At 44.7% G+C, this 57,671-nt stretch carries 52 protein-coding genes (2 of these 52 running past the window's edge); 48 read left to right on the top strand and 4 right to left on the bottom strand.

Annotation, left to right across the window (positions count from 1 at the left end):
- From ASL14_RS14980 to metK, 4 genes are all read left to right on the top strand, one after another.
- Positions 1-114, top strand: the 3' portion of a protein-coding gene (locus ASL14_RS14980) for a stalk domain-containing protein (protein WP_134912179.1). It extends 1,422 nt beyond the left edge of the window; only the last 114 of its 1,536 coding nucleotides appear in the window; its start codon lies beyond the left edge, outside the window; the stop codon is at positions 112-114.
- A 54-nt stretch (positions 115-168) separates the two neighbouring features.
- A complete protein-coding gene (locus tag ASL14_RS14985) occupies positions 169-750 on the top strand; it encodes a hypothetical protein (protein ID WP_134912180.1) in 582 nt (193 codons plus the stop codon).
- A 126-nt stretch (positions 751-876) separates the two neighbouring features.
- Positions 877-1,167, top strand: coding sequence for an alpha/beta-type small acid-soluble spore protein (locus tag ASL14_RS14990; RefSeq protein WP_134912181.1), 291 nt, complete (start codon positions 877-879; stop codon positions 1,165-1,167).
- 330 nt (positions 1,168-1,497) lie between these two features.
- Positions 1,498-2,700, top strand: a complete 1,203-nt coding sequence (metK, locus tag ASL14_RS14995) for a methionine adenosyltransferase (RefSeq protein ID WP_134912182.1) — start codon at positions 1,498-1,500, stop codon at positions 2,698-2,700.
- Between the two features lie 128 nt (positions 2,701-2,828).
- On the opposite strand, the gene ASL14_RS15000 is transcribed toward metK, so the two are convergent.
- The 3 genes from ASL14_RS15000 to ASL14_RS15010 are packed head-to-tail and all read right to left on the bottom strand — an operon-like array spanning position 2,829 to position 8,309.
- Entirely contained in the window at positions 2,829-3,734 is a 906-nt protein-coding gene (locus ASL14_RS15000) for a TetR/AcrR family transcriptional regulator (RefSeq protein ID WP_134912183.1), read from the bottom strand.
- A gap of 52 nt (positions 3,735-3,786) precedes the next feature.
- Complete coding sequence (locus ASL14_RS15005; protein WP_134912184.1) at positions 3,787-6,903, bottom strand: efflux RND transporter permease subunit; 3,117 nt, start codon at positions 6,901-6,903, stop codon at positions 3,787-3,789.
- On the bottom strand, positions 6,900-8,309 hold the full coding sequence (locus ASL14_RS15010; protein ID WP_134912185.1) for an efflux RND transporter periplasmic adaptor subunit: 1,410 nt from the start codon (positions 8,307-8,309) through the stop codon (positions 6,900-6,902). Before ASL14_RS15010 ends, ASL14_RS15005 begins: the two co-directional genes overlap by 4 nt.
- Positions 8,310-8,583: 274 nt before the next feature.
- Between ASL14_RS15010 and ASL14_RS15015 the strand changes: the two genes are divergently transcribed.
- The 31 genes from ASL14_RS15015 to ASL14_RS15170 all read left to right on the top strand — a co-directional run bounded on the left by ASL14_RS15015 (position 8,584) and on the right by ASL14_RS15170 (position 41,006).
- Complete coding sequence (locus ASL14_RS15015) at positions 8,584-11,301, top strand: stalk domain-containing protein (protein WP_134912186.1); 2,718 nt, start codon at positions 8,584-8,586, stop codon at positions 11,299-11,301.
- A gap of 47 nt (positions 11,302-11,348) precedes the next feature.
- Positions 11,349-12,509, top strand: coding sequence for a sensor histidine kinase (locus ASL14_RS15020; protein WP_090888724.1), 1,161 nt, complete (start codon positions 11,349-11,351; stop codon positions 12,507-12,509).
- A gap of 4 nt (positions 12,510-12,513) precedes the next feature.
- Entirely contained in the window at positions 12,514-13,236 is a 723-nt protein-coding gene (locus tag ASL14_RS15025; RefSeq protein ID WP_007432713.1) for a response regulator, read from the top strand.
- Positions 13,237-13,328: 92 nt separating this feature from the next.
- Entirely contained in the window at positions 13,329-13,766 is a 438-nt protein-coding gene (locus ASL14_RS15030; protein WP_223264352.1) for a hypothetical protein, read from the top strand.
- Between the two features lie 199 nt (positions 13,767-13,965).
- Complete coding sequence (locus ASL14_RS15035; protein ID WP_134912188.1) at positions 13,966-16,107, top strand: ATP-dependent helicase ComFA; 2,142 nt, start codon at positions 13,966-13,968, stop codon at positions 16,105-16,107.
- 313 nt (positions 16,108-16,420) lie between these two features.
- Complete coding sequence (locus ASL14_RS15040; protein ID WP_223264002.1) at positions 16,421-17,020, top strand: ComF family protein; 600 nt, start codon at positions 16,421-16,423, stop codon at positions 17,018-17,020.
- Between the two features lie 385 nt (positions 17,021-17,405).
- Entirely contained in the window at positions 17,406-17,870 is a 465-nt protein-coding gene (locus ASL14_RS15045; protein ID WP_134912189.1) for a LysM peptidoglycan-binding domain-containing protein, read from the top strand.
- Between the two features lie 808 nt (positions 17,871-18,678).
- The gene (locus ASL14_RS15055; RefSeq protein ID WP_044648603.1) at positions 18,679-19,089 is read left to right on the top strand and encodes a TIGR03826 family flagellar region protein; all 411 of its coding nucleotides are present in this window, start codon (positions 18,679-18,681) and stop codon (positions 19,087-19,089) included.
- Between the two features lie 196 nt (positions 19,090-19,285).
- Complete coding sequence (gene flgM / locus ASL14_RS15060) at positions 19,286-19,561, top strand: flagellar biosynthesis anti-sigma factor FlgM (protein WP_014278436.1); 276 nt, start codon at positions 19,286-19,288, stop codon at positions 19,559-19,561.
- A 10-nt stretch (positions 19,562-19,571) separates the two neighbouring features.
- Entirely contained in the window at positions 19,572-20,072 is a 501-nt protein-coding gene (locus ASL14_RS15065; protein WP_134912190.1) for a flagellar protein FlgN, read from the top strand.
- A 15-nt stretch (positions 20,073-20,087) separates the two neighbouring features.
- Positions 20,088-21,668, top strand: a complete 1,581-nt coding sequence (gene flgK / locus ASL14_RS15070; RefSeq protein WP_134912191.1) for a flagellar hook-associated protein FlgK — start codon at positions 20,088-20,090, stop codon at positions 21,666-21,668.
- A 24-nt stretch (positions 21,669-21,692) separates the two neighbouring features.
- Positions 21,693-22,601 (top strand): flagellar hook-associated protein FlgL, encoded by a 909-nt coding sequence (gene flgL / locus ASL14_RS15075; protein WP_134912192.1) that lies wholly within the window; start codon positions 21,693-21,695, stop codon positions 22,599-22,601.
- Between the two features lie 82 nt (positions 22,602-22,683).
- Entirely contained in the window at positions 22,684-23,130 is a 447-nt protein-coding gene (locus ASL14_RS15080; RefSeq protein WP_134912193.1) for a flagellar assembly protein FliW, read from the top strand.
- Entirely contained in the window at positions 23,130-23,363 is a 234-nt protein-coding gene (gene csrA, locus ASL14_RS15085; protein ID WP_134912194.1) for a carbon storage regulator CsrA, read from the top strand. The genes ASL14_RS15080 and csrA overlap by 1 nt, the downstream gene beginning before the upstream one ends.
- A 1,044-nt stretch (positions 23,364-24,407) precedes the next feature.
- Complete coding sequence (locus tag ASL14_RS15090; RefSeq protein ID WP_134912195.1) at positions 24,408-25,181, top strand: flagellin N-terminal helical domain-containing protein; 774 nt, start codon at positions 24,408-24,410, stop codon at positions 25,179-25,181.
- A gap of 172 nt (positions 25,182-25,353) precedes the next feature.
- Positions 25,354-25,737: a flagellar protein FlaG gene (locus ASL14_RS15095; protein ID WP_134912196.1), complete on the top strand. Its 384-nt coding sequence runs from the start codon at positions 25,354-25,356 to the stop codon at positions 25,735-25,737.
- Positions 25,738-25,751: 14 nt separating this feature from the next.
- Positions 25,752-27,218 (top strand): flagellar filament capping protein FliD, encoded by a 1,467-nt coding sequence (gene fliD / locus ASL14_RS15100; RefSeq protein WP_134912197.1) that lies wholly within the window; start codon positions 25,752-25,754, stop codon positions 27,216-27,218.
- 14 nt (positions 27,219-27,232) lie between these two features.
- The gene (fliS, locus tag ASL14_RS15105; RefSeq protein ID WP_134912198.1) at positions 27,233-27,616 is read left to right on the top strand and encodes a flagellar export chaperone FliS; all 384 of its coding nucleotides are present in this window, start codon (positions 27,233-27,235) and stop codon (positions 27,614-27,616) included.
- Positions 27,616-27,960: a hypothetical protein gene (locus ASL14_RS15110; protein WP_134914554.1), complete on the top strand. Its 345-nt coding sequence runs from the start codon at positions 27,616-27,618 to the stop codon at positions 27,958-27,960. Before fliS ends, ASL14_RS15110 begins: the two co-directional genes overlap by 1 nt.
- A 122-nt stretch (positions 27,961-28,082) precedes the next feature.
- Positions 28,083-29,897: a motility associated factor glycosyltransferase family protein gene (locus tag ASL14_RS15115; RefSeq protein WP_134912199.1), complete on the top strand. Its 1,815-nt coding sequence runs from the start codon at positions 28,083-28,085 to the stop codon at positions 29,895-29,897.
- 30 nt (positions 29,898-29,927) lie between these two features.
- On the top strand, positions 29,928-30,947 hold the full coding sequence (locus ASL14_RS15120) for a UDP-N-acetylglucosamine 4,6-dehydratase family protein (RefSeq protein WP_134912200.1): 1,020 nt from the start codon (positions 29,928-29,930) through the stop codon (positions 30,945-30,947).
- Positions 30,944-31,651, top strand: a complete 708-nt coding sequence (locus ASL14_RS15125; protein WP_223264003.1) for an acylneuraminate cytidylyltransferase family protein — start codon at positions 30,944-30,946, stop codon at positions 31,649-31,651. The genes ASL14_RS15120 and ASL14_RS15125 overlap by 4 nt, the downstream gene beginning before the upstream one ends.
- A gap of 28 nt (positions 31,652-31,679) precedes the next feature.
- The gene (gene neuB, locus ASL14_RS15130; RefSeq protein WP_134912201.1) at positions 31,680-32,708 is read left to right on the top strand and encodes an N-acetylneuraminate synthase; all 1,029 of its coding nucleotides are present in this window, start codon (positions 31,680-31,682) and stop codon (positions 32,706-32,708) included.
- Positions 32,705-33,844, top strand: coding sequence for a UDP-N-acetylglucosamine 2-epimerase (gene neuC / locus ASL14_RS15135; protein ID WP_134912202.1), 1,140 nt, complete (start codon positions 32,705-32,707; stop codon positions 33,842-33,844). The genes neuB and neuC overlap by 4 nt, the downstream gene beginning before the upstream one ends.
- Before the next feature lie 12 nt (positions 33,845-33,856).
- The gene (locus ASL14_RS15140; RefSeq protein ID WP_134912203.1) at positions 33,857-34,495 is read left to right on the top strand and encodes an acetyltransferase; all 639 of its coding nucleotides are present in this window, start codon (positions 33,857-33,859) and stop codon (positions 34,493-34,495) included.
- A gap of 6 nt (positions 34,496-34,501) precedes the next feature.
- Positions 34,502-35,647, top strand: a complete 1,146-nt coding sequence (locus tag ASL14_RS15145; RefSeq protein ID WP_134912204.1) for a DegT/DnrJ/EryC1/StrS family aminotransferase — start codon at positions 34,502-34,504, stop codon at positions 35,645-35,647.
- Positions 35,648-35,760: 113 nt separating this feature from the next.
- Positions 35,761-37,311, top strand: a complete 1,551-nt coding sequence (locus ASL14_RS15150; RefSeq protein ID WP_134912205.1) for a glycosyltransferase family protein — start codon at positions 35,761-35,763, stop codon at positions 37,309-37,311.
- A gap of 45 nt (positions 37,312-37,356) precedes the next feature.
- Positions 37,357-38,514 carry a dTDP-4-amino-4,6-dideoxygalactose transaminase gene (gene rffA / locus ASL14_RS15155; protein WP_134912206.1) on the top strand — a complete coding sequence of 386 codons (1,158 nt, stop codon included), beginning with the start codon at positions 37,357-37,359 and terminating at the stop codon, positions 38,512-38,514.
- 1 nt (position 38,515) lies between these two features.
- Positions 38,516-39,268 carry a GNAT family N-acetyltransferase gene (locus ASL14_RS15160; protein ID WP_134912207.1) on the top strand — a complete coding sequence of 251 codons (753 nt, stop codon included), beginning with the start codon at positions 38,516-38,518 and terminating at the stop codon, positions 39,266-39,268.
- Positions 39,269-39,449: 181 nt separating this feature from the next.
- Positions 39,450-40,541 (top strand): hypothetical protein, encoded by a 1,092-nt coding sequence (locus tag ASL14_RS15165; protein ID WP_134912208.1) that lies wholly within the window; start codon positions 39,450-39,452, stop codon positions 40,539-40,541.
- Between the two features lie 267 nt (positions 40,542-40,808).
- Positions 40,809-41,006 carry a cold shock domain-containing protein gene (locus ASL14_RS15170; protein ID WP_013373372.1) on the top strand — a complete coding sequence of 66 codons (198 nt, stop codon included), beginning with the start codon at positions 40,809-40,811 and terminating at the stop codon, positions 41,004-41,006.
- A 187-nt stretch (positions 41,007-41,193) separates the two neighbouring features.
- Here ASL14_RS15170 and ASL14_RS27405 read toward each other — a convergent pair whose 3' ends face one another.
- Entirely contained in the window at positions 41,194-41,334 is a 141-nt protein-coding gene (locus ASL14_RS27405; protein WP_189338163.1) for a hypothetical protein, read from the bottom strand.
- A gap of 569 nt (positions 41,335-41,903) precedes the next feature.
- On the opposite strand from ASL14_RS27405, the gene hpf reads away from it, so the two are divergent.
- The 13 genes from hpf to ASL14_RS15235 all read left to right on the top strand — a co-directional run.
- Positions 41,904-42,464 (top strand): ribosome hibernation-promoting factor, HPF/YfiA family, encoded by a 561-nt coding sequence (gene hpf, locus ASL14_RS15175; protein ID WP_134912209.1) that lies wholly within the window; start codon positions 41,904-41,906, stop codon positions 42,462-42,464.
- Between the two features lie 414 nt (positions 42,465-42,878).
- Positions 42,879-45,329, top strand: a complete 2,451-nt coding sequence (gene secA, locus ASL14_RS15180) for a preprotein translocase subunit SecA (protein ID WP_134912210.1) — start codon at positions 42,879-42,881, stop codon at positions 45,327-45,329.
- A gap of 285 nt (positions 45,330-45,614) precedes the next feature.
- Positions 45,615-46,728 (top strand): peptide chain release factor 2 gene (gene prfB / locus ASL14_RS15185; RefSeq protein WP_134912211.1). Its coding sequence is split into 2 segments (ribosomal slippage): positions 45,615-45,686 and positions 45,688-46,728, totalling 1,113 coding nucleotides; the frame shifts between segments, so codons are not numbered across the junction.
- A gap of 99 nt (positions 46,729-46,827) precedes the next feature.
- Positions 46,828-47,727: a YitT family protein gene (locus ASL14_RS15190; RefSeq protein WP_134912212.1), complete on the top strand. Its 900-nt coding sequence runs from the start codon at positions 46,828-46,830 to the stop codon at positions 47,725-47,727.
- A gap of 262 nt (positions 47,728-47,989) precedes the next feature.
- Positions 47,990-49,039, top strand: a complete 1,050-nt coding sequence (gene argC, locus ASL14_RS15195) for an N-acetyl-gamma-glutamyl-phosphate reductase (RefSeq protein WP_134912213.1) — start codon at positions 47,990-47,992, stop codon at positions 49,037-49,039.
- A gap of 106 nt (positions 49,040-49,145) precedes the next feature.
- Complete coding sequence (gene argJ / locus ASL14_RS15200) at positions 49,146-50,372, top strand: bifunctional glutamate N-acetyltransferase/amino-acid acetyltransferase ArgJ (protein ID WP_134912214.1); 1,227 nt, start codon at positions 49,146-49,148, stop codon at positions 50,370-50,372.
- 80 nt (positions 50,373-50,452) lie between these two features.
- A complete protein-coding gene (argB, locus tag ASL14_RS15205; RefSeq protein ID WP_134912215.1) occupies positions 50,453-51,292 on the top strand; it encodes an acetylglutamate kinase in 840 nt (279 codons plus the stop codon).
- Between the two features lie 39 nt (positions 51,293-51,331).
- Positions 51,332-52,594: an acetylornithine transaminase gene (locus ASL14_RS15210; RefSeq protein WP_134912216.1), complete on the top strand. Its 1,263-nt coding sequence runs from the start codon at positions 51,332-51,334 to the stop codon at positions 52,592-52,594.
- A gap of 43 nt (positions 52,595-52,637) precedes the next feature.
- The gene (gene argF, locus ASL14_RS15215) at positions 52,638-53,594 is read left to right on the top strand and encodes an ornithine carbamoyltransferase (RefSeq protein WP_134912217.1); all 957 of its coding nucleotides are present in this window, start codon (positions 52,638-52,640) and stop codon (positions 53,592-53,594) included.
- A 114-nt stretch (positions 53,595-53,708) separates the two neighbouring features.
- Entirely contained in the window at positions 53,709-54,944 is a 1,236-nt protein-coding gene (locus ASL14_RS15220) for an argininosuccinate synthase (protein ID WP_044646925.1), read from the top strand.
- 89 nt (positions 54,945-55,033) lie between these two features.
- On the top strand, positions 55,034-56,446 hold the full coding sequence (gene argH, locus ASL14_RS15225; RefSeq protein ID WP_134912218.1) for an argininosuccinate lyase: 1,413 nt from the start codon (positions 55,034-55,036) through the stop codon (positions 56,444-56,446).
- Between the two features lie 521 nt (positions 56,447-56,967).
- Positions 56,968-57,219 carry a hypothetical protein gene (locus tag ASL14_RS15230; protein WP_134912219.1) on the top strand — a complete coding sequence of 84 codons (252 nt, stop codon included), beginning with the start codon at positions 56,968-56,970 and terminating at the stop codon, positions 57,217-57,219.
- Positions 57,212-57,671, top strand: the beginning of a protein-coding gene (locus ASL14_RS15235) for a cyclic di-GMP-binding domain-containing protein, MshE-related (protein ID WP_134912220.1). Its footprint extends 2,003 nt past the window's final position; only the first 460 of its 2,463 coding nucleotides appear in the window; its start codon is at positions 57,212-57,214; its stop codon lies off the right edge, out of view. The genes ASL14_RS15230 and ASL14_RS15235 overlap by 8 nt, the downstream gene beginning before the upstream one ends.

Below are 57,671 nucleotides of genomic sequence, written 5' to 3' on the forward strand. Positions count from 1 at the left end.
GTGACTACTGCTGAACAGCAAGCTGAAGATCTGGTTACAAGTATTGATACATTGAAGATGGCTTATGAAAAACCATGGGTTTTACAAGGTGCAGCTTCTGGAGCAGGCCAATAACTACGAATACAAAAGTATTTTCACAATGCATTAACGTGCTGTAGGAGGATTTACATGAAACCACGCTACAAAGTATCGCTGGCAGCAGTTTTGCTTGGAGGAGGGATAGTTGCAGGCTCCTTAATGAACAACTCGGTTAATGGAGCCTCCAGCTCTGGGCAACCGGGAACAGCTGACGATCCAGTTGTAACCAAAAGCTATGTTGATCAAAAAATTGCTCAGGCTCTCAAAGGTGGAACGACAACCAATACCAGTAGTAGTAAGACAACTAGTTCAGCAGCTTCTTCTACCACAAACACTACTTCTAACGCCACGACATCTGGAGCTTCTAGCCCAGGAAAAGTTCCTACAGCGGAACAGACCGAGGAATTGAAGGTTGTTGATGTAAAACCTGGTCAAAAGCTGATTGCCAAAGCTGGATCGGAGTTTATTTTACGTAACGGGTATGCTGTTGTTTATAGTATGGATGCCAGTGGAGCTATTGATATCACTTCCGGAACGGAAATTGTTCATAATCAAGCCGTTGAGAAAAATCATTTACTATCCTTTCCTAGAGAAGGAAGAGGTATTCAGGTAAAGGAAGGCCAGAAGTTTGGCCTGGTCGTCATGGTACGTGGCGGTTACACTCTCCAATAGGTTGTATGGTGGAATGTTCTTTTTCGTAAATACTGCTTGGGATAGCAAATTGTTCTTGGCTAATCTGGCTCCAAACGCTGCACACTAACTTCATGAAAGAAAATACAATTGATGGAGGTGTGTACGATGGCGTCAAGAGGCCAGAGACGATTGATTCCCGAAAGCCGTGCCAGATTACATGATCTGAAGTATGAAATTGCTGCTGAGTTTGGGCTTCCTGTTTATAATCCCCAATATGCACATGTAATTCCTAGTGTAGACAGTGAGTTTGCTGCTGAGTTGGGCGAATTTAAAGGAAGCGCAAATGTGGAGTGGCGCGATTTGACTTCAAGACAGAATGGCTCTGTGGGCGGCGAAATTACCAAGCGATTGGTGCAATCTGCCGAACGCAGCTTGTCTGAATTTGGTACCTTGTAAACTGCAATAATTTTACTGATTTTGAGGTGCAGTTGTTATAAAAAAAGGCTATTTTCATTTGGAACAGAAATTAGTTCTTATCCATTTGCCTTAGCTTCGCCTTTTGTAATTGGGCGATATGAATTGACACCTCGTTTTAAATAGGATATCATGGCATTTGAGGCTTGTACGCAACCTTTTCCTACCGGAAAAGGTTCATTTTTTGTTAATCAGGTATAGAAGTCATTTTCCGTCACATGTTGACGTGAGAGTGTCTGAATAATGCCATTGCCATGTCAGGATTTTATATATAAATCCTCATGTATTTTTAATTGTGGGAGGTTGAAATTCATGTCTGTAAAAGGCCGTCATTTGTTTACGTCTGAGTCCGTAACAGAAGGTCATCCGGATAAAATCTGTGATCAGATTTCTGACGCCGTATTGGACGCCTTTTTGGCTAATGACCCTAATGCACGGGTAGCGTGTGAAGTATCGGTAGCTACTGGTCTTGTTCTCGTCATTGGTGAAATCAGCTCCAAATCGGAATACGTGGATATTCCATCCATTGTACGCAATACGATTAAGGAAATTGGCTATACACGTGCGAAATACGGCTTTGATTATAATACTTGCGCTGTATTAACTTCTTTGAATGAACAATCGCCGGACATCGCTCAAGGGGTTAACGCTGCCCTGGAAAGCCGTGATCCTGCTGAAGTAGATAAAGAAACGGAAAACATTGGTGCAGGCGATCAAGGGCTGATGTTTGGTTTTGCCACAAATGAAACACCTGAGCTGATGCCGTTGCCAATCGCGATGTCTCACCGTATTGCACGTCGTTTGGCTGAAGTGCGCAAGGATGGAACACTAAAATACCTTCGCCCGGATGGCAAAACGCAAGTAACGGTAGAGTATGAAAATGGCAAACCAGTTCGTATTGATGCCATTGTAGTTTCTACACAGCATGCAGAAGATACTACATTAGAGCAAATTCAGGCAGATATCAAGGAAAAGGTTATTTTGCCAGTTGTTCCTGCAGAATTGTTGGACGAGCAAACCAAGTATTACATTAATCCTACAGGGCGCTTTGTTATTGGCGGACCTCAAGGGGATGCAGGTCTGACAGGCCGCAAAATTATTGTTGATACGTATGGCGGTTATGCACGTCATGGCGGGGGAGCATTCTCGGGTAAGGATCCGACCAAAGTAGACCGTTCCGCTGCTTACGCTGCCCGTTATGTAGCGAAAAACCTTGTTGCAGCCGGATTGGCAGATAAAGTAGAAATTCAGCTTGCCTATGCTATTGGTGTAGCTACGCCGGTTTCGATTAGCGTCGATACATACGGTACGGGTAAAGTAAGCGATGAGAAAATCGTTGAACTGATTCGTAACAATTTTGATCTTCGCCCCACAGGTATCATTCGAATGCTGGATCTGCGTCGTCCAATTTACAAGCAAACGGCTGCTTACGGTCACTTTGGTCGTACAGATCTGGATGTGCCATGGGAGAGCATAGACAAAGCTGACGCTCTGAGAGTGCAAGCCGGTCTGTAATTTCTCATATGCTATCAAATATAAGCAATAACCAAAAAAAGACTGTCTCATGATTTACATGAGCAGTCTTTTTTGATGTATTCTACAAGCTAAGTTGTGAATAGCTGTGATGAATTTCTAAGCGCCTACTACTCTGTTGGGGGTGCAAGATTCAACAGCTTTTGGAGCAAATGACAGACCTTTTGCAGATCCTTACGCTGTTCCAAATATGAAAACAGAGCTTTTAAAAGACCCGTTTGGGGATTCGCCTTCAAAGCTTCTTCTTTTAATAAGGCGGCAATTTGCAGATACTCCTGTTTTTCTTCCTTTGAACTCCATGAAGACAGCAGTATACTGTCTTCCAGAGAGTGGAGAAGGCCGTTAATCTGGCGGCCTTGATCAAAGGGATTGCTTAGAGTACTTTCAGGTAACCAGCCCTGCCTGCTCCAGAACAAATGAGGGGCGGATTCACCTCTATTCAGGTTGGCTACCAAGGAATGAGATAAGAAGATGATGAATTGCGCAAGCTGCTCAACCGTTTCATCATTCATCCGATCCGCAAAGAAGCGAATGTATTCAAATACAACACTCTTGAGCACAAAGGTTATATCCCAAGCGTGATCTTCAATCGCCGGTCCGAAAACATCAATCAGACAGTCACGTACCCATTTGTACAGCTTGTATTCATGTTGCTCGAAGGCGCCATTGAGTTGCTCATTTTGAAAAATGAGCATGGATGGTTCAGGCATATCTATCATAAGATATACCTTGTTTTCAACAAGATTTTTTAAATAAAGAACGGCAAAACCGTGCAACTTAGCTTCTTTAGTAAGGTCAGGCTTGCTGTAAAGTGCCCGGATGTCTTGTTCAATGTTATTCTCCAGAATGATACACATTTCCAAAGGAAGCTCTTCTTTTCCTTGAAAATATTTATAAAAGGATGCCTTCGCCATCCCGCCTTCTTTGGCGATCTCTTCAACAGATGTTGAATAGTAGCCTTTTCTGGAAAACAGCCGAATGGCTGCCTGTAAAATATCATTTTTTTTGCTTTCCATACATACTTCCCCCTAGGGTTCAATCCGACAGTGTGTACTTCTCAGCATGCAACTACAAAGGTTGATCGTGTGTGATAACCGTGTGCTGCTGTTTTTTGAGTTGACGGCGCATTTTGTACTTGGCCATGATCATATACAATGATGGCACTACAAACAGGGTTAACAACGTCGAGAATAACAATCCGAAAATGACGGTAAACGCCAGTGGCTTAAAGAGCAGGCTACCCAGTAGGGCTAACGGAATCATACCTACAATTGCAGCCAGAGAAGTCAATAAGATGGGTCTGAAACGGGCAGTGGCTGCTTGTATCACAGCTTCTTTCAGCTCCATTCCCTCATGCCGGGCATCCTCGATGAACTCGATTAACACAATTCCGTTTCGCACTACAATTCCCGCCAGTGCGATAATTCCCATGATGCTCATAAACCCGATAGGCATACCTGTCAGAAAAATACCGATAATTCCACCTGCTGCTGCCAGGTACACTGTCGTCATAATAATAATAGGAATGGAAAGAGAATAAAATTGCATGGTGATCAAGAGTAAAATGAGCAAGACCACAACAATTGCCAGCTTTCCTAAATCCCCGAATATGGTAGACTGATCGGAGGTTTCTCCGCCCACCTCCCATTTGTAGCCCTCAGGGAACTTCATTTGTGCCAGTTTACTTTCAACATCTACCATCGCTTCGCTAGCCGTTCTTCCATTCAGATCGGCTTCTACCGTAATCGTCCGTTCCATATTGTAATGCTTGATTTGCTGAATAGCAAATGTAGGCTTGATCTGTACGAGCTGGTTTAATGGAATCTGCTCACCAGCAGTATTTATTACACTTAATTGTTGGAAAAGCGTGCTTGGCTCCTCGTCAGTATGATTCAAATACAGTTTGATATCTACCAGACCGTTTCCCGTATCAAATTGGCTAACTTGGGCTCCTTCTTTTAATAGAAGAAGTGTACGGGTCAAATCAGTGTAGCTTACGAGGTACTGATCCATGGCCTGCTTGTTGACCTCAAGTTCCAGCGCATATCGCTCAATCCCTATATCATCCACGATCCCCGTTGTTCCATTTACAGTGGCGATCTGTTCCTTTGCTTTTTGGGCAAGGGTTTGCAGCTCATTCAGGTCCTGGCCTGAAATACGGATAGAGACGGGCTTACCCACAGGAATTCCCAGACGGGGAACATACATCGTAACCGTAACTCCAGGGTGGGACTTTTTAATGTGCTGTTCCCAGGCATCGACTGTCGTATTGAGATCAAATACATCCTCTTTGCCGATAACAGCGATCTGACCGACAATCTCGTTGTCGCTACTATCACCGCCGCCGCTGTTAATGTCACTAAACAATTGCGGAGCTGTTCCTCCAGCGCTATAGGTTACGTTAGAGGTTTCGGGTTGTTTTCTTACCCAAGCTGCAATGTCTTTGACTACCTGGTCTGTTTCTGCGATCGAAGTGCCCACAGGCATTTTTACATTTAATGCGACGTGAGGATCTTCCGATTCTGGAAACAATTCAACCCTTGTGAAAGCGACTAGTCCATATGCAGCCGTCCCGAGCATGAGTCCAACCATTGCGGTCAGCAAAGGACGCTGAATTACTTTGGGCATTAACTTTTGTGAATAGAGCTTATTTAAAGATTGAATCTGATGACCTAACAAGCCAGGTGGTTTAGGTTTTCCCTGAGGGTGACGAGCCTGTCTGCGTTTCTCATACCATTCTCGAAAAATAGGAATGATGGTGAGCGACATGATCATAGAGGCAAGCATAGTCAGGGAAACAATGGCTGGAATCGGTTTAATAAATGCACCTACATTCCCTGGAAGAAATAATAGTGGAGCGAAGGCTGAGATGGTAGCTAGTGTGGCAACTAAAATGGAAAGCATCACCTCTTTGGTGCCTTTTACTGCCGCAACGGAGGGAGATTCGCCTAATTCCGTAAGTCTGCGCTCGATATTGTCATTTACGACTACCGCGTCATCGACGAGTATACCAAGTACGATAATCAGGCCGACAACGGAAATTTGATTGAGTGTAATGCCGAACATGGGCAAAAAGATAATGGCGATCGAAACCGAAATAGGAATCGCCAGCGCGACAAAAGCAGAGGTTAGCAAATTCAAGCCCAGCATACAAACGAGAATAACGGCCGCAATCGCGAGAATCGTTTCACGTTTTAAATCGTCGAAGATATGAGTTACCTGATCTTTTTGTGCAAAAAGAGTTTCAAAGTGAACGCCTGCGGGGAGTGTCTTTTCCAGCTCTTTCAGCTTGGTATTAACCTTCTCGCTCATCGACGGGATATCGGTGCCTGTTTCTGCTCCAATGCTTAGTGTAATGGCTGGTTTACCATCTATGTAAGCAAAGTAGCCTGCTTTGGAATGTGCCAGCTCAGTCGTACCCACATCTCGTAGGTAAACAGGGTTACCCTCCTTGGTGCGTGTCAGAATGACTTGCTCTAACTCGTTGGCTTTTTCTGTTTCCCGGACAATGAGCTGATAGGTGCGCCCGTTGTATTCAATATCCCCGGTAGGAACCCGGTCAATCTGAGACTGGATCGCCTGCGCAACTTGCCCCCAGGACAGTTGGTATTGCTGAAGCTTCTGATTGTCGATATGGACTCGTACCTCTTGATCAGGAAGACCTCTGAATTTGACACTGGATATGCCAGATATGGTATTGAGCTGGTCTTTCCAGCTTGTAGTCATATCATTGAGTTGATACAGCGGTGCGACAGAGTCAGCGATCAAGGCATAGGAGCCGATAAACGAGCTTGTTAGCTTATCATTCACAACGGGTGTTTCAGCGCCATCAGGGAGATCAGCCTGTGCATCCTGCACCTTTTTACGCATATTGTCCCAAACCGTTTGGGGATCAACTCCATCTTTGGATTCGATTAAAATAGAGGAGAATCCGTTACCAGAAGTCGAATTAATCGTTTTAACGCCTTCCACTTCCTTGATGCGTTTCTCCAACTCTTTGGTTACGGTTTGTTCTACTTTTTGTGGTGAAGCACCAGGATAGACTGTTGTTACCATAGCATTCTGTATTGTGACATCCGGCATCTCCTGCTGCGGTAACTGGAAAAAACCGAAGATTCCGACTAAAATCAGCATGACAAAAAACAGCAACGTAATTTTTCGTTTTTTTACGATATACTCAATCATGGGCGTCCGCCTTCCTCCGACTGAATCGCATTTCCATCAAACAGGGTTTCTGCCCCTTTAATGACAATACGTTCGCCTTCACGAAGGCCGGATACAATTTGAAGCTGATTTTCTACGACCTGATTGCCAAGCTCCACTGGAGTTTTAACAGCTTTTCCTTGGACATCTTTGAAAATAAAAGGCTTGCTTCCCGTGTTAATGACCGCTTCGGCCGGAATGAGAATGCCGTTCTTGTCTGTCACCTGATGAGCAGCTTTAATGACCTGACCGGGTAACCAGTTTCTTTGCGGATTGGAAATGACAATCTCTACATTAACCCTACCTGTATTGGTACTCGTTGACGGATAAACGTTGGATACTGTGCCTTGACGGGTTTCCTCGTACAACATGACACTGACCTGTCGTCCCTTCTTCCAATCTCTGATTTCACTGTCCGGTACCGGAAGCAGAACCTTGAGTCGATCAATGGAGCCTATGCGATAGACTGCTTGGCCTGAAGAGACTAAATCACCTGTATTCACGATCTTATCTAAAATGACGCCGTTCACAGGAGAGATTAGACGGGTGCGTGAAAGTGCAAGTTCTGCCTGACTCTTGGCGACGAGTGCCTTTTCGTAATTGGCACTGGCTTGTTTTTTGGAAGCCGCTGCCTGTTCACTGGCTGCAAAGGCTTTGGATCTTCCAGCAAGCGCATCCTGAAAGGAAGCCTGAGCGGATTGGTGGTCTTCTGTCGTTGCTCCTTCCAGCAGGAGGGAAAGGGAGTCTTTGGCCTGTTCCAGATCTTTCAGGGCTGCTGTAGCGTTCAGACGGGCACTTTCGTTGTCCGACGCGGTGGCTGCACCTGCTTCAAATAGCTTTTGTGTGCGCTCGCTATCTGTCTTGGCCTTGGTATAAGCGCTTTGGGCCTTATCCACAGTGGCTTGGGCTTGCTGTCTCTCTTGGACACGCGCCCCCTTGTTGACCTTGCTGACATTCGCGCCCGCGCTCGCAATGCCTGCATCGGCGGATTGGATAGCGGAGGCAGCGGCTTGAAGGTTAGCCTGGGCGTTATCTATACCTGCCTGAGCCTCTTGAATCGAGGCTGCTGCCTGCTCAACCTGAAGCTTGTAGTCAGCGTCATCCAAACGAGCAATAACGGCGCCCTTCTGTACAGCAGTGCCGACAGAGAGAGAGGCACTGGCTACGGTACCTCCATTTTGAAAAGCCAGTGTGTTTTCCTCATAAGCCTGAAGCGTGCCTGACAAGTTATAGGCAGTATGGAGCGGAGAGGATTTGACGATTGCGGTACGCACAGCGACTGGCTGTGCAGCAGAGCTTAGAGCGGCATCCTCCTTCCCGGCAGAGCATCCAGCGATCGCGATGCTCAGGGATAGGGTAAGTATGATGATTGTTCGTTGTTTATTCATGATTATCAATCCTCCTGATGGGTGCATAACATTAGGTTTGAACTAGTTAGTATTATTTGAACTTATAAGTTCATGTGTATTATAGTGTGCTGATTATGCATTCGTCAATTTATAGTTTGTGTTTTATGAAATAGTTAACGGGATTTTCGTAACTTTTGCCTTTATAATAAGTCTATTAACATAAGAGGCTTTTTTTGTTTATTTGATAGAGTTTAGAGTACATGATCGGAAAAGTCCGTTTGAATACAATGAAGATGGGAGAGCTATCATCCATATGTTTTTAGGTAATAGGAAACAAGGCAATGAGAAAGTAGATGGCAGAGGGATCGTTAAAAGATGGGCTGTTTTGACACTGGCAGGAGTATTGTGGGTTGGACCCGTTGCCGGAACAGGCGCTCTAATTCCGTTAAACGGCTGGATATCTGCACCGATTGCGAGTGCAGCTTCCGGTTCGACTGTAAAGCTGGGGGAAGAAATTATTACTTCCGGTGCAACATTGATGAAATATCGTTTTAAAGGCTCCAAAGGGACAGCGCTGGCGGATATCGTCCGGGTAGACTTGCAAAATCCATACGTTAAGCTGGATGTTATGACCGGGAAAAATGGACAGTTCACAACCCGCCAAAGTACAGGCGGTATGGCAAAAGAAACGGGAGCAGTCGCTGGTGTGAACGGAGATTATTTTAATACCTCCAGCGAGGGTGCTCCGATTGGTGGACAAGTATCGAAGGGTGTATTAATGTCTACTCCGTCTGATTTAACAGGTATGTATGCCTTTGCTGTAACCAAGGACGGTTCCCCAATGGTGGAGCAGTTCACTTTTGAAGGCACAGTAAAAGCCGGGGATGGATCAACTTTCCCTTTAGCGGGGATGAATAAGGCTTCGTATTCGCCTGAAACGAGTGGAAGCAGCTACAGCCACTCCAACGCTATGTATATTTATACATCTGCCTGGAAAGCAATTGAGCGGCCGAAAAACAGCTCAACAACGCCTACCGAGGTATTGGTGCAAGATGGTGTGGTTACGCAAATTTCCAACAATGCTACGTTGAATATGACTGTGCCGCAGGACGGTTATATTTTACGTACTCACGGCAAAGCGGCCGATTATGCCAAAGCCCACCTGACAGTAGGACAAACGATAGAAACCAGCTATCATCTTCGTGTCAAATCGACAGGGAGTGAGGTGGACCCTTCCAATCTCCAGATGATGATTGGCGGACACACCATATTGGTGAATGACGGTCAGAAAACTTCCTTTTCCCGCAGTACAACGAGCATAGGCGGGACGCGGGCGCGCACGGCTTTGGGATATTCCCGTGACAAGCGTTACGCTTATGTCATTGCCGTTGAGAAGAACGGGAACAGCGTTGGCGTATCCCTGAGTGAGCTGCAAACGCTGATGAAAGATATTGGTGTCTGGAAGGGTATGAACCTGGATGGCGGTGGCTCCACGACAATGGTGACCCGTGATTTAGGAGATACGACAGCGGGGCTTACGTTCAATACGGAATACGGTACGGAGCAACGTAGCGTCGTAAACGGTGTGGGTGTGTACACCAGTGCACCTAAAGGGACGCTCAAAGGCTTTACGATTAAAGGCAATAAAACGCTGCTTATTGGTCAGACCGGAAGCTATTCTTTTAAAGGCTATGACACCTACTACAATCCGTTCGATACCTCAAATGTACAAGTGACATGGAAATCGAGCAACCCGTCCGTGGTGTCGGTGAGTGGCGGGGTTGTGAAGGGGTCGAAACCAGGAACAGCTACGTTGACGGCATCCAGTGGCTCAGCTAGTGCTACGACCAAGGTTACTGTGCTGGGAGCAGATGAAATTTCATCACTTACCGCAGGCAGTGGGACAGGATCGCTTACGGCAGGAGCTAAAATCGCGGTACCGGTAACTGCAAAGACGAAAGACGGCCAGAGCGTCAGCATTTCGTCAGATGCGCTCAAATGGGAGTTCATCGGCTTTAAGGGAAGTGTTAAGGACAATCAGCTTACGATAAATACGGTGGATGCGGGTGTGAAAACGGGCTATGCCATCGGTCGCTACGATGGTTTCAGCGCGGTCGTCTTCCTGTCTGCTGGCGGGGCTAGCACAAACAACTGGGAGAACTTCGAAAATGTTTCGTATCCGGTTGATTTTACTTCGAATGTGGAAGGCGTTACCGGCACAGCGGCTGTTGTACAAGGAGATGGCGACCATGCCAATTCCAAAGTGCTTGAGCTGAACTACGACATGACGAACGGTAGTGGTAAAATGTATGCCTACGCCCAGCTGAATGGTACAACCGGCAAAACGCTTGAACAAGCGGCTACATCCATCTCGATTGATGTTAGAGGAGATAAGAGTCTGAACTGGTTGCGTGCCGAGCTGGAAGATGCCCAGGGCAAAACGGCATATATTGACCTTGCCAAAGTGATCGACTGGAACGGCTGGAAAACCATTAACGCAGACATGAGCAGTTTGAATATTTCATATCCGGCGAAGCTCAAGCGCCTGTATGTAGTCAATGTGGCCGAAGGTCAGGATGAGCGTGCTAAAACGGGCAATGTCGCTTTTGATAATATTTCTTTTAATACACCGGGAACGGTCGGAACCGAAGGACTCAAAAAAGGAACGGCTCAAATGACAATCGGACAAAAGTCGATGACCGTGAACGGAACGCCAACGACCATTGATGCTGCTCCGATGACTCGTGACGGCTCAACGTATGTGCCGATCAAGTACGTGCTGGATGCTTTTGGCGGGCAAGCCAAGTGGAACGCAGGCGATCAGCGGATTACGATTATGCGTGGCGGTGTGCTGATGGATTTAACAGTAGGCAAGAAGGAAGTCGTCCTGAACGGCAAGCGTCAGAGCACGGATGTAGCACCCATCGTGTTAGGTGGTAGGACTTTAGTCCCATTAAGACTCGTGTCTGAGCAGTTAGGAATGACTGTAAAATGGGAACAAGAAACGAAGACCATCACCCTCCAGTCATGATATGGTATGATATATACTTGAAATGCTAGGATTGGAGTAGAACATTTGTGGACTTTCAAGCCGATATCATAGACCGAGTCATTAAGAATGCCATCCAGGTGATGGAGAACAGCAAATATCAGATGTTCGAAATTTTGGACACGGCCCGGACCGAGCTGGTCACGTTAAATCAGGAACTCCAGAGCGTCCTGAAGGAAACGGCGGAAACGATTGAAAAGGTGGACCAGCTGGAAATGAACTATCGGCGGTCCCGTATTCGGCTGACTGAGGTCAGCCGTGACTTTGTCCGCTATTCGGAAGAGGATATCAAGCAGGCTTACGAGAAAGCAACACAGCTTCAGCTCGATGTGATGATCTTTCGCGAGAAGGAAATGTACCTCAAGGCCAGAAGAGATGATCTTCAAAAGCGGGCTAAAAGTGTTGAGGCCTCTGTCGAGCGGGCCGAAACCATCGGTTCGCAGATGGGCGTCGTACTGGAATACTTGTCGGGTGAGTTGGGACAAGTGACGCGGATCATTGAATCGGCCAAAAACCGGCAGTTTATTGGTCTGAAAATTATTTTAGCCCAGGAAGAGGAGCGCAAGCGGATATCCCGTGAAATTCATGACGGACCTGCACAGCTTCTTGCGCATCTAGTGCTTAGGACGGAAATTGTGGAAAGAATGATCGCCAAGCAGGAATTCAAGATGGTTCAGGACGAAATAGTAGACTTGAAGAAACAGGTTCGCTCCAGTCTTGAGGAAATGCGAAAGGTTATTTTCAATCTGCGTCCTATGGCCCTGGATGACTTGGGACTTATTCCGACGCTCCGGAAATATGTGCAGGATTTTGAGGAGAAAACGAAGATTAGAGCGCTTTTTGAAACAAGGGGCAAGGAGCATCGTCTCTCTTCCGCGATGGAAGCAGCCATTTACCGTCTGATCCAAGAAGCTTTGACCAACGTTGCCAAGCATGCTTATCCTACCTATGTGCTTGTTGAGATTACCTATCAGGCGCAGCTTGTAAAAATTGTGGTGCAGGATAATGGTCTGGGCTTTAAGCCAGAGCTTTTTCAGCAGAAAAGTAAAGATCATGGGCATTTTGGTCTGATTGGTATGCGGGAAAGGGTTGAACTGCTCGAGGGGAGAATGGAGATCGAATCAGCTGAGAATCAAGGCACCAAGATAGTGATTCATATCCCAACCAACGTGGAAAAGGGAAAGGAGTAACAACATGGAAAATCAGGAAATTAGTAACGCACCCATTAAAGTTCTCTTGGCGGACGATCATCAGTTGTTCCGTGAAGGGCTTAAACGTATTTTGAATATGGAGGACGACATTGAGGTCATCGGAGAATGTGGCGATGGTATTCAGGTGTTGGAATTCTGTAATGTAGAGAAGCCGGATATCGTTCTGATGGACATTAATATGCCTATTGAAAACGGTGTGGAGGCAACGGAGAAGCTGCGTGAGATGTTCCCGGATGTCAAAGTTATCATTTTGTCCATTCATGATGATGAAAGCTATGTATTCGAGACGTTGCGCAAGGGGGCTAATGGCTACCTGTTAAAAGATATGGAGGCCGAGTCCCTCATTAATGCGATTCGCTCTGTGCATGAAGGATATGCGTTTATTCATCCGAAGGTAACGGGTAAACTCATTCAGCAGCTCCGCCGGATGACGTATCTGAATGAAACCGGGGCTATGGCTGAAGGTCATACGAAGGAAGCTGGCGTGAAGTTCGTCGCAGGCGAAAATAACCCGCTGACCCGTCGTGAGGCTGAAGTGTTGCGCTTAATGGCAGAAGGCAAGAGCAACAAGATGATCGGTGAATATTTATTCATTAGTGAAAAAACGGTCAAAAACCATGTCAGCAGTATTTTGCAAAAAATGGAGGTTGATGACCGGACACAAGCGGTTATTAATTCCATCAAATACGGATGGGTTACGCTGTAAAGTGTAGTCTTTGAAACCCAGTACATAACCGTGACACCTCTTCCTGTTATACGGCATATATTGTCGCTATAGGAGGAGGTGGAACCTTCGTGATGGCCCATTTGGTTTGGATATTGCTTATATATGGTCTGGGAGCCGCAGTCGTGCATCTTATGTATATACGGCAGGCGGTTCAAGCCTATCGCAATGGCGACGATGTGCGCGCGTTATCTTCGGATCAACGGCCGACCCGTTATATTGTCATTACTTCTAATGACGGAGAACGTGTGGAGTGGGTGATGCGTTCATTGAGCATACTTGCCTGGTTACGTCGGAGGCCGCTGCATGTGATGGTACTGGATGATGAATCCGTGGATGATACACTGCCGATCCTTACACGGATGGTGCGTTACAGCCATATGGATGTTTCGGTCATTTCATATCGTTTTTCACCGGGAAACCCGGTTTTACCGAAGTTAGGCGGTGAAAAACGTGTTGTTATTGACCTCAGAACAGCCAACCCGTTGGTGGATGCTCCACTTGTTCGTTAATGACAAAGTATGGTGGACATTACGGTCGAAACCGGATATAAATGTTTACAAGGAATTGCATATGCAAGATAAAAGGGATTTCGCTGAAATCCGAATGATGTGGAGCACACTTCAGGCTATGGGCCATGGAAGTGTGCTTTTTTGCTTTTTTGTTGTTAGAAAGAGGAAAATAAACACTTGAGAAGTGAAAGGGTGCCAAATGAAAATTGCGGTATATGTGGTCAGGTATAGAGGGAAATGGGATATCCGCTTATCCGTGGATATTCGAGTAGATATGACATGGTGTTTGAAAGGGAACAAGGGACAGGAGAATGCTGTCGAAAAATGGGTGGTACTGGGGCGAGAGCTTCCGTTGCCTTGGGGCGTAAAGCTGTGTGAAGTGTTCAAGGGATCAACGGACATGAAGCGATGGACAAGGAGGCAATGGTGGCAATACGTTCTCGCACAGCTAAAGGATGAACTGAATTCAGAGTCTGGTGACGTAGGGCAACATTTAACCGGAGGGATCAATGCTATATGCATTTGGGATGGAGCGGAGGGCTGGATTCCTGACTTAGAAAATGAATGCAGGTGGGAGGGGCAACTGTTTCATCCAAGCAGCAGCATGATGTATGGGGGAGGGAGTGAGGAACGGAGAATAGCAGGAGTATCGTACCTCGGGCAAACAAGGCATTCCAACAGTGAAATTGAAAAACTGGATATGGAGCGTGTGGCACGACAAGCGGATGTGCTGGCTGATTTGCTGTCAGGACGCCAGTTGCTCGTTCTGGAAGCTGAAGCGCTCCTGGCTGAGGTGGCACCAGGATTGGAGCGCGTTTGGCGCTTGGCTGCGCAGCTCGCGTACTTGCAAGGTCGACTCAGCTTTGCTGCTGGCCTTGCACCACATGCGCGTCGGCCCGCTGCGAGTGATCTCCGCTGCAATCGTTGCGGCAGCGGGGCGATGTACCGCACAAGCTGTGCATCGTGCGGGCGCGAGGCGTGCGCCTACTGCGAGACGTGTCTCGCGCTGGGGCGCAGCCGTGAGTGCTCGCTGCTGCTGCGCAGTGCAGCGAAACCCGCCGTGCCGTGCACGGCGGACACAGCCCCGGCCGCGGAGCTCGACCGCTGGGGGCTGAGCCCTGCGCAACGCGCCGCCGCCGAAGCGGCGCTGCGCTTTTTGGCCGCACCGCCCGGTGGGGTGCGGGGGCGCTCTCGGCCGGAAAGCCTCTGGCTCCGGGCGGGCGAGCTATTGCGGCGTGGCATGGCAATACGCCGGGGGACAAGCCCTGCTGCTGCGTCGCAGGGGAGTGTCCTTGCCCGCGACAGCAACAGCGGGCATCCTTCGCCAACAACTGGCGAAGGCGTGGCAGAGCGGTTTTTGCTTTGGGCCGTGACTGGCGCAGGCAAGACGGAAATGATGTTTCCACTCCTGCAACATGTGCTGGAGCATGGAGGAACGGCGCTTGTAGCGACACCGCGCCGGGATGTGGTACTGGAGTTGGCACCCCGTTTGGCAATCGCCTTTCCTCATGTAAGCATGGTGACGCTTTATGGAGGCAGCGATGAACGCTGGCAAAGGGGGCAGCTGACACTCGCAACGACTCATCAGCTTCTGCGTTATCGTCAGGCCTTTGATCTGGTTGTCATTGACGAAATTGACGCGTTTCCTTATCACAATGATCCAATGCTCGCCTTTGCCGCACAGGCTGTATGTAAGCAGGAGGGGAAATTCATTTATTTGTCTGCTACTCCACCGCTACTGTTGCAAAAAGAGGCTGCACGCGGCCTGTTGCCGCATGCCAAGGTTCCCGTTCGTTTTCATCGCCATCCACTGCCTGTCCCATTCCGTCTGGAGACTGCTCCGGTGAAGCATTGGCTGCAAAAGGGACGACTTCCCGCATGCCTAATTCAACGCTTGTTGGCATCCATACATCGCGGCGCTCAGGTCTTCCTGTTTGTGACACGAATCTCACATATTCAATCTCTAGTAGAATTGTTGATCAGACGCTTGCCTGATATCCCAATTGCGGGCACTTCATCCCAGGATGAAGAACGAAGCGCTAAGGTACGTTCCTTTCGAGCAACTGAAATACGTGTACTGGTCACAACCACTATTTTGGAGCGCGGTGTGACGGTTCCGCGGAGTGATGTGTATGTACTGGACGCGGATAGCAGCCTTTTTGATGAAGCCTCTCTGGTACAAATGGCTGGTCGAGCAGGGAGGTCGAAGGATGATCCATGTGGAAGCGTCGTTTTCACATCACCCGAATGGACACGCGGCCAAAAGAGGGCGATTAGACAAATTAAGCGCATGAATACACTAGCGCGAAAAAAGGGCTATCTACAGAATGTGAAACATTAAATGCACAAAATAAAAAAAGTTTTTTTGGAAATGTGAAACCTGATGCAATATTGACACGTAAACTACCAAGAAAGGTGTATTCTGTATGATAATGATGCGCAGAACCCAACTTTTTTTGAATTGGCTACTTCAGCGTCAGTCAGAAACATGTATCGCTTGTGGAATTCACACTGGGGGTTTTTCCAAGTTCCCCGGGATTTGTATTTCTTGTTCGGCTCAAATTCCTTGGATTCACAACATTCGATGTGTTCATTGTGGACGCCCGACATTTTGTCCTGATTGTGTAAGGCCTGACCGGGAAGCACGCTACTATGTGTGTAATCGGAGTGCGACTAGCTATACGCCTATTATGAGAGAATGGATTGGGCAGTTTAAGTATCGCGGAAATGAAAAGTACGGTCCTCCGCTTGGCGAGATGATGCATCGGGCTTATCAGGCTATGAGGCATGAGTTTGCTGGTCGTGAACATTTTCGTTTCAATCAGGCTCTGCGGAGCGTGAATTTGGTGACATGTGTTCCAGTAAGCGAGACACGATTGACAGAGCGAGGTTTCAATCAGGCTCAAATTTTGGCAGAGGAGCTTGCTAGGCGGAATAAACTGCCCTTTTTACCTTTACTTGCTCGTCCACAAGATACTGGCAAACAAAGCTTCAAAACAAAAAAAGAACGCACAGACACGATGTACAATGCGTTCTCTGTTGTGTCAGGTATGACGGAGTTAATTAAGCATTTTATTTTAAACGCTGAGTCTCAAACTAAAATGGAGAATCAGAAATGCGTTACTGTTTGGCTGGTGGACGATATTTATACGACAGGCAGCACTTTACAAGCGTGTGCGCGTGTTTTAAGGAAAAAGGCATCCGAAGAGGGAATACATATGACCATTTTTTGCCTGACTTTGGCAAGGTCATAAGCCCGAATTTTATGTCCCTTTACGAGAGTTTTGGTTTGAAACTAGGAAAAAAAAGTTCATAACGTTCCGAGGAAAACTCGAATGCTAGAGCAGAGAAGCCTTTTAAACCGCACGATAAGCAAGATTTGACAACGAGATAGAGAGAGGTATATAATAAAAATATAGACACAAACAAAAAGTAAGGAAGTGGGGGATGAAAACAGAATATTTTAATTTAGAGGTTGATTTATTTGGAAAATAGGAGTACAATTTCTATCTGTTGATAGCTAACATGGTTTGGTAATAAATGATTAGCTAACGACAACAGAGCGGACATTGGGAGTGTCTCGCTCAGTAGTAAAGCAGTTAATTAAAATTTGACTTAAAAAAGAGGAGAGAAAAAATCATGAAAAACGTAATGAAAAAAGTAGTAATATCTAGCATGTTGGCAGTTAGTTTAGGTGCAGTATCTCTGTTGAGTCCACTTGCTACAGGTCAAGTATCCGCCGCACAGTCTGGTTCTGAGTATGAAAAACAACAAGCAGAAGACCAATTGATAAGAGAACAACAAGAAGCAGCACAAAAAGCATTTGAAGCTAAAGTTTTTGGAATTGAAACAACTGAAAATGCTACGACTACAACACCGGCTCAACCAGCTACTGAGAACAACAATCAAGCAACTACAGCGCCAACTAATACAACAGGAACCCCAGCTACTGTAAATACAATCACAGTAAGTGTTCAAGATGGCGATACGCTGACTTCCATTGCTGAAAAATACGGTGTAACTGTTGAAGAACTGCTTAAAATTAACAACCTGATTAAAGTAGGCCAAGAACTGCAAGTTCCGCAAGCAAACACTAATAAATAATTCATTATAAATTCATAATAAAATGTTTTTATTAAACCAAGTGTTTGACTACAGTATACGGGAAGGCCTCTATTAAAACAATGCTTTTTTGAATAATTATTTGTGGAATAGCTTGTTTTTTTGGACTGCAAATTTTCAATGGTGCGTCTACACTTATTTCCAGATAGATTTTAAGTTGGGATGATGTTAGTCGCATTGATATAATGAATACCCACACTCCATGTGCGGAGCATTCGTATGGGCGCCGTTCCCCCGGATTTGTAGCAGTTACTTGGTGGCATTCGGGGCACAGGTGAACATGAATTCTTCTGAGGATTGTTTCGCCCGGTTTTTCCCTCATCTTGATTCGTATATTTACTCCATTTATAATCATATACAGCTTTTTTAATTATAGTGAGGCGCTATTCCCGAAATAACCGGAATGGCGCTTATTTTATTTTAATCTAAAAACCTGAGCGTTGTATGACGATAAATAGACACATGCAATAGGATTGATCTGGCAGAAATCATTTGTCTCCTTAGGTTACATACGAATTGCATATCATTATATATATGTAAGAAAAATTTTAATGTTAGGTTATGGCCCATTAGCTGGTGTGGGATTTAAATGTTTGGTTTTCTTGTTGCGTTTCTTAATACAGAGTACATTAGAATTCTGTACCTTTATTATGATATCGTACAAAATGTGCAATTGTGTAAAATCTATCACTCTTTTTTTAAAATATTCGCTAGACGAGGCTCTTAGGTATAAGGTAATGTAAGGATACACTAATACGAGACCGGAAACAGGAAAGGGGCGCTGCAGAGCATGAACTTGGATAACTGTCCTCGCTGTGGAAAGCTGTTTATTAAGAACGTCAGGGGAATCTGTCAGAACTGTATTAAAGAAATTGAAATTGAATACGAACGTTGTGTCAAACATATACGTGAAAATAAGGGCATTCATATGCATGAGCTTTCAGAGGCTACTGAGGTATCCGTAAAGCAAATTACAACATTTATACGTGAGGGACGTATTTCCATTGCTAATGCGCCCAATATGACGTATCCTTGCGAGGTATGCGGGATACCGATTCGTGAAGGGCATATGTGCGATTCTTGTCGAACACGTCTGACTAAAGACCTGCATCAGGCTGTACGCGAAAGTAGTAATCAGGATCAAAGTAATAATATGGGCTCAGGTACCTACAGCGCGATTGATAAACTTCGTGGAAAGTAGTACAGGGGAATTAAAAACGCATTCAGCTATTCAAAAAGTTTCAAATACCGCCGATAATCTTTATAGAGCTTATCGGTTTTTTTATTTTTAGCAACCATGCACAAAATAAAGAAGTAAGGCATAATACGAACCATGTTCGACGCTATGTCGTCTGATACATTCTGACCATATCAAATAACTAAGGAAGGTGGAAGTTATGAAAATTAACGAGACCAACCGCATCGGAGCTATTAATCCATATCAACGAAATATTGAAGCAGGACGCCAAGAGGAACAAAAGAAATCCCGCCGCAAGGACGAGGTCTCGATTTCCCCGGAAGCAATGGAAATGCTGAACCGCAGCAGTGACGCAGACCGCGTTAAAAAGATTCAGGAGCTTAAGCAGCAAGTAGCTTCTGGAACCTATCGTGTGGATGCAGACAAAATTGCAGAGAAGCTGTTACCTTACTTCAAGCAATCTTCTGAAAGCTAGGTGAAGGAATATGCCTTTAGAGCGTTTGATTGATGTGCTAGAGCAGCTTAGAGAGGCTCACGAGCAGTTGATTGCATTAGGAACTCAAAAAAAAGAAGCGCTGATATCCAATAAGGTAGATCAGCTCATTTTAGTAATGAATCAGGAATCGAAGCTTTCCAGAAATATTGAGCAGCTGGATGAACGACGTATGCAGGCAGCATATGAATTTTTGCAGGAACGTGGTATTAAGTCCAAGTTGAATCTCAATATTACGGAATTGTCACGTCTCGTGTTTGATGTAAATGACAAGCAGCGCCTCCTTCAAATTCAAAAAAATTTGGCGGATACCCTTCAGGAATTGAAGAAACTAAATGAATTGAATCAACAGCTTATACAGCAGGCGATTTCCTATATCGATTTTTCCATTGAGAGTATGTCATATTATGCGGAATCGGAAGCGACTTACCAGCGCCCGGCTGATAAAAGTATATCAACTGTGACGGCGGGCCTATTTGATACACGCGCCTAATAGAAGGAGGAAAACATGACCTCAACATTTCATGGTATAGAAACAGCGAGAAGAAGCTTAAATACGCAAACGGCAGCACTAAACACAACCGGACACAATATTTCCAATGCCAACACAGCTGGTTATTCCAGACAAGTGGTAAGTATGAAAGCCTCTGAATCTATGGAGGCGTATGGTTTGAATCGTTCTGTTGTAAGAGGTCAGATGGGTACAGGGGTTGAATTTACCGCTATTGAGCGTGTTCGTCAGACATTTCTGGATGACCAGTACCGTAACGAAAGTTCTTCTCAAGGTGGCTGGGATATCCGTTATGATACGCTGAACAAGCTTGAGACCATTATGAACGAACCCTCGGATACGGGGATCCGCAAGGTCATGGATAACTTTTGGGATGCATGGTCCGATCTGAGCCAAGATCCTCAGGATGTTACGAATCGCAAAATTGTAAAAGAGACTACGCTTGCTCTGACAGATGCTTTGAATCAGGCTAGCAAACAGTTGGATGCACTCAGTTCTGATTTGACTAGTAACGTCACATTAAAAACAACTGAGATGAACTCATTATTGCAGTCTGTAGCGGATTTGAATGGTAATATCTATAAGTTGGAGCAAATTGGAGATAACCCGAATGATTTGCGGGATCAGCGGGATTATGCGATTGATAAGTTGTCCAAACTTGCGAATGTGCAGGTAACTCAGTTGGATAACGGCTATCAGGTAACGGTGGCTGGACAAGTAGCTGTTGCGGGTACAGAGGTAACTGCTGTTACGGCGGCTGGCCTTGAGGCTGCATATCAGGGAGGGACATTAACCGGTGGCGAAGTATACGGTATGATTCTATCCCGGGATAAATATGTATCGGATTACAAGAGTCAGATGGACCAGTTGGCTAATACGTTGGCAAATGGCAACATTGAAATTACTTTACCTGCAGGTACGGTTCTACCCGAGGGAACGGTACTGAATTCGGGTGCCAATAATACAGCAGTCACTTACTCGAATGCGAATAACAATAGAACCTTGACGGCTGATTTAAAAGTAACCGTACAAGGGATTAATGGCCTTCACCAGCTAGGATACACGCTTAGTGGCACGACACCGCAAAAAGGTGGGGCGTTCTTCACCTCCAAAGATGGGGCTGCCATTACAGCAGGTAATATTACGCTGAATAAGGATATTCAAGATGATCCCAATAAAATTTCCAGCTCTTTGCGGGTAGATGGAACGGGTACGGCGAATGAGAAGGTAACCGTAGGTAACAATGCTTTGGCGTTGGCAATGGCGAACCTGAAAAATGTGAAGTTTGGCTTTAATACCACTCAAGCCCAGTCTACCACGGTAGATGACTTTTTCAGCTCAATTGTAGGACAATTAGGTGTTCAAACTCAGGAAGCAGAGCGCCAATCGCAAAATGCACAGCTATTGACCGAGCAAGTGGACATGAATCGTCAGTCGGTCAGCGGGGTGTCATTGGATGAAGAGATGTCCAATATGATTAAATTTCAGCATGCCTATAGTGCAGCCTCCCGGTTCATGACTACATTTGACCAACTGTTGGACAAGCTGATTAATGGTACAGGCCGCGTAGGTCTATAGTATAATGAGAAGGTGGAGTAAGTTATGCCAATTCGAGTAACCTCAGGGATGACCAATATGCAACTGCTCAGTAACCTGAATCGGAATAACAATAATACAAGTAAATTGGAAAACCAGATTTCGACTGGTCGTAAGCTGAATAAGCCCTCAGATGACCCTGTAGGAGTAACCTATGCACTGCGTTACAGAGCCGAGTTGGCTTCTAATGAGCAATACAAAACCAATTCAGACGCAGCTGTTAGTTGGTTAGATTTTACTGATACCACCATGCAACAGAGCAGTGATGTAATGAAGCGTCTCAAAGAGTTGACAGTTCAGGCTTCAAGTGAAACACTTCCTCAATCCGCCTTGGATTCCATTAAGCTGGAAGTCGACCAACTAAAAGAGCAAATGATGAATATTGGTAACAGCCAGCTTCGTGGGAAGTATGTTTTCAATGGGCAAAATTATGATCAGGCGCCGTATCAGCTATCAGCAACGGTCACGAGTTATGATCAGATTAATCCGGATCAAGGTGCAGTTAGTTATGCGATTGGGGATCAAGATGCATTTCGGGTAAATACGTCAGGCAGCGATTTTTTCGGGAAATCGACAGATGCCGATAATGTTTTTAAGGTCATGGATGCATTATCCAACGCATTAACCAGTGGGAATAGTACAGCAATATCAAGTCAACTTTCAAGCATTGAATCCCGTTTTACCAAAATGCAAACAAGTTTGTCTGAAGTAGGTGCACGCACGAACCGGGTTGAATTGGTACAAGCCCGTTTAGATGATCGTAATTTGAATTTGACGACACTTCAAGCCAAAACTGAGGATGCAGATGTTGCTAGTCTGATGATTCAAGCTACATCTGCCCAAACTATCTATGAGGCTGCCTTGAAATCATCTGCCAAGATCATGCAGCCATCTCTGATGGACTTTATGAGTTGATTTTTATCTTTGACATTGTTACTTGAAGCTATGGACGAGTGGTCCGTAGCTTTTTTGTTACTATCTATAGGAGGAGTTACTAATGACCCCAAAACAGAAAATAGAAGAAGAAAACCAAGATACAAACACCGTTCTTTATGTGTTTCCAAAAGGAATACCGGGCTTTGAACAACTTCGGGAATTTCAACTACAGGAGCATAATGAATTATTTAGTCTTTTCAGTGCAGTAGAACAGCCTGCTACTATTTTTATTACTGTAAATCCATTCGATTTCTTTGATAATTATGAATTTGAGTTGTCTGATGATGCACTTGAGGATGTTGGAATTACCAGTCTGGAACAGATAACGGTACGATGCATTTGCACTTGGAACAGTGATCAATCCAAAACGACGGTTAATTTGCTCGCGCCTTTAATTTTTAACATTGAGCAGCGAACAGGAAAGCAAATCGTTTTGCAGAATACAGACTATACAATTAAGCATCCATTATGGAATGGAATAGAGTCCAGCAAAGGCGGTGAGTCCTGATGCTCGTATTAACGCGTAAAAAGGGTGATTCCATTGTGATTCAGAATGATATCGTCATTACTGTTCTTTCCGTGGAAGGGGACAATGTGAAAATTGGTATTTCTGCTCCTAAGGAAATCGATATTTACCGAAAAGAAGTCTTTGAAGCTATTCAGCAAAATAATCAAAGTGCAGTTATGGATTCGAATGCCATTCAAAGTGCAATGTTGGAGATGGAAGAGAGAAAGTCCTGAGTTGCAAATATTCGTGGCACATATTCATTGGAAAAAGCTGACACAAGTAGATTGTCAGCTTTTTTCGTATTATACATAAACTATCTCAAAAGTCCATTATGAGTTATTACTGTTATGCTCTAATGATACGAACCCCTGTGTTGCCTGTTATTTTAATTTTTGTCCAATCCTCGTCATATAAGTTATCGATGGTCTGATTGCTGTTGAAGTTAGAGGAACCTTGATTTTTGGCGAAAAAAGGGTTGTCATCCGGTTCATTAGCATCATAGCTGTCAGATAGACCTGCGACGACTGTAAATGGATTGACAGAGTCAAACCCTTTATAGGAATGAATCTGAATAAAGTAATATCTGGTTTCAGCTATATAACTCAACTGTTCGTATAGATTCCCACCTTTGGTGGAATGGGATACTTGAGTTATCGTTGCTGTGCTCTCATTGTTTTATAAAGATATAGGTCGTAATCGATCGTTGTGGAGGAACCTAGAAATAAGGAAGTAGTCAGTTTATTTGCTTTGTCAACGTGAGTATAGTACCAACGATTCTCTCCTTCGGCTGTTATATGCCTTGAATAGCATTTCCATTATTGAAGAAGATGGCATTATCAGATGTCGTATTATACACATCATACGTGACAGCAGAGAATGAATTTTTGTTGTTAGCAGAATTGGTGGGGAGAGTGACATGATCATAGGAGTAGTTGGAAGCAGCGCGAGTGAACGATGAGGTGGTAACACTGATGAGGAGAAAGATGATTACAAGCGAAATAAACTTACGATACATAGTTACATCTCCTTTTATATGAAAATGATTACATCTTCAATATAATCATTGGTATATAATGAAAATTATTGACTTAGAACGGAAATAATAAGGATGGACCTTCTAAGAAATTATTTCTAAAAAAATACGAAATGCTATAAACAATTCTCATCATAGAGTCGATATATATTTTAGAGCGGTAATTCTTCAGGGCGGCCGACCTGTGAAGACGCTTATACCACAAGGACGTGGGAATCAAACCATTTCAGGGAGGAAATATAAAATGATTATCAATCACAACTTACCAGCAGTAAATACACACCGTAACATGCAATTGAACAACACGGCAGCAAGCAAAAACATGGAAAAATTGTCTTCGGGTCTGCGTATCAACCGTGCAGCTGACGATGCTGCTGGTCTCTCCATTTCCGAGAAAATGCGCGGTCAAATCCGTGGTCTGGAACAAGCGCAACGTAACGTTCAAGATGGTATCTCTTTCGCACAAACAGCTGAAGGTGCAATGAACGAAGTATCCTCCATGCTGACTCGTATGAAAGAACTGAGCGTTCAACAAGCCAATGATACTTACAGTGCTGGCGATAAATCCAACATCAAAGCAGAACTTGGTCAATTGGGTAGTCAAATTGACGCAATTCTGTCCAACACTAAATTCAATGGTATTGCAATTTCCGGCGGAGCAGGTGTTAAAATCCAAGCTGATGATAACAAGTTCGTAATTACTGTTAAAGGTATTGATTCCACTGGCTTCCGTGGCCTTACTTCGGCAGTAACTTTGTCTCAGACAACAGATGCAATTGAAAAAGTTGCTAAGCAACGTGCGAATCTTGGTGCTATGCAAAACCGTATGGAATATACTTCCAATAACTTGGGCACAACTGTAGAAAACCTGACAGCTTCCGAATCCCGTATTCGTGATACTGACATGGCAAAAGAAATGGTTACTCTGTCCAAAAACAACATCTTGCTGCAAGCTTCCCAATCCATGCTGTCACAAGCAAACTCCGCACCACAAGGCGTACTGTCGTTGTTGCGTTAATTTTAAACGACATAAGTTTACAAAAAAAGATCCTGCTTCTCGCAGGATCTTTTTTTGCTTTTATTTTAGTTTTTTCGTAAATAATTGCACTCATTTACCGATATATAATGTATGAGCATTTCAAATACAGAACGGCTTTATTGTGTCTAAAACTATTAATGGAGGTTATTCTATGGACTCAATGATATCCCGTGGTAGTGGGAATCTGTTGCCGATTCAGCAATCAGCAGGAATAAAACGTGAAGCCCCTTCAGATGCCGAAACCAATTATTCTGCTGCACAAGATGCTGTCCAAACAACCAATAGAGGTGGTACTGCACAGAAACAGTCGACACATGAGGAAGCAGTTTTGGAGCTACAGAAAGTAATTGATGCTATTCAAGGCCCACAGAAGACGTTTGAAATATCCGTGCATGAAAAGACGCATGCAATCATGATAAAAGTGATGAACAAGGAAACTGGCGATCTGATTCGTGAGGTACCTCCTGAAAAAATTTTGGATATAGCGGCTAGAATGATGGAAATTGCAGGAATCATTATCGATAAAAAAGTATAGGGGGACATACAATTATGGTAACAAGAATAAGTGGTCTAGCCTCAGGTATGGATATTGATGCAATGGTCAAAAAGCTGATGACAGCTGAGCGTATACCGCTCGACAAATTGAATCAGCAGAAACAATTAATGGAATGGAAACGGGAAAACTATCGTGAGAGTAGCACCAAGATAGTTTCATTTCAAGATAAATTAACTAGTCTGACCCGTAGCGCAGCAATAAATCCGCAGAAAGTAACAGTAACGGGTAACAGCGACGCATTGTCTGCAACGGCTTCTTCTTCTGCTAGTGGAGTGTTGGATATTTCGGTGACAAGTTTGGCCACTGCGGCAAAATCAGTTTCAAGTACATGGACCGAAAAGGCGAGCAGTGGGCTGGCGTTCGCAGATGGTGCAGCTCGTACGGTCCAAGTTGGTAGTGCTACTATTGATGTGGATGCAAATGAAACCATTGAATCGTTTGTCAAGAAGATCAACGATAATAGTAAGACAGGGGTAACTGCCCTATATGATGCTAAATCTGGTTTGTCATTAACAAGTAAAACTACCGGCTCGCAAGCATTTACTATTGATTCTCAAATCAATAGTGCATTTAGCCTTGCATTAACGAACGGAACTGATGCTGTATTAAAAGTAAATGGGCTAGACGTAACGAAGTCTTCCAATAACTTTACAATAAATGGTGTTGATATTACACTTAAGACAGCAGGTGGTGCTGCAACAAGAATAGAAGCTACCAAAGATACCGATAAGATCGTCGAAAATATTCAAAGCTTTGTCGATGCTTATAATGATGTTCTCGCTACCCTCAATAGCAAGGTTGGTGAGGAGAGATATAAAAAATACGCCCCGCTTACAACGGAACAAAAAGCGGGTATGAGTGATGATGAAGTCAAGTTGTGGACAACGAAGGCAAAGAGTGGCATGCTTAGAAATGATGCTATGCTGCAGGATACATTATCTGAAATGCGTAATGCTATGATTCAAGGTGTAGATATCGGCAGAGTTGATGCGGATGGTAAGAATAAGCCCTTAATGATGTCTGAGCTTGGGATCACTACGGGTACGTATGCTACCAAAGGTAAGCTTATTTTAGATGCAGACAAATTGCGTGCAGCAGTAGAAAAAGATCCGGATGTTATCTCTAATTTTTTTGGAAAACAGGATCCAAGCACGGCGCTAACTAATAAATATACACAGCAAGACGGTGTTCTTGCTAAACTAAAGAAAATTTCGAATGCTTCACTTCAAAAAATGGCGGATACTGCGGGTACATCAAAAGTTAGTTCTGATCTAACCGCTGCATTTCTTTCTACGAGCTCAATGGGAGAGCAATTGTCGAGCCTTGACCGTCGGATCAGCGATATGACAAGCCGTTTAACTTTAATGGAAACCAATTATTATAAAAAATTTACCGCAATGGAGACATCCATTAACAAATACAATAGCACATCTTCCAGTCTTACAAGTATGTTGTCATAAAGGAGGTTTTACAATTGATCAATACACCCTATCAAAAATACCGGCAGACTCAAGCGCAAACCGCTTCCAAGCCTAAACTGCTGATTATGCTGTACGATGGGGCTATTCGTTTTGTTCGTGCAGGGGTTGAGGGCATTGAGAATAACGATAACGAGAAAGCAAATAATAATTTGTGTAAAGCGCAAGCGATTGTACACGAGCTGATATCTGCTTTGAATTTTGATTATCCACTTTCTCATGATCTGTTACGAGTGTACGAATATATGCTGCATGAGCTGATTGAGGCGAATGTCAGCAAAATAGCCGCTCCTGCACAAGAGGTGCTGGAACATTTGACTGATCTACGAGAAACCTGGTTGGAAGCAATGAAAATGTCTGGTGTAGTTGGTAGTGTGTGATGACAGCTGTTAATATGCAAGCTCTCCTTGATGAATTGCAACATATGACAGAAGCAGTGTTGTCTAACCTTCTGAATTTAAGTGAAGAGGAATTTGAACAGTTTGCCGATCAAAGACAGCGTATTGTAGAACAGATGAAACTCTACCAAACATCCATGACAGAAAATGATAAGCAGAAAATTCGCGATATACTAAATAACGATTCGTTGATCTTACAGCGCATGCATATACTAAAGGATGAGGCGGGGCACTGGATAGAGAAACGTGGAGCCATTCGTGTACAGCAGCATGCATATCGGCGAGCTTATGCCGTGGATAGTTTGTTTATTGATCACCGGAAATAAAAAATGCTTTATGCAACGTCCCTCATTCTATTATTAGAATGGGGGTATTTTTGTGAAAAGGTTCATTCCATTAAGAGTAAATCCGATATACTAATTAACAAATATTAATGTGAAACGGTGGTATGACCTTGTCTCATTTACAATTAAACCATACAATTTTAAAACAGAGGTTTCCTCATGTTGCAAGCAAAATAAATAAACTACCGGACAATGAACTATCTATACATTTGTTTAATGAGCCCTTTGAAAAGGATACAGCTTGGCTTGGTGCAGTTGAAGGATCTATTGGAAACGGAAAGATCATTTTTGTATATGGATTTGAAAGGGGACTCAGTATTGCTGATCTCCTCGAATTGTATCCAGATCATTGGCTGTTTGTGTATGAGCCGGATGAGCAGCTTTTTCGGAAGGCAGTGACGGAATACGATCTTAGTCTTTTGCTGAGGCATCCCAATTTATATTGGTTATCTACTGGCGAATCCCAGCTTAATATGATGTTTCACATGTTATGCAGTTATATGTTAGAGGATCTGTCATTCGTCGCACTACGTAAGTATTTATCAGATGATATGGAGATATTACGTAAAGTAAAGGAGCAATTCCAGGATTACCGTCAGAGCTTTTTGATAGATAAGCATACAGAGAATCGTTTTCGTGAAGAATGGACGCGGAATTTTCTATATCATTTATCTGATGGACTATATACTCCTTCGATTGAGCAGCTTTTTTATGCTTTTGAGGGTGCAACTGCGGTTGTTGTGTCATCGGGACCATCGTTGCAGGAAGATATCGAATGGCTGAAGAAATTACGTCCTCATGTATTAATCATTTCAGCAGGTTCCAGCATTCAGGCATTAGTAAAGCATGGAATACGGCCTCATCTTGCTGTCATTATGGATGGTCATCCAGTCAATAAGAAGATCTTTGCTTCTTCTGAAACGAGGGAACAGCCTTTATTATTCACCTCTTCATCTTACTATGAAATCTCTGATCAGAACTGCGCAGAGAAAGTTCATAGTATTATGAAAAGTGATGCTGTGTCCCAGTACTTCTTTGGACTCAGTCAGGATGAACTCTTTATATCCCCTACAGAAACGGTTGCAGGAACGGCCATTCAAGCAGCAGCATGTCTAGGGGCTAAACGGATTATACTCGCAGGACAGGATCTGTCGTTTCCTGATAATAAATTTTATTCTGATGGAATAGAGCACTTTGCAGCTGAGACTACAGGTAAGAAAGTGCAGGAAGCACCTAAAAAAGTTTTAAATGTAAAGGGGACATACAACGCTACAGATGAAAGTTTCTCTCTGATGAAGGATGGCCTCGAAAATTTGATTAGTGCACTGCCGAAGATTGAATTCGTCAATTCAACCCGCAATGGTGCAGTGATTGAGGGTGCCCCATTTGAACCCATGGAAGAGATATGTGAATGGTTGGCTTCTGAACATATTGATTCTGATGCAATTGCTGATTTAATAAATAAAAAGAATATCGTAGTTGATTTGAACAAGGTACATGATGTCAGAGAAAAACTGGTAATAACACTTGAGGATCTGTCTAATGTACGTTCAGAGATTGTGGCGATTCATAAGCTTATGAATAAATTACGTGAATTTAGCCGGACTAAGCCTGCAAAGGCTCAGAATATGGTTGAATCCATTGAGCAGATGTGGGGAGGGATTGCCAACAGGAAATGGTTTTCGCCTATATTTGAGTCTATTATGCCTATCGAAATTGCACGTTTTGATCAGGTCCTTCCTGTTATTGTGACAGAACATCAGCTGACTCGTAAGTCTGATCTAGTCTATGAACATCTTGGTAAGCTGTTGCAGGATATTACAAAACAAATTCCTACACTGGAAGAAATGTTTTCGGAATCAATTCGCCGTTTGAATAAAAAAACAGATAGCGATGTACTAGTCCATACAGATATATAAACTAATCGTCTCACATTCCGGAGGTTTATTATGTTCAACAACAAGATTGTACTGGTTACGGGCGGTACAGGCTCCATTGGAAGCGAAATTGTACGTAATATTTTGTCCTATAATCCAAAAGCTCTGCGGATTTTTAGTAGAGATGAGAGCAAGCAGTTTGATCTGCAGCAGGAATTAAAAGAATATACGAATGTCCGTTATCTGATTGGCGATATCAGGGACAAGCAGAGGCTCAGTTATGCCATGGAGGATGTAGATTACATTTTTCATGCCGCTGCTCTTAAACATGTGCCTGCATGCGAGTACAACCCTATGGAGGCAGTGAAAACGAATGTCATAGGTGTACAAAATTTAATAGAGGCGGCTATTGAGCATAATGTAGAAAAAGTAGTAGCCATCAGCACAGATAAAGTAGTAAATCCAACGAATACGATGGGAGCTACGAAGTTACTATCAGAACGTTTGATTTCAGCGGCCAATTTGTACAAAGGGAGTAAACGTACCATTTTCTCTTGTGTCCGCTTTGGAAATGTTATGGGCTCAAGGGGTTCTGTTATTCCGTTATTCCGGGATCAGATTGCCAAAGGAATCCCGGTGACTGTCACACATGCAGAGATGACCCGATTTATGATGTCTATCCCACAAGCAGCTCAGCTGGTAATAGATGCAGCGCATCATTCGCAAGGCGGAGAAGTATTTGTACTCAAGATGCCGATTCTTAAAATCACGGATTTGGCCCAATGTTTGATCGATTCATTTGAACAGTCAACTGGCAATATCTATTCGGGTGAAGTCATCGAGTCTGGAATACGGCCGGGAGAAAAGCTGTATGAAGAACTAATGTCGTTTGAGGAATCTGAAAGAGCGTTGGAGAATGGACAAATGTATATTATTCCTTCGTTATTTCATACAGTAGAGCAGGAATATGAAGGTTTTCAAAGGGCGATTCCTCAAGAGTATTCTTCAAAGACTGCACCACAGATCTTCCAGACAGCCATTCGGGAGCTTATCGAACAGAATGAATTGGGCTTCACAAAAGGTATTGTATGATGAGCAATCACAAATGTTTGGCGATTATTCCTGCGCGGGGTGGATCAAAAGGTTTGCCTGGTAAAAACATAAGATTATTACATGATAAACCGCTCATTCAATATAGCATTGAAGCCGCGCTAAACAGTGGTTGTGTAGACGAATTAGTAGTTACAACGGATAGTAAAGAGATTGCTCGTGTGTCAGGCCAAGCTGGAGCGGCTGTTCCGTTTATAAGGCCTGCTGAGCTGGCTACCGATGAGGCCAAAAGCATTGATGTATTGAAGCATGCAGTTGAATTTTATGAGCAGACGCAAAATCAATTTTTTGATGTTATTATGCTGCTGCAGCCCACATCTCCACTGCGAAATGCCATGGACATCAAAGAGGCGTATAAAATATTTTTAGATAATCAGGCTGATTCACTTCAAAGTGTCACCTTGTCCGGGGTACAACCCTATCTACTAAGGGAAATAGATAACGGACGGCTTACGTCCTACCTGAAAGGTGAAAGGGAGCATTTGAGGAGGCAAGATCTAAAAGAGCTACATGTTCTAAACGGAGCAATTTATATCGTAAAAAGAGATCTGTTGATGAATAATAGCATCCTGGTTGGACGTAATAATTGCGGTTATATTATGCCTAAAGAACGATCTGTTGACATAGATGACGAGTTTGATTTGAAAATGGCAGAGTTTCTTTGGAGAGAATTCAATCACAAGTGATCCTCGCAATAGGAGGGAGTAGTATAACATGCAAAATTTTTTATCGAATAACGACAGCCATTCCATCTACATTATTGCAGAAGTGGGCGTAAATCATAACGGATCATTGGATCTTGCATTCGAGTGTATTGATCAGGCGATTTTGTGCGGCGCAGATGCAGTGAAGTTCCAGACCTTTAAAAGTGAAAAACTAGTAACCAAGTACGCCCAGAAGGCTAATTATCAGACAGAGAATACGAACTCGGCTGAAAGTCAACTGGACATGTTAAAACAGCTGGAATTAAGCTTTGATGATTTTGTTCTTTTGAAAAAGTATTGTGAGGAAAAAGGAATAGATTTTCTCTCTACACCTTTTGATGAAGAAAGCGCCGAGTTTCTGAATTCAATTGATATCGATGCATTCAAAGTTGGATCGGGAGATATGAACAATATTCCCTTTCTTCAGAAGCTCGATAGCTATGGGCGCCCAATTATTTTATCTACCGGAATGTCCAATCTGGATGAGATTGGAGAATCATTACAAGCATTTGAAAACAGTGAGGTGCTATTACTGCATTGTACCTCCGATTATCCGGCACCTCTGGAAGATGTGAATCTGTTGGCCATGAAGACCATTTCTACAGCTTTTGAGAAGGTCACAGGATATTCCGATCATACAGCGGGGATTGAGATCGCTATAGCGGCTTCAGCACTGGGAGCGAGAATTATTGAAAAGCATTTTACACTGGATCGAACACTTCCAGGTCCTGACCATAAAGCTTCACTGGAGCCTGTTGATTTCTCCAGAATGGTTCTTGCGATTCGTAATGTAGAGCAGGCCCTAGGGGATGGAATTAAAAGGTGTATGCCCTCTGAGGAAAGTACTAGGGCGGTTGCAAGGAAAAGTATTGTGATGGCAACGCATAAAAAAGCAGGTCAGCTAATAACTCAAGAAGATTTAGTTATCAAGCGTCCGGGAACCGGAATAGAGCCTAAATATTACACTGATCTGATCGGAAAACAGCTTATAAATGATGTACATGAAGATCATTTGTTGTCATGGGATGATGTGCAATGAAAAAAGTCTTAGTGATTACCGGAACACGGGCCGACTATGGGATATATTATCCGCTTTTGCGGGCCATTGAGAATGAACATGCTCTGGGTCTCCACCTACTGGTCACAGGAATGCATTTATCTCCACAACACGGATACACATTGGACGCTATTAAAAAGGACGGATTTCGTGTATCAGCTCAAGTAGATTGTCTGCTGCAAGGCTCTACTCATGCCAATATGTCCCGTTCCATTGGAATAGCAATCATGGGAATGACGCAGGCCATAGAAGCGCTCGAGCCGGACTTCGTCGTCGTACTGGGAGATCGGGGAGAAATGCTTGCGGCTGCGATTGTGTCCTCTCACATGAACATTCCGCTTGTTCATTTACATGGTGGAGAAGTATCCGGCACGATTGATGAGTCTGTTCGGCATGCGATCAGTAAGTTGGCTCACATTCACTTCGTGGCTACAAATGGAAGCAGAGAGCGTCTAATCAGACTTGGTGAAGAACCATGGAGGATCCATGTCGTAGGAGCTCCAAGAATTGAAACGATGATGAACACATCCCTGCCTGAGCTAGAGAGGACGAAACGCAAATACGATCTGAATATAGATAACGATTATGTGCTGTTTGCTTATCATCCTGTCACCACGGAAGAAGCGGATATGATTGTGCTTGGTAAGATGCTAGAAATTCTTTTAGCTGGTGCGAGTGAGGTTATTTGTGTAATGCCGAACTCGGATGCTGGAGCTGATGCTATTGTGGAAGTGTATAATCGTTTTGCTGCAAGAGGGGGTATGCATTTTGTAACCAGCTTTGAGCAACTTGATTATCTGACGATGTTGAAAAATGCAAAAGTATTAATCGGAAATTCCTCATCAGGGATTATAGAAGCAGCATCTTTTCACATTCCAGTGATTAATATAGGTACTCGTCAGGCAGGCAGGGAGCGCTCCCTCAATACAATAGATATTATGGACAACGAGACCGAACTGTCATCTGCCTTGGAATATGTTTTGTCTGAGCCTTTCCAGCAAATTATCAAAGCGGTAGACAATGTATACAGTAAAGACAACACGAGTTCTTCTGTCGTGGATATATTGAAACAAACATCCAAGTCAGATCAGCTTATTCAAAAGACAATTACCTATTAAGGGGGATTGGCCTTGAGCTATATCGTTTTTGGAGCAGGAGGGCATGCCAAGGTCGTAATCGATATTTTACGTTCTCGTGGTGAAGAGATAATCGGAGTCCTTGATGATTACTGTCAGGTAGGAAAATGGAATGGTTTGCCGATCTTAGGTGACATCGGCCAGATTGTGCAACTCTTGTCCAAGTATCCTGAAGCGCTATTCATTGTAGCGATCGGGGACAATACAATTAGAATGAATATTGTGAGTCAATTAAAATTAGCTAATGTCAAATTTGGAACAGCTGTTCACCCAAGCGCTGTAATTGCACCGAGTTCATCTATCGGCGAAGGGACGGTTGTCATGCCTAATGCTGTAATTAATGCTGAGGCGTACGTTGGAGAGCATGTCATTATTAATACGACAGCTACCATAGATCACGATTGCCGAATAGAAGATTTCGCTCACATTTCCCCAGGTGTCCATATGGCAGGCGGAGTTCAAATTGGATACCGTGCTCATATAGGAATAGGTGCAAGTCTTATTCCTGATGTTCGTGTAGGGTGTGATACCATCGTCGGTGCCGCTTCATGTGTCATTCGTGATTTACCAGAAAACGTTATAGCTGTAGGTTGTCCGGCGAGAGTAATAAAAACCTATAAGGATAAGGGATGAAACGAAATGTCCAATCGAGATAGAATTTATTTATCTTCACCGCATATGGGCGGGTTTGAACAACAATATATCACAGAGGCCTTCGAGACGAACTGGATTGCCCCTCTGGGCAAAAATGTAGACGGTTTTGAATCAGAGGTGGCAAGTTACTTAGGATGTGGAGGGGCCGTTGCCCTAAGTTCCGGAACGGCGGCCATTCATTTGTCTTTGATACTGCTTGGAGTAGAAAAGGATGATGTTGTTTTTTGTTCTTCTCTTACCTTTGTTGCCAGTGCTAATCCGATCTTGTATCAAGGTGCGATTCCTGTCTTTATTGATTCGGAACCTGACAGTTGGAATATGTCTCCTGAGGCGCTAGAGCGAGCTTTAAAGACTTATGCGGATAAGGGAAGGAAGCCTAAAGCTGTAGTCATAGTCAATTTGTACGGGCAGAGTGCAGACTACGATCGGTTAAAAAAAATATGTGACCATTACGAGGTGCCGATTGTAGAAGATGCTGCAGAATCACTCGGAGCATCTTATGGCAAGCAAATGAGTGGAACGTTTGGGAAATTCGGTATTCTTTCTTTTAACGGTAATAAGATTATTACCACTTCCGGCGGAGGTATGCTTGTTTCAGATGATGTAGAAGCTCTAAGTAGAGCCAGACATTACGCAACTCAGGCGAGGGAAAAGGCGATCCATTATCAGCATGAGGATATAGGCTTTAATTATCGTCTTAGCAATGTCTTGGCTGGTATAGGAAGAGGACAACTTCGTGTGTTGGACGAGCGCATTAAACAGAAACGAAAAGTCTTTGAAAAGTACAGCTATGAACTATCAGGAATTGATGGAATACAATTTATGCCGGAAAAGAGCTTTGGCAAGTCTACTCGATGGTTGACAACGATGACAATAGATCCTGAAATCTTAGGCAGCAGTGTTAGTGATTTAATAGGGTATCTAGGAAAAGATAACATTGAATCCCGTCCAGTCTGGAAGCCGCTTCATCTACAGCCACTCTTTAAGGATGCCATATATTTTACTCATGAAAGCGGTATGGATATTAGCAAAAAATTATTTGAAGAAGGAGTTTGTTTGCCCTCCGGAACAAATATGTCGGTGGATGATCAGAGCTTTGTAATTGACCAAATGAAGGGATTTTTTCAATAAATATATGTTGAACTCATACCAAATACACCCATAAGAGGGCTGTTACGTCGCTTTTTAATTCTAATCTTGCTCCCCTAAGTAAACTCTAATGAAAAAATGAAAAGAGGTTCCTAATGAGTAGTTCCAAAGAAACGCTTGAAATAGAAAAAATACTATCGAATGATAAATTATCAAATGTGGAAGTATACAAATTACTAGATCATGAACTAACCAAATTAAATGGAAACTTTGAAAGTATAAATTCAAATAGTCGTCAAGAGATAGTAACTGAAATCGAACAAATGATATCAGATTATAAGAATTGGGGACTATATTTAACGTCATTTTTACTCACCTGTACAAAGGAACAGAAGTTTTTGAATGATATTTTTGAATATATAGAGAAAGAAGTAAGAATAGATGTGCTCCATTTTGTTTACTGGCAAATTACGAGCTTTCTTTTTACTACTCCTAAATTGAAAACGGAGCAAAACACTAATAGACTGAGAAGGATATATCGAAAATATTTTGAGTATTTTAATAATCAAATTGTAAACGAGGCGAATTGGATTCCTTATGAAGAACGCAACCAAGATCTTGTAGTTGTTGTAGCTGGACAGATGCTTTCTATGTTACATAGCCCAACACAAGTAGCGCTAGATCATTGCAAAGCTTTATATAATCTCAAAAAAGAAATTTTCCTTATAAATACGGCAGACATGCCCCGCTCTATAGCCACGCCTTATTTCGGAGCTGTCCTATCTAACTATGTTGAGGGATACAATCAAACTGACAAGCTAATGTATGAAGATTTAAGTATTCCATTCTTTCAATGTCAAAAAGAAATGCCAAATGGTAGCCAAATAATGGAGCTAATGCAAATGATATTGCATTTAAAGCCGCTCTTTGTTTTATCCATCTCAGGCTCAAATGTAAGCGCCGACCTATTTTCTAATTTTGTGCCTGTTATCACTCTGCCATTAGCTTATGATCTCCCCATCTCAGAGAGCACATTTCCAATTTTGCCCAGAAAAATAAACACAGCAGATTTGAACACGCTAGAAGAATTAGATAGGTCTCGGGAATCAGTTATTGAAAGTGTGTTTACTTATAAATATACGCCTCCGCAGACTAAAATGCATAGAGAGTATTGGGGGTTAGGCGAGGACAATTTTGTATTGGCCGTAGTAGGTAATCGCCTTGATACGGAGCTAGACGATTCTTTTTTAACAGAACTAGACGATCTATTGAAATGTAATGATCATGCCCGCATTATGTTTATAGGTGATCTTAAAAATTATAAAAAAATAACGAATCGATATATCACTCTTGATAAACAATCTGTTCATGTCGGAGCTCAAAAGGATTTAGCCGCTGTTTATGAAGTGTGTGACGCGTATTTAAACACAGTTCGATCTGGAGGTGGTACTTCTGCAGCCATTGCTTTACGGCAAGGGCTACCCGTTTTTACATATGCCTTCGGGGATGTTGCTCACACGGCAGGAGAGTACTACCATATTAACAGTTTTGATGATGTGAATACATTTATAAAAAATTGGGAAAATCCTGTGTTTAGGGAACACGAAAAATCTGTAGCAATAAACAGGGCGAGTGAAATCTTTGACAGTGAAAAGGTTATGAGAGAGATCATAGAGACTATGACTAAATCACCACACTTTTATTAAGCTGCATGGGCTTCACCACATAATTTGCTGAAATGAGAGATGATAATGATAGATTTCAATGTTCCGGCAATAGTAGGTAAAGAAGGAGAGTATATCAAAGAGTCATTTTCTAGTGGACATCTTTCGGGGGATGGAGAATTTACGCGTCTATGTGCAAACTGGTTTGATAGAACTTTTAATGTGAAAAAAACGCTAATAACGACTTCTTGCACACATGCTCTGGAGATGGCTGCTATTCTCTTGGATATTCAACAGGGTGATGAAATTATCATGCCATCTTATACATTTGTATCCACTGCTAATGCATTTGTTCTAAGAGGAGCTAAGATTGTGTTCGTAGATATTCGACCGGATACTATGAATATTAATGAAGATCTTATAGAAGATGCAATCACAGATAAAACAAAAGCAATTGTCCCAGTGCATTATGCTGGAGTAGCTTGTGATATGGATAAAATTTTAGATTTGGCGAATAGATACAATTTGGTAGTTGTAGAGGATGCTGCACAAGGAATTCTTAGCGAATATAAAGGGAGAAAACTCGGGACTATTGGTCATTTAGGATGTATCAGCTTTCACGAAACCAAAAATGTACATTGTGGGGAAGGTGGTGCTTTGTTAGTCAATGATGACCGATTTGTGGAGAAGGCTGAAATAATACGTGAGAAAGGGACAAACAGATCCAAATTTTTTAGAGGTCAGGTAGATAAGTATACTTGGGTTAACATAGGTTCTTCCTACCTCCCTAGTGAACTGAATACTGCCTTTTTATTGGCACAACTTGAAGCCGCGGAGATGATTACAAAAAATAGATTGGCAAGCTGGAATTTATATTTTAAAAGATTAAAGCCTCTGAGTGAAGAGAAATTAATTGACATACCTTGTATACCTCTGGGAATTACTCATAATGCTCATATATTTTATATTAAAGTAAGAGATTTAGAAATAAGGACTGAACTGTTAAATTTTTTGAGAAGACATGAAATCATGGCTGTTTTTCATTATGTACCGCTTCATAGTTCCGAGGCAGGGTTAAAGCATAGTTCATTTACTGGTAAGGATGTTTACACAACTAGAGAGAGCGAACGTTTAATTAGATTACCTCTCTATTTTAATATTGAAGAGTCAGATATAAATCAGATTGTAGATTGTATTTATAATTTTTTTCTACAGTATAGTTCTTCTTTAGTCGGAGGGGTCTAGAATGCTGAGGCTTTTGCATTGGGATTCTATTTTTTTTGCTATGAATATGGCAGAAGTTTCAACTACTTCCCCAATTACAAGCTCATATCTTCAACATTTTATAGAAATTAATCAATTAGACTTTGTACAAGCGCTTTGTAAAATTGATGATATAACAACTATCCAATTTATGGAAAATGAAAATTTTCATATGGCTGATATTAAAGTAACATTTGAGACTAGAATAGGTAGTAATGCGCAAAATGAAAGTTCCCTTGTATTTGCCACGGAGCATGACTTTCCTTTATTACAAAATAAGCTGACGGGATTATTTAAAGATAGTAGATATTCTTGTTATCAGCATATTTTTGATGTAGAAAAGGTGGACAAATTATATAAGTTGTGGGTGAAAAAGTCTATTCTAGGTTCATTTGATGATTATTGCCTTGTTCTTAAGATGGATGGAGAAATTATTGGATTCGTAACAATTAAAGAAAATTTAAACGACAGAGAAGCAAGGATCGGTCTTCTGGGAGTTGATCTAAAGCACCAAAGCCATGGAATAGGCACGAAGTTACTAACAGAGTTAGAAGTGTTTCTTGAATCCAGGCCAATTGATCAACTATTAGTTTCGACACAAGGTAGAAATTATAATGCTATGAATTTATATATAAAGTGTGGTTATAGAATTCAAAAAATGGAAAGTTGGTATTATTGGACGAGGGAGTCGAAAGAAGATGTGCAGATGAACCTTCCTTGCTTCCCCAGAGGATGACAGTGCTCTCTTTTTATAATGAGGGTGCTGTTCAAGGCTCGTTCATAGATCCAACACTAGACGTTTAGGACGAAATCTTAGAATAAAGGATAATTAAGTATTTTATAGAATTAGTATGTTATTCGTAGGAGTTATTTTGAATCTATGAATAATTTTAGTATTTTGAGAAGGGATGATGTTTATGAAGTGGGGGAAATATTTTTCAGGGGTTTTATTGGTCATTTTAGTTTTAAGCAGTACGTCAGTAGCTCCAGCCTCAGTTGAGGCCAGCTCGTCAAATACTACAACGAAGGATACTGCGACGAGGTCTCTTTCAGTCAATGCAACTCAAGCGTTGGAGCCTACCAGTACGACTGATGCTGTATATGGTGAGACTCTTAAAGTGAACAATCATCGGGTTTCATTAATGTCTAATTTCAATGTGAACGGTGATCTTATGAGTTTCACTGATTCATTGACGACAGCTGATCCAACAGATTTTTGGTTCTTTAACGTACCTACAGATAGAAGCATTCTGGCTCAGATCAGATCAAGTAATCCCAATTATAGATTTGATTTGTATTCGATTGATTGGAGCACAGGGACAGCAAGTCTGACTGGTTTTGGAGGAAAGGCCTCTGAATTGAAGTTTGCTACAGACTTAAAAGCAGGGGACTGGGGACTTCGTGTTACTTCCACAGGAACGGTGGGTGAGAGTTATAGTATTCACATGAATGCAGCCTCGCCAGCGGATACGCCGATTAATGGCAAGACAGCTAAGCTAACCTCCTACTCTAACAATTTGTTATCTACGGTAATTGAGTATCCAAACGGAGATATTAAGGTGAATGGGGCTCAAATTGCCAATACGACGGCGGCGAACCCGAATTTGGAATGGTCAAGAGAATTTAACTTCTCCAGTGGTGGCAGTTATTCTTCAAGAAGTCATGATGTATCAGATGTTCGGATTAAAAGCGTCACTACGCCTGTGAAATATACTTCAAATTATGCAAGCTCGGATAATGCGGTTTTAATTGTTCTAAATGAGGGAACGCTTTTCACCTATTTTGAATCAGCATATAGTTCTGGCAATCCACCATATCACAGTTCCTCTTTCGTTGACACGAACGGCAGAACTACCCCGAGACGTCTGGATTTTATTGATATGGCTGGAGATCCAGATATTCTTGTATACGATCTGGATACAAAGAAAGTAATTGATTTTGTAAGTAGCTTGAATTATTACTATGCCAAAGGGATTGAACCGCAACCGACGGTAGTTTACTATAATTAAGTGAAACGGGATGCAACAAAAATTTTAATTGAATTTATTTTATGAGTTTCGAACGCTCACAAAGAGTTTACTATATGAATATAGTAGGCTCTTTTGCCTATTATACCATGCCAATCTATAGGAATAGAGTGATTTACTCATGATAAATGGAATAAGTATGAATGAAAACATTATCAATTCCAATTGACAATGGATAACCTTGGGTGGTATAGTCGAAATTGTAGGCGAGAGCCTCACTTCATTTGATGACGAAGGGAATGTTAGTGCATGCAAGGTAAAGTTAAATGGTTTAACGCAGAAAAAGGTTATGGTTTCATTGAAACTGCTGATGGCGGCGACGTATTCGTTCATTTTTCCGCAATTCAAACAGAAGGCTTCAAAACACTTGAAGAAGGACAAGACGTGGAGTTCGACATTGTCGAAGGCGCACGTGGACCACAAGCCGCTAACGTAACCAAATTATAATCATCCCCGGCATAGCCGACCTACATAATTGGTAAGATGGTTAGCAACGGATAACGCGCTAGCAACTGCCCTGGAATATATTCTAGGGCTTTTTTATGTTTTCTAGATGAGCAGATGTACAATAAAAACATAAAAAAGCCTCTTACACGATGGTAAGGAGCTAGGCGATACACAGTACGGTGAAAAGCTACTTTACAGAACCGTCGAAGTCAGCCATCTCCACAAAAATGGTGTTGAAGGAAGCAGACTGCTTCTCTACGCGTCCGTCTGGATAGCGCAGGATGACTTGAGCGATTAGATAAGCACGGAGTGCAGATTCAATGTCCAAGGAAAAGACGATGACGGCCTTAGGGTCTGGTCAAGACGGCCCAACGGGATACCTATGAGCAGCTTAGGAAATGAAAGCGGCACAGAGTTCACAGTGACCGTTCATAGAAAACGGAAATCTTCGGCTGCGAATGGAGCGGTGAGCAATAGCTCCTCCAGCGGAGTGTTGCCGATGTTTTCCACGTTGATAGTAAAGGAGAAGGCCATCTTCCAGCCCGACACGCAGAGCACTGGAGCTAAGTGTGAGTGTAACTAAGCCGTACATACACCACAGGCCTGCATCCGATTCAGTGTGAAAGGGCCACCCTTCCTTTTCGTTAAAGTAGCTGAGCATCAAGCCAAGAATATATAAATGTCACGATGCAGTAGATCAACTATTTTTATATGTGTTCATTATTCACATGTGTGTGCAGGTCTCTTTAAAACATGATCTTTTTCAAAAGATGAGATAGTCGCCAAGGGTTTTATCGAAAAAAGAAGATTTTTGTAAAATAGCTCCGAAATGTTGGGTGTTTTTTTACTTGGCGTTAACATATGTGCTATACTGAAGGGGCAAAGGAGGCGTGCCCTATGAACTTAACAGTACGAGGTCAACAGATCGAGGTTACCGACGCTTTGAAGGACTACGTTGATAAGAAATTCAGCAGACTTGAGAAGTATTTCGATGCACCCCCGACATCTGACGGAAGTGTAACGTTAAGCACAACCAGAGATTTGCACACTGTAGAAGTAACCATTCCTTTGCCGGGGCTTGTACTCCGTGCCGAAGACGAAAGCGACGACATGTATTCGTCCATTGATGCCGTGGTAGACAAGCTTGAGCGGCAGATCCGCAAGCATAAAACCAAACTGAACCGTAAATTCCGTCAGGAAGGCAGTTTGAAGACCCTTTTTGTAGAAGGGACGGCAGGTGGCGTAGCTGTTGCTGAAGATGAGGATTCAGAATTGGATGAGCTGGAAGTCGTCCGCACCAAGCGTTTCTTATTGAAACCGATGGATGTGGAAGAGGCCATTCTTCAAATGAACATGGTTGGACATAATTTCTTCGTATTTGCCAATATCGATAACGAAGAAGTCAGCGTGGTTTACAAGCGCAATGACGGCAAATACGGTCTCATCGAACGGGAATAATCTGTAAGGCAGGAACTTATCATGTTTTAAAATGAATAGAGGGTTCCCGATTGAAAGCATGCTTCATTGGAGATTGGGAAGAATGAAAATAACGACGAGCCTTATCCTTGCGAACCTGGCGGGGTAGGGCTCTTTTATATGTTTTTCTGAAAATGAAATGTAATTTTAATGCAAATAAACGTAACTAATTGTGTATTTCATGCGTCAATTGTTTTGGTATCTTTAACCGGATGCAAATCAGGGAGCGGCTTGTGTTGCGGCATGTCCTACAAACTGTTACAATTTATGCAAAGAACATCGCACGATGGGCTGGTATAGCCGGGCCTGTCAAACATATCGGGATCAATTTCATCATGGACCCTTTCTTATTGTGAAATTGATTCTATTAATTGTTTTGCGTGAAAGGGGTAAACCATGTTAGGAATTGTAAAGAAAATTTTTGGGGATACAAACGAACGTGACGTCAAGCGTTTAATGAAGACGGTTGAGCTGATCAATAAATTAGAGCCGGATTTCGAGAAGCTATCGGATGAGGAGCTGCAAGCGAAAACGGCGGAGTTTAAAGCCCGGATTGAGCAGGGAACTACGGCGGAAGAGATTTTGCCGGATGCTTTCGCAACCGTTCGTGAGGCGTCCAAGCGGGTGCTGGGCAAACGTCATTATGACGTACAGATGCTTGGCGGTATTGCGCTGCATGAAGGTAGAATTGCCGAAATGAAAACCGGCGAAGGGAAAACACTGGTGGGAACACTGCCGGTTTATTTGAATGCACTGTTGGGTAAAGGCGTGCACGTGGTTACGGTCAATGACTATTTGGCGCAACGTGACAGCGGAGAAATGGGACAAATCTATAACTTCCTGGGCATGTCGGTCGGGCTGAATTTGTCTGGTCTGGGTCATGGAGAAAAGCAAGCTGCATATGCTTGCGACATCACGTACGGCACGAACAATGAGTTTGGATTCGATTACCTGCGTGACAACATGGTGCTTTACAAAGAACAGATGGTACAACGTCCGTTGTATTTCTGTATCATTGATGAAGTGGATTCGATTCTCGTCGATGAAGCTCGTACGCCGCTGATTATTTCTGGACAAGCTCAGAAATCCACGGAGCTGTATTTTGCGGCTGACCGTTTTGTGAAGAGTTTGAATGTTGAAGAAGATTACACCTTGGATATCAAGGTGAAGTCGGTTGCTTTGACCGAGAATGGTGTATCTAAAGCTGAGAATTTCTTCGGACTGGAGAACCTGTACGATCAGGAAAGTGTGACAATTAATCATCACATTGTGCAGGCATTGAAAGCTAACGCTATTATGCGTCTGGATGTGGATTATGTCGTAGCTGACGGCGAAGTTCTGATTGTCGATGAATTCACAGGTCGTCTGATGGCCGGACGTCGCTACAGCGATGGTTTGCATCAGGCGATTGAAGCGAAGGAAAACATCGTTGTACAGAACGAGAGCATGACGCTGGCGACGATTACTTTCCAAAACTATTTCCGTATGTATCGCAAATTGGCGGGTATGACGGGTACAGCTAAAACAGAAGAAGAAGAATTCAAAAAAATATATGGTCTGGAAGTTCTCCAGATCCCTACGAACCGGGCGAATCAGCGTGTGGATATGCCTGACGTAGTATACAAGAGCGTAAAAGGTAAATTCCATGCGGTAGTGGATGAAATTGTGGAGCGCCACAAAAACAACCAGCCGATATTGGTAGGTACGATTTCCATCGAAAATTCGGAGCTTCTTTCCGAAATGCTGAAACGCAAAGGTGTTCGGCATAAAGTGCTTAACGCCAAGTATCATGCCGAGGAAGCTGAAATCATTTCCCGTGCAGGTGAAGCGGGTTCAGTAACCATTGCCACGAACATGGCAGGGCGGGGTACAGACATCGTGTTGGGCGAAGGCGTATCGGGTATTGGCGGTTTACACATCATCGGTACAGAGCGTCACGAATCTCGCCGTATTGATAATCAGCTTCGCGGACGTGCAGGACGTCAGGGTGATCCGGGCTCCACACAATTTTACTTATCGCTGGGCGATGAGTTAATGAAGCGTTTTGGTGCAGACAACGTGCTGAATATGATGGAACGCTTGGGCTTCGAGGAAGACCAACCAATTGAAAGCCGAATGATTACACGTGCTATCGAATCGGCGCAAAAACGCGTTGAAGGCAACAACTTTGACCAGCGTAAAGTCGTTCTCCAGTATGATGACGTGATGAATCAGCAACGTACTATTATTTACAAACAGCGTCGTGAAGTGCTGGAATCCGAGAACATTAAAGAAGTTGTATTCGACATGATCAAGCCTGTCATTGAGCGTGTGGTTGAAGCTCATTGCGGCGATGACATTCCTGAAAACTGGGAACTTGAAGAAGTGGCAGAATATGTGAACAGCAATCTGCTTGATGAAAATGCAATCAGTCGTGATGATCTGTGGGGTAAAGAAAAAGAAGAGATCGTTGAAATGATCTTCGAGAAAGTTACGGAAAGATACCACAGACGTGAAGAGACGATTGGCGAAGACATGGTACGCGAGTTCGAGAAAGTTATCGTATTGCGTGCAGTGGATAGCAAATGGATGGATCATATTGATGCTATGGATCAGCTGCGTCAAGGTATTCACTTGCGTGCTTATGGTGGTACCGATCCATTGCGTGAATACCAGTTTGAAGGTTTTGAAATGTTCCATGCCATGATCGCCAGCATCCAGGAGGAAGTAGCGACTTACATCATGAAGGCGCAAATTGAATCCAACCAAGAGCGTCAGGCTGTCATCGACGAAGACAAAATCTCGACGAGTGGCGAACCTGCTGCTCCTAAAAAGAAATCCGCCCCTTCGCGTCCGCGCAGAAAATAACGGATTGAAGGACGGATTTAGGGAAGCATTCATTTCCTGTAATGCATATAATGGCAGGCGGCAGTTTATCCAACTGACCGTCGGCCATTTTGTGCCATACAGGGGAGCACCCGGTTATTTAAAATTCGTTTGACTTTACGGCGGTCGGTAGCGAAGCGAAGGATTTGAATCTGGAGAAGCGTCAGCGTTCGTAAGATCAAAATCATTCGCGTAGCGTCTCCTTACCCAGCCGTAACTCACAACGCATTTAAACCTTTAATCACATATTAAAAGGAGAATGACATAATGATCGATCCAAATGTAAAGCATGATTTAAGAGAAATAGGCAAGAAACTAACAAACCTTAGGGGGTCTCTTTGACTTAGATCTCAAACAGGAAATGATCGCAAACTTTGAGGAAAAGATGGCTGCGCCTGATTTTTGGGATGATAACGATAAAGCCCAGGCCGTGATCGCGGAAATGAACGCGGTTAAGTCTTCTGTAGACAGCTATGAACAGCTCCGTCAGGAATATGAGGATGCGGGGATGATGGCTGAGCTGGCTGATGAGGAAGGCGACGAAACACTGGCTGGAGAAATTGAAAACAGTATCAGGTCCTTGCTGAGCAAGCTTCAGGAGTTTGAATTGCAATTGCTTTTAAATCAGCCATATGACAAGCTTAATGCTATTTTGGAGTTGCATCCGGGGGCAGGTGGAACCGAGTCGCAGGACTGGGGTCAAATGCTGTTACGGATGTATACACGCTGGGCAGAAAAACGCGGCTTTAAGGTAGAAACGCTGGATTACCTTGCGGGTGATGAAGCAGGGATCAAAAGTGTAACGTTGCTGATCAAGGGCTATAATGCTTACGGCTACCTCAAAGCAGAAAAAGGCGTGCATCGTCTCGTTCGCATTTCTCCATTTGATTCTTCGGGTCGTCGGCATACGTCGTTCGTATCCTGCGATGTCGTGCCGGAAATTGCGGATGATGTGGACGTTGAAATCCGGACAGAGGATCTTAAAATTGATACCTACCGGGCCAGCGGTGCAGGCGGTCAGCATATTAATACGACCGACTCAGCAGTTCGGATTACGCATCTTCCTTCTGGCATTGTTGTAACTTGTCAAAATGAGCGCTCCCAGATCAAGAACCGTGAGCAGGCTATGACGATGCTTCGTTCCAAGCTCTACGAGCGCAAAATTGAAGAGCAACGGCAACAACTGGACGAAATCCGTGGGGAACAGTCCGATATTGCATGGGGCAGCCAAATTCGTTCTTACGTGTTCCACCCATACAGTATGGTGAAGGATCACCGTACCAGTGTAGAAACAGGCAACGTAGGGGCTGTCATAGATGGCGATCTGGACCCGTTCATCGACGGTTACCTGCGGAGTCAGATCAAGCTGGACGCAGAATAATAGCCTGTACGTTTTCCTACAGTCCCGTAGGCCAAGTGCCTGTGGACTGTAGGAATTTTTGTGTACACGGTATTTTTAAATTAAAGGAGAATACGAAAGATGTCCCAAATAAATCTCCCCGCTGCTCGGCGAAGACGCCGTAAGCCTCTGATTGCCGCCAGCGGCCCCGCTCGCAATGTGATGGATATTCTGCTCATTGTGCTCGGCTCCTTCATTACGGCGCTGACCTTCAATATGTTCCTGCTTCCGAACCGAATTGCATCCGGGGGTGTGTCGGGTTTATCTATTTTGGGCGAGGACCTATTTGGTCTGGAACCAGCTTATACGCAGTGGGGAATGAATATTCCGTTATTTATAGCGGGAGTGCTGCTGTTAGGAAAGAAATACGGTTTGCGTTCCCTGCTGGGGAGTATCATGCTGCCGTTATTTGTGTACGTAACTAAGGATTGGGCAGTTCCGACAACGAATCCGCTGTTGGCTTCGCTGTATGGTGGAATTGGAGTAGGATTGGGATTGGGCACCGTGTTTCGGGGCAGAGGCTCGACGGGTGGGCTGGCTATTTTGGCGCAGATCATTCAAAAATATTCCGGCCTCAGCCTATCACTCTGCGTCATGCTCATGGATGGTACAGTCATCACACTGGCTGGTTTTGCTCTATCGCCGGAACGGGCGCTGTATGCACTGATTGGTTTGTTTGTAACGGGCAAGGTCATTGATGCGGTGGAAATGGGGTTAAGCTACTCCAAAGTGGCCTATATCATATCCAATCAGAAGGAAAAGATCACACAGGCTATTTTACAGGACTTGGATCGGGGATTGACGGAGCTGGCAGGGCGAGGCGGTTATACGAACGAAGAACGTCCTGTGCTAATGGTTGTGGTAGGCCAAAATGAGGTGACTCGTCTCAAGACGCTTGTTCGCCTGGTAGATCCGGATGCTTTTGTGATCATTAGTAATACGCGTGAAGTATGGGGTGAAGGTTTTAAGAAGGAAGGCTAAAAACAGGATGGCTTGTCGGGAGGCATGGTTTTAAATAAGGGGAACTCCGTTTTTGCAAAACGTGGTTTCCCTTTTTGTATTTATACAGGCTCTGATAGGAACCGCGACATCAAGTGCAGCCAATGGATAATCTTAATGAATACTAATGCATGAGAAAATTATTTCAAATTTGGGTGAATAACTTTACATGAGTATGTTGTATTTATATGAATAGAGTCGTATAATAATACATATTTCATAGGAACGGAATGGAGGAAGGTCTGTGAGCAGCAAGCTAAAAGTGGCAATTGTCGGTTCTACCGGATATGGCGGGGTGGAGCTCATTCGTTTTTTGGTTCATCATCCGCAGGTAGAGATCGTATCTGTTATTTCTTCGTCCAGCGCGGGTGTTCCGATCAGTGACGGGTTTCCACATCTGACGGACATTGTGGTTCAGGATTTGGACGGTGTCGATATTCAAGAGATTGCTGCCAAGGCTGATCTGGTTTTCACAGCTACGCCTTCTGGTGTCAGCACCAAGCTGGTGCCGCAGCTTCTGGATGCCGGATTGAAGGTCATTGACCTCTCCGGGGATTTCAGACTGCGAAGCGGAGAAGCGTATGAAGCATGGTATAAAAAGCCTGCGGCTTCACCCGAATATCTCAAGCAAGCCGTATATGGACTCAGCGAGGTGTATGCAGAAAAGCTTGCTGGCGTCTCTTTTATTTCTAATCCGGGTTGCTACGCAACGGCTACCTTGCTGGGAATTATCCCTGCGTTGAAGGCGGATTGGATCGACCATCGGACGCTGATTGTAGATGCCAAATCCGGGGTATCCGGCTCCGGCCGGGGAACAAGTCTCGTTTCGCATTACGCGGAGATGAACGAAAATTTTAAAGCCTACAAGATTAACAAGCACCAGCATATCCCTGAGATCGAACAGGTATTGGGCGATATTGCGGGTGAGGACGTTATGATTACGTTTACGACGCAATTGGTTCCGATGACCCGAGGAATTATGAGTACGATCTATGTCACGTTAAAGGGTGAACATACAGATCAGGATCTCATCGGGCTATACCGGGATTATTATAAAGACCAACCTTTTGTCCGTGTGCGCGGTGAAGGTATATGGCCAGCAACGAAGGAAGTATTTGGCTCCAATTATTGTGATATCGGTTTTGCAGCAGATGCACGGACCGGGCGCCTTACGATTATTTCGGTCATTGATAATGTCGTGAAGGGTGCTGCCGGACAGGCGATTCAGAACTTAAACTTGATGATGGGATGGGAGGAGAACCTCGGACTGGGCTTCATACCGGTATATCCGTAAGCAGCAAGCAGCCGCAACATGGAAACGGGAAACGTAAGCGGGCGGGAATGGCTTCGCAAATGGAACCGTTACTTATAGAAAGCGTTGCAGACGAGGGCACACAATTATGGGCAAATCAGGGTGTACAGTAGTAAACGGGGGGAATATCGTAACTCCGCGCGGCTTTACAGCCGGAGGATTGCACTGCGGACTTAAAAATACCGACCGCAACGATATCGGCGCGATTCGCTGTGAGGTAGAGGCGACAGCCGCTGCGGTATACACCACCAATGTATTTCAGGCCGCACCGCTCAAAGTGACTCGCGAAAGTCTCGTGGATGGTCGGCTGCAAGCGGTCGTGGTGAACAGCGGGAACGCCAATGCCTGCACCGGACAGCAAGGAGAGCAGGATGCCTACGCTATGCGCTCGGCTGCGGCTCGTGAGCTGGGTGTTGCGGAGAGCAATGTAGCCGTTGCATCAACGGGCGTGATTGGCGAGCATTTGAAAATGGACCGTGTGCTTGGCGGCATATCCGCATTACCTGGCCGTGTGAACGGGGAAAACGACGGGGCAGAGCAATTTACGCAAGCCATTTTGACGACGGACTTGGTTAAAAAGGAAGCATGCGTGTCGGTTGAAGTGGATGGTGTGACCGTACACATCGCCGGGGCGGCGAAGGGCTCAGGCATGATTCATCCGAACATGGCGACGATGCTGGCTTTTATGACCTGTGATGCTGCAATTGGGCAGACTGCACTTCATCAGCTATTGAAGCAGGCAACGGATACCAGCTTTAATATGATTACGGTAGATGGCGATACGAGCACGAACGATATGCTGATCGCGATGGCAAGCGGGCTGGCGGGTAACCGTGAACTGCACGCAGGACATCCCGATTGGGCTGCTTTTGCCGAGGCGTTCACCTATATCTGCCGTGAACTGGCGAAGGCAATTGCCCGCGATGGGGAAGGCGCTACGAAGCTGGTAGAGGTGTCCGTGAGCGGCGCGGTAAGCGATGTATCTGCTCAAGCGATAGCGAAGACAGTGATCGGGTCCAGTCTGGTGAAGTCGGCCGTTTTTGGTGCTGATGCGAACTGGGGCCGGATTATTGCAGCTGTCGGGCGGGCCGGAGAGCCGGTCAATCCAGATACGGTAGACATCCGCTTGGGTGATATTGTTGTGCTGAGCGCGTCCAGCCCAGTCGCTTTTGATGAAAATGAGGCGCTCTCCTACCTTCGGGGAGATACGGTGCGGATTATTGTGGATTTGCATCACGGAACCGGAACCGCCACAGCATGGGGCTGTGACTTAACTTACGATTACGTGCGGATTAACGCTGCATATCGGACATAGACAACGGAATAAACACGGATGTAATTCTGGCATTATTGTAAAATGGCACGGACTGTGCAGAGGAGAAAAGGGGAGATTATATGCAATCGGCAGTGGAAAACGCGGATCAAGCCAATCATGCGGGATTGGCGCGTCGTAATTTTGTGATGAAATGCGGAGGAAGTACGCTGGCTGCGTTGCCTGATTCCTTCTTTGACGATCTGGTTCGCTTGCAGTCGGAAGGTCTTCAACCTGTTATTGTACATGGCGGCGGCCCTGCAATCTCAGACAATTTGGCGAAGCTGGGCATCGAAACGGAATTCATCAACGGATTGCGCAAAACGACCGAGCCCGTGCTGGATGTCGTGGAAATGGTGCTGGCGGGCAGCATTAACAAGCAGATTGTACGCAGGATCGGAATGCACGGAGGTCGAGCGCTCGGTTTGTCGGGCAGTGATGGCTATTTAATCGAGGCAAAACCTGTGTCGAATGCCGCAGAGGTCGGCTGGGTCGGAGAAGTAACGTCTGTTCAGGCTTCCATTATTACAGGTGTGCTGGATATGAACTATATGCCCGTTATTGCGCCTATCGGGATTGATAGATCCGGTCAGCGCTACAATATTAACGCAGATACAGCGGCGGGTGCGGTGGCATCCCATATTGGCGTTAGCCGGATGATCGTCGTTACGGATGTACCGGGCATATTGAAGAAGACCGGCGGAGAGAAGAAGGTGCTGGAGTCCATCACCGTACAGGAGATTGAGGATATGATCAGTACAGGTGAAATTTACGGTGGCATGATCCCTAAGGTGAGAGCGGCTATAGCCTGCATCCACGGCAAAGTGAAGGAAGTCGTCATTGTGAACGGCAGCGAACCGCAGGTATTAAGCCGTGTGCTGGGCGGAGAAGCCATTGGAACGCGCATCGTGCGCATGCAGTAATCATCGTATTCAACCAAACGAAAAAGGAGCGTGAACATAATGAGTAAGGAACTAGATACCTTGGTGAGCGTCGAAACGCCGGGTACGGACGGAGCCGTTGTTGGAGCACAAACCGAAAAGGCAGCAGCACAGACTGACAGCTCTCTTTTTCCAACTTACGCAAGATACCCGCTCACACTGGTCAAAGGACAAGGAAGCTGGCTGTGGGATGATCAGGGCAAGCGTTATCTGGATTTCATGTCAGGCATTGCTGTTACCAATCTTGGACATGCGCCACAGGCTGTAGCTGAACGCTTGAAAAAGCAGATTGATGAACTATGGCATGTATCCAATCTGTTTCATATTCCGGGGCAGGAACGGGCCGCCGCTTTGCTGACTGCCAATAGCAGTGCAGATGCCGTGTTCTTCTGCAACAGCGGCGCAGAAGCGAATGAAGCTGCGATCAAGCTGGCGCGTCGTTATCACCAGAAGGTGAAGCAGACCGGACGCTACGAGATCATTACGTTCACGCAATCCTTCCACGGACGGACGTTGGCAACCTTGACCGCTACGGGTCAGGATAAAGTAAAAGAAGGCTTTTTGCCGCTTCCTGCCGGATTCAAAAGCGTTCCTCTCCATGATCAAGCTGCGCTCGAAGCGGCGATCAGCGAGAATACGGCCGCAATCATGCTGGAAATGGTGCAGGCAGAAGGCGGAATGTATCCGGTCGAACCTGCTTTTGTAGACGTGATTACAAAGCTTTGCAACGAGCATGGATTGCTTTTGATCATTGATGAGGTACAGACGGGCATGGGACGTACAGGCAAGCTGTTTTCCTTTGAGCATTACGGCATTGAGCCGGATATCTTTACATTGGCAAAGGGCTTGGGCAGTGGTTTTTCCGTTGGCGCGATGTTGGGCAAAGGGTACTTGCGCGAAGCGTTCACAGCGGGTAGCCATGGCTCTACCTTTGGCGGTACTCCGCTTGCTATGGCAGCGGTTCAGGCGACCATTGAAACGATTATTGATGACAAGCTTCCAGAGCGTGCGGCTGAGCTGGGCGAGTATTTGTTCCAAAGTCTGCAAAAGCAGCTTGGAGAGATTCCTTTTGTGAAGGATATCCGTGGAAAAGGCCTGATGGTTGGCATCGAGTGTGCTCAGCCTGTGGCGGAACTTGTTTTGGCAGGACAAAAGAAGGGCATTCTGTTCATTACCGCAGGACCGAACGTGGTTCGCCTGTTGCCTAACCTGTATGTAACGAAGGACGAAATAGATCAGGCTGTAGCACTTATTACTGAGTTGATTCAGGAGCATATTGCTTAGGTGGTTAAACTACCTAGATGAGAGTGTAAAAGGAGACGATAGCATGAGCCAGGGCGGGGCATTGCAGCAAATCAATCTAAAAGGGCGGGATTTTCTGGAGTTGGATGACTACTCGACCGAAGAAATTCAATATTTAATTGATCTCGCCATCGAAATCAAGCGCAAGCATAAAAATGGAGAAACCTATCAGCCGCTGAAGGGGAAAACGATCGGACTGATTTTCGAAAAATCCTCTACACGTACGCGGGTATCTTTTGAAGTCGGCATGTTTCAATTGGGCGGGCATGCCCTTTTTCTCAGTAAAAACGACATTCAACTAGGACGCGGTGAGCCTATTAGCGATATGGCACAGGTGATGTCTCGTTATTTGGATGGCATTATGATCCGCACCTTCGGACACGATAATGTTGTAGAGTTGGCGCGTTATGCCTCTGTTCCTGTGATCAACGGCTTGAGTGATTTGGCGCATCCGTGTCAGGTGCTGGCTGACTATCAGACCTTGTATGAGCAAAAGGGCAAGCTTAAAGGACTTAAATTGGCCTACATCGGGGACGGCAACAATATGGCGCATTCCCTGTTGATTGGTGGAGCGAAGCTTGGCGTGCATGTATCGATTGCAAGTCCTGCTGGATATGAGCCTGATCCGAGTGTTGTGGCAGCTTCCCGTGAGATTGCCAAGCAAACCGGCAGTGAGATTGTGATTACCCAAAGTCCGCAAGAAGCAGTAAAGGATGCAGATGCGATCTACACGGATGTATGGGCGAGCATGGGCTTTGAGGAAGAGCAGAAGGAGCGGGAGCTTGCTTTTGCCGACTTCCAGGTGAATGAGGAACTGGTTAAGCTGGCGAAGCCGGATTATCTGTTCCTGCACTGTCTGCCTGCGCATCGTGGCGAAGAAGTGAGCGCAGGTGTAATCGACGGACCGAATTCAGTGATTTTTGATGAGGCTGAGAACCGTCTGCATGCCCAAAAAGCATTGATGGTTGCTTTGATGGGATAAAGAAGTTATGTTTTATTGTTAGAAAGATTGCATTTGTGGAAGATGATCTGTAGATTTAGATGCAGATGTGAATGAAAGATAGTGGCTAGAAGCATTCGGGGAGGACTTTCAATCATGGCAAAAGAAAAAATCGTACTCGCATATTCCGGCGGTCTGGATACGTCGGTCATTTTGAAATGGCTTAAAGAAACCTATGACGCTGAAATTATAGCGTTTACCGCAGATATCGGACAGAAGGAAGAACTGGATGGTTTGGAGGAAAAAGCGCTCGCTACTGGAGCCTCCAAAGTGTATATTGATGATCTGCGTGATGAATTCGCCAAGGATTTTATTTATCCGATGTTTCAGGCGGGTGCTTTGTATGAAGGACAATATTTGCTAGGAACGAGTATTGCACGTCCATTGATCGCTAAACGGATGGTGGATATTGCGATTGCAGAGGGTGCAACAGCTATCGCTCACGGCGCGACAGGCAAAGGCAACGATCAGGTGCGCTTCGAGCTGAACGCGGCGGCGTTGACGCCCGATATCAAGGTGATCGCACCTTGGCGGCTGGAAGAGTTCCGCAATCAGTTCCCGGGCCGGGCAGAAATGATTGCCTATGCGGAGAAACACGACATTCCGGTAACCGCTTCTGCAGCCAAGCCGTACTCCATGGACCGTAATCTGCTGCATATTAGTTATGAAAGCGGCGTGCTGGAGGACCCTTGGTTTGATCCGAGCGCTCCTGAAAATAAAGAAATGTTCTTGCTCAGCAATGCACCTGAGGATGCTCCTGATGAAGCAGAATATTTGGAGCTGGAGTTCGAAGCAGGAAACTGTGTCGCTTTGAACGGAGAGCAGCTAAACCCGTTGCAGGTTATGGAAAAGCTGAATGAGCTGGGCGGCAAGCATGGCATCGGACGTGTGGACATGGTGGAAAACCGTTTTGTCGGCATGAAGAGCCGAGGAGTCTATGAGACGCCGGGCGGCACGATCCTGTTCACAGCTCATCGCAAAATGGAGTCCATCACGATGGATCGCGAGGTCATGAATCTGCGCGACAGTCTGATTACTCGTTATGCTACGCTGGTCTACAACGGTTTCTGGTTCGCGCCGGAGCGTGTGGCTTTGCAAGCACTGGTTCATGAGAGCCAAAAGAATGTCAGTGGTACAGTGCGCGTGAAGCTGTACAAAGGCAACATTATTGGTGCAGGTGTCAAAAGTCCGGTCAGCTTGTACAACCCGGATATTGCGACAATGGAAGCCGACCCGACACAAGCCTACGACCAAGGGGATGCAACTGGCTTTATCCGCTTGAATGCCTTGCGTTTGAAGGTCAATGCGGGAGTAGCCAAAAATAATAAATAAATGAGTTAACCTAAAAATGTACGGGATGCGGGCCGTCCTTGTCCAAGTGACGAGGGCGGCTTGTATTGCAGAGAGGGGATCTTGCAAAAATGAGTAAGCTATGGGGCGGACGTTTTACGAAGCAGACCAACAAGCTGGTAGAGGAATATACGGCTTCCATCGGATTTGATCAGGCGTTGGCGGAAGAAGATATTCAGGGCAGTTTGGCTCATGTGGCCATGCTGGGCAAATGCGGCATTATTCCGCAGGCCGATGCGGATACGATCAAGGAAGGACTACACACGGTATTGGAGCGTATCCGCCGTGGGGAGATTGAATTTTCGGTTTCGGACGAGGATATTCATATGAATATCGAAAAGAATCTGATCGAAGCGATTGGTCCGGTTGGCGGAAAGCTGCACACCGGGCGTAGCCGTAATGACCAGGTGGCAACGGATATGCACTTGTATTTGCGCGGACGTGTAGTGGCGCTGGTCGGTATGCTGCATGATGTGCAAGCCGCACTGATCGGGCAGGCGAAGGATAATCTGGATACGATTGTACCCGGATATACGCACTTGCAGCGGGCGCAGCCTATTTTGTTCGCGCATCATTTGCTGGCTTATGTGTCTATGCTGGAGCGTGACATTGACCGTCTCAAAGACAGCTACAAGCGGATTAACGTATTGCCGCTCGGCGCTGGAGCTTTGGCCGGAACCACTTTTCCGATAGACCGTCATTTTGTAGCAGAGCAATTGGGTTTTGACGGAGTTTATGAAAATAGTCTGGATGCCGTTAGCGACCGGGACTTTATCGTAGAGTTTCTGGCTGGAGCTTCGCTGATCATGACGCATTTGTCGCGTCTAAGCGAAGAGCTGGTGTTGTGGAGCAGCACGGAGTTTGGCTTCGTGGAGCTGGATGATGCTTTTTGCACAGGTAGCAGCATTATGCCGCAGAAGAAAAACCCGGACGTACCAGAACTGGTACGCGGTAAAACAGGACGCGTGTATGGTAATCTTGTTGGACTGCTGACCGTTTTGAAATCCTTGCCGCTAGCGTACAACAAGGATATGCAGGAGGACAAGGAAGGTATGTTCGATACTGTTGCTACGCTGGAAGGAGCTTTGCAGTTGTTCGCACCGATGATCGCAACGATGAAGGTGAACAAGGATCGCATGCGTCAAGCGGTCAATCAGGACTTCTCCAATGCGACAGATATTGCGGATTTCCTCGTCGGCAAAGGACTTCCGTTCCGTCAGGCGCATGAGGTTATCGGCAAAACGGTGCTGTATTGCATCCAGCAAGGCAAGTATTTGCTTGATCTGACACTGGAGGAATTCCAACAGTTTTCCGATTTGTTCGACGACCGCATCTATGAAGTGCTTCAACCGGAAGCAGTAGTTAATGCTCGGAATGTATATGGCGGAACAGCAACTGGACAGGTGCAGGCAGCTATTGGACGCAGTGAACAGCTACTGAGCAGCACGTCTACATGGTTTGAAGGGCACAAACGGAGTAACTAATCAGCTAAAAGAAATATTATTCTCTGCACAGCAGCGGGATGTTGTGTAGAATTTGATAGTGTAGCACGTATAGCAGGATATCAAGACAGCAAGGGCACCGTTCGCGGTGCCTTTTGTGCTTTTTAAGGTATTTGGCTTTAATGATGATCTGAACAATGGTGGATTGCGTAAGGTTTCCTGGACAGGTACAATCACGGGAACTATAAAATAGTTCTATATACCTATGTATGCGTTAGTATGAAAGATTCTAGGATTTACATTTTCGTATACCTACTCCTACTACGATTATGGTAGAATAGCACTAAGTTTTTAATTGGATTACCAATTCATCAGGACAAGACTGGTATCAAATGAATAAGTGGAAGATTTTGAGGGTTCTCTTTTGACCAGAAGACTTGCATTAATGTGTAAATGAAGGGTTTAAATGAGAATAAGAGAATGCCCTGCTTTTCAGGAAGACGTAAGACTATGGATGCAGGGACAGGGCAAGAGGCAGAGTCGGGACGGTTCAGGGAGGTATTATGAGAAGCAAAAGAACGGCGCGGCAGTTAAAGAGCGCATGGATCGGTTATCACGCTTCTGACGCCGATCAGCTGGTGTCTTCGTTGCGCGAAGAGCGGATACAGGCGGAGAAGTTGCTGCGCGAGGAACGGGAGCTTTTCCACGCGGCGCTGGAACGGAAGAAGCAACGGGACGCGGAGTTGAAGCAGCTACTTGCGGATTCGCTCGCAGAAGAGCGGCGTTGGATTGAAAGGGCGGGAATCCATGGGTGACAGGCTGAGGTGGCAGGTTGGGGGAGTTTCAATTCCCCAAACCAAGAGAAGAATAAAAGAAGAGCGTCACCAGATCGCTCGACTGGAGCAGCAACTGGAGGCCCAGCGGACGGAGCAGGCCCCGGTGCTGTACAAGCTGGATTTTCATATTGAGGAACTGGAACGGCGGCTCCAGGATACGGAACTGCGTATCCAGGCATTACAGAGCGCAGCGGATACGGCAGCAGCGGTGGAGCAGTTGCTGGATGAGAGTGTACAGGATGGACAAGCGCAGAAGGCGCAGGTCCAATATGCTAGTGGTCAACAGGAACAGGCTGCAGCAGGAGCCGCCTTGGGAGCAGTCTCCGGCTCGTCTGGTTCGGCAGGCGGAGAGGCCGCCACGAGAATACAGAACGGACGGAACGGCAAGGCTCGCCTGGGAGACCAATTGGTGGACAACGGCATGATTACCC

It is taken from the genome of Paenibacillus sp. IHB B 3084, assembly GCF_001447315.1.
GTDB lineage: Bacteria > Bacillota > Bacilli > Paenibacillales > Paenibacillaceae > Paenibacillus.

Coding starts and splice junctions, on each gene's coding strand:
- ASL14_RS15160 (WP_134912207.1), top strand. CDS start 38,516: ATGCTGAGGCTTTTGCATTGGGATTCTATTTTTTTTGCTATGAATATG.
- argH (WP_134912218.1), top strand. CDS start 55,034: ATGAGTAAGCTATGGGGCGGACGTTTTACGAAGCAGACCAACAAGCTG.
- ASL14_RS15080 (WP_134912193.1), top strand. CDS start 22,684: ATGACCCCAAAACAGAAAATAGAAGAAGAAAACCAAGATACAAACACC.
- ASL14_RS15065 (WP_134912190.1), top strand. CDS start 19,572: ATGCCTTTAGAGCGTTTGATTGATGTGCTAGAGCAGCTTAGAGAGGCT.
- secA (WP_134912210.1), top strand. CDS start 42,879: ATGTTAGGAATTGTAAAGAAAATTTTTGGGGATACAAACGAACGTGAC.
- metK (WP_134912182.1), top strand. CDS start 1,498: ATGTCTGTAAAAGGCCGTCATTTGTTTACGTCTGAGTCCGTAACAGAA.
- rffA (WP_134912206.1), top strand. CDS start 37,357: ATGATAGATTTCAATGTTCCGGCAATAGTAGGTAAAGAAGGAGAGTAT.
- ASL14_RS15015 (WP_134912186.1), top strand. CDS start 8,584: ATGTTTTTAGGTAATAGGAAACAAGGCAATGAGAAAGTAGATGGCAGA.
- ASL14_RS14990 (WP_134912181.1), top strand. CDS start 877: ATGGCGTCAAGAGGCCAGAGACGATTGATTCCCGAAAGCCGTGCCAGA.
- ASL14_RS15030 (WP_223264352.1), top strand. CDS start 13,329: ATGGCCCATTTGGTTTGGATATTGCTTATATATGGTCTGGGAGCCGCA.
- ASL14_RS15110 (WP_134914554.1), top strand. CDS start 27,616: ATGACAGCTGTTAATATGCAAGCTCTCCTTGATGAATTGCAACATATG.
- argB (WP_134912215.1), top strand. CDS start 50,453: ATGCAATCGGCAGTGGAAAACGCGGATCAAGCCAATCATGCGGGATTG.
- ASL14_RS15230 (WP_134912219.1), top strand. CDS start 56,968: ATGAGAAGCAAAAGAACGGCGCGGCAGTTAAAGAGCGCATGGATCGGT.
- ASL14_RS15170 (WP_013373372.1), top strand. CDS start 40,809: ATGCAAGGTAAAGTTAAATGGTTTAACGCAGAAAAAGGTTATGGTTTC.
- ASL14_RS15120 (WP_134912200.1), top strand. CDS start 29,928: ATGTTCAACAACAAGATTGTACTGGTTACGGGCGGTACAGGCTCCATT.
- flgL (WP_134912192.1), top strand. CDS start 21,693: ATGCCAATTCGAGTAACCTCAGGGATGACCAATATGCAACTGCTCAGT.
- ASL14_RS15010 (WP_134912185.1), bottom strand. CDS start 8,309: ATGAATAAACAACGAACAATCATCATACTTACCCTATCCCTGAGCATC.
- ASL14_RS15150 (WP_134912205.1), top strand. CDS start 35,761: ATGAGTAGTTCCAAAGAAACGCTTGAAATAGAAAAAATACTATCGAAT.
- csrA (WP_134912194.1), top strand. CDS start 23,130: ATGCTCGTATTAACGCGTAAAAAGGGTGATTCCATTGTGATTCAGAAT.
- flgK (WP_134912191.1), top strand. CDS start 20,088: ATGACCTCAACATTTCATGGTATAGAAACAGCGAGAAGAAGCTTAAAT.
- ASL14_RS15005 (WP_134912184.1), bottom strand. CDS start 6,903: ATGATTGAGTATATCGTAAAAAAACGAAAAATTACGTTGCTGTTTTTT.
- neuC (WP_134912202.1), top strand. CDS start 32,705: ATGAAAAAAGTCTTAGTGATTACCGGAACACGGGCCGACTATGGGATA.
- ASL14_RS15000 (WP_134912183.1), bottom strand. CDS start 3,734: ATGGAAAGCAAAAAAAATGATATTTTACAGGCAGCCATTCGGCTGTTT.
- ASL14_RS15095 (WP_134912196.1), top strand. CDS start 25,354: ATGGACTCAATGATATCCCGTGGTAGTGGGAATCTGTTGCCGATTCAG.
- neuB (WP_134912201.1), top strand. CDS start 31,680: ATGCAAAATTTTTTATCGAATAACGACAGCCATTCCATCTACATTATT.
- ASL14_RS15190 (WP_134912212.1), top strand. CDS start 46,828: ATGTCCCAAATAAATCTCCCCGCTGCTCGGCGAAGACGCCGTAAGCCT.
- fliD (WP_134912197.1), top strand. CDS start 25,752: ATGGTAACAAGAATAAGTGGTCTAGCCTCAGGTATGGATATTGATGCA.
- hpf (WP_134912209.1), top strand. CDS start 41,904: ATGAACTTAACAGTACGAGGTCAACAGATCGAGGTTACCGACGCTTTG.
- ASL14_RS15125 (WP_223264003.1), top strand. CDS start 30,944: ATGATGAGCAATCACAAATGTTTGGCGATTATTCCTGCGCGGGGTGGA.
- flgM (WP_014278436.1), top strand. CDS start 19,286: ATGAAAATTAACGAGACCAACCGCATCGGAGCTATTAATCCATATCAA.
- argF (WP_134912217.1), top strand. CDS start 52,638: ATGAGCCAGGGCGGGGCATTGCAGCAAATCAATCTAAAAGGGCGGGAT.
- ASL14_RS15055 (WP_044648603.1), top strand. CDS start 18,679: ATGAACTTGGATAACTGTCCTCGCTGTGGAAAGCTGTTTATTAAGAAC.
- ASL14_RS15145 (WP_134912204.1), top strand. CDS start 34,502: ATGTCCAATCGAGATAGAATTTATTTATCTTCACCGCATATGGGCGGG.
- ASL14_RS14985 (WP_134912180.1), top strand. CDS start 169: ATGAAACCACGCTACAAAGTATCGCTGGCAGCAGTTTTGCTTGGAGGA.
- ASL14_RS15090 (WP_134912195.1), top strand. CDS start 24,408: ATGATTATCAATCACAACTTACCAGCAGTAAATACACACCGTAACATG.
- ASL14_RS15115 (WP_134912199.1), top strand. CDS start 28,083: ATGACCTTGTCTCATTTACAATTAAACCATACAATTTTAAAACAGAGG.
- ASL14_RS15045 (WP_134912189.1), top strand. CDS start 17,406: ATGAAAAACGTAATGAAAAAAGTAGTAATATCTAGCATGTTGGCAGTT.
- ASL14_RS15025 (WP_007432713.1), top strand. CDS start 12,514: ATGGAAAATCAGGAAATTAGTAACGCACCCATTAAAGTTCTCTTGGCG.
- ASL14_RS15165 (WP_134912208.1), top strand. CDS start 39,450: ATGAAGTGGGGGAAATATTTTTCAGGGGTTTTATTGGTCATTTTAGTT.
- ASL14_RS15220 (WP_044646925.1), top strand. CDS start 53,709: ATGGCAAAAGAAAAAATCGTACTCGCATATTCCGGCGGTCTGGATACG.
- ASL14_RS15210 (WP_134912216.1), top strand. CDS start 51,332: ATGAGTAAGGAACTAGATACCTTGGTGAGCGTCGAAACGCCGGGTACG.
- argJ (WP_134912214.1), top strand. CDS start 49,146: ATGGGCAAATCAGGGTGTACAGTAGTAAACGGGGGGAATATCGTAACT.
- ASL14_RS15035 (WP_134912188.1), top strand. CDS start 13,966: ATGAAAATTGCGGTATATGTGGTCAGGTATAGAGGGAAATGGGATATC.